The organism is Salinibaculum salinum (assembly GCF_037645885.1).
GTDB lineage: Archaea > Halobacteriota > Halobacteria > Halobacteriales > Haloarculaceae > Salinibaculum > Salinibaculum salinum.
The window spans coordinates 1-57671 of sequence record NZ_JBBENW010000005.1 but is presented as its reverse complement, the minus strand read 5'-3'; the positions used below and the strand labels follow the sequence as shown (position 1 = coordinate 57671).

Below are 57671 nucleotides of genomic sequence, written 5' to 3'. Positions count from 1 at the left end.
CTCATCTTCTCGGTGCCGGAACTCATCGCAGAGATTACCACCTACATGACGCTCGAACCCGGCGACGTAATCGCGACCGGAACACCCGAGGGCGTCGGCGCGCTCTCCGACGGGGACGAGGTGACCGTCGAGATCGAGGGCGTCGGTCAGCTCACCCACACCGTCTCGCGGGAGTGAGTAGAACGGCGACCTCTTTGGGAGGGTGTCTGGGCGGTCATTCACAGCCGACGGAGTGAGCGATATCGACGAGTTGCTCCTGTGATAGATTTCGCCCTCCGATTTTGTACTGCACGCCGTTGCACGTCCAGGTGATGACCTGTCTGGGGCCGAGGTTTCGGTACGTCGCGCGCCGGCCAGCGACGGTGAGGGTTTCGCCATCGGTTCGCGGTTCGATGCTCGGTGCCAGTTTTGCGACGGTGAGGACGCTGCTCGAATTGACGTAGCGGAGCCCGATGCTATCGATTCGCCCCGTCGTGCGGGTTGCGCTTGCCAGTGCGAAACCGTCTGGAACGGTCGGCGCTGGGACCGAGAGTGCCGCATCGGCTCGCAGTGCCGAGACCGAGTCGTACTGCTGCTGGTCCGGTGTGTCGGGCGTCTCTACCGTCGCGTTGGACGGCGGGTCGAAGACGAACGTCCCCGAAGCGAATTCCGGATTGAACGTCACGTTCCGGTAGGTCGTCGTGAGCGTCCGTCGCTGACCGCCCTGCGTCCAGGCGGTCCGCTGTTTGAGCGGATAGTACCACTCCGAGTCGAGCCAGAGCGTCTGAGTGAAGTTCGCGACCGGTTCAGAGACAGAACTCGTCTGGGCGAGCTCGACCATGACCGCCGAGCGGCCGTCGACCGTTTTTGTCCCCGCAGTCGTGACAGTGTAACTGCTCTGGGTCTGTGCAGGGCCGACCGTCTGCTGGCTCTGCCCTCCAGCAGGGACGACGGGCAGTGGAGAGACGCCGACATCGTCTGTCGATGGCTCTGCCGACGACTCATTCGACAGATTCAACTGCGAAACCAGTCGGACGACCCGGTCAAGTCGACCGGTTGTCCGCTCCACCGAGAGTCGCTTTACTGTCTGTGTGTCGCGGTCGTAGAGCCACAGCGTCGAGTCGTTCGAAACGCGGACATCAGCAAGTCCGGCTCCGGACAGCCTCGACGCTCGGATGTCTCCAGTGCCCGGTCTGAGAGCGACGCGCTCGATGGTTCGACTCGTTTCGTTGCCGCGTGTGATGACGACTTCGCGGGTTGCTGTCAGCCCGTCAACTGACTCCAACCGCGCCGAGGCGTTCTCCTCTATTGTCTGGTTTGTCGGTGCTCCCTCGCCGACGAGCGCATCGAGTCCCACGATGAGTCCGGCACTGGCGGCGACGAGTCCGAGTACGAACAAGAAAAAAAGAAGGTATTCGTCACGGCTGGCGGCCATTGCTACTATATTTATGTGAATTTGGAAAAAAGCTTGTGAACGTCACTGCCGCTTCAGATTCACGGAACGGCAGCCGTTCCGATGACTATTCGTCGGCGACTGACGCTGCGATATCGAGCGTTTCTTCCTCGGAGAGTTGTCCGTAGAGGCTGAAGGACTGTCCGTTACTGTTCCAGTGGAGGAAGCTGAACTCGTCGTATTCGGCGTACCAGCCGGTGCTCTCGCCGATGGAGACCTCTTCGTAGTCCTCGACTTCACTGTAATCGAAGGGGTTGTCGTTCTGTATGCTGACCGTGATTCGGTCCGTCCCGTCGGTGTACGTGCTCGAGACGGTGTAATACCCGTCACCGTCGATGACGCGGGCCTGGTCGAACTCGTACCCCTCGGCCAGTTCCGCACTGGGGACCGAAAGATCGGCGTTGGACTGAGCTGCGTCGTGCGTCTCGTACGTTGAGATGTCCGGTCCGATATTCTCTGTCGGGTCCGTCGCATCGTCGGGCACGTCGATGTCGAACGTCGACTCGGGGATAGCCTCGTTCAGCGTGACGTTCTTGTAGGTAATCGTCGAACTGTAGTTGTAGTCGTACTCCGATGATTCGACATCGATTGCCATCTGAACCGGGAACCGCGTCTCCGTTCCGAGGTAGACGGTAAGTGACGTATTGGATTCAGTGTCCAGTTGCTCTGTCGGGGTTCCCTCGAGAACGTAGACGTCCTGTCCCTCGACAGTGTCGGTGCCGAGATACTCGTAATCGATCGCAGATTCGTTCGCCAGCTGTTCGAGCATCGGGAGGAGAATGTCTCCACGGTACTCGTACTCCGTGACTGTGTTCTCATCTTCGTTGTACGTGACCGACGTGCTCTCGTTGACCACCGTCGTGGTGTTGTTTCGGAACGTCGAGTCTATCGTCTCGGTTCGCTTCTGGAAGGCGTCCAGGTCCGCCGAGACGCGTTCGGTCGATTCCATCGTCTCGCCATTTGATTCGGTCTCGGTAACCCGAGTGAACTCGATAGTGTCTATCGTCTCCAGCCGTTCGGTGAACGAATCGATGACTTCCTCGCCATCGGGTTCGTCGGTCGTTGCTTCGTCTGTCTGTGCAACTGTCGTGGAGGGCGAACCAGCAAACGCGGCTCCCGCGATACCCGTCGTCAACAACATGACTGACGCGAGTACTGCGAGGAGCGCTGGACGGCTCTTGTACTGGACCATGCAACTATCCGTACGTACTCGACATATAAAGGAAACCGAGCGTGATTGCTCCCCCAGCAACTACAGCCAAAAATATAAATACCTGCTCGGATTCAGCGGTGTGCTATCGTCGACAAATCGGTCGTACTACTGAGAGCAACAGTTAATTCAGCCGCCAGCATCTGGGAAGTAATGAACAGTCATCTACTGCAGCCACTGGTCGATCTCTTTGCTGCGGTGCCAGCGTGGCAGGCGACCTTGCTTCTGGTCGGATTCTCGCTCGTTCTCGCGTTCGTTCTGGAGTTTGTAGTCCTGCGCTCGCTTCTCCAGTACACCAGTCGGACGAAGACCGACTACGACTACATCGTCGTCAGCGAACTCCGTCTCCCGGTGGTGCTCACGGCCGGGCTCGCCGGTGTCTACCTGCTGACGCAGATTCCGTCCGTTACCGAGTACGTGCTCGTCACGAGCGACCAACTGGACACGTTCTTCGGGAAGCCATCGCTATCGGTTATCGTTCTCGCGTGGGCCTTTGCGGCGAACCGAATCATCAATCGACTAGTCGAAGAGGTCAAGGACAAGGGCTCGCGCTTCGATTTCGCGCCCGTCCTCTCGAACGTCTGGACGCTCGTCGTCGTCATCGGCACTATCGGCGTGTTGCTCTCTATCTGGGAGTACAGCATCGCCCCGCTTCTGGGCGCGGCGGGCATCGCGGGTATCGCAATCGGCTTCGCCGCCAGAGACACCGTCGCTAACTTCTTCGGCGGCATCGCGCTGTACTTCGACGACACGTACAAACTCGGCGACTACATCGAACTCGACTCCGGCGAATCGGGAACAGTGGTGAAAGTCGGAATTCGCTCGACGACGCTGCTGACCCGGGACGAGATACTCATCGTCGTGCCCAACTCGGCGCTCAACGCCGCGAAAGTCATCAACCAGTCCGCGCCACAGCGCCGTCGCCGCGTGAAAGTTCCGATCGGTGTCGCGTACGGCACCGATATCGACGCCTTCGAGGAACTGGTCGAGGAGATCGCTGCCGAAGAACAACTGGTCATGGATTCGCCGAAACCACGGATGCGATTTCGGAACTTCGGTCCCTCGGGGCTCGAGTACGAACTCCTGGGCTGGGTCGGGTCACCGACTCGTGCTGCCAAAGCACGGCACAAGCTCAACCGAGAAATCTACAAACGGCTGAACGCTGCCGATATCGAGATTCCGTTCCCACAGCAGGACGTTCACCTGCGAGGCGTCGACTCCGGCCCGGGTGTAGTCGACCGGGAAGCGAGCGAGCGCGCGGACTCGCGACCCGACATCGGAGTCACCGACCCCGTCGAACGACCTGCCGAGAAGCCTGGCAGCGGCGACGACTAAGTGTCCTGTCGAGATCATCCACTTCAAAGTTGGGGGCGAGAAACAGCGACTGCAGTTCTGTTGGTTCGTTTATTGAATGGGGTGTTCAACGTAGACGTGGAGCCAGTAATGTCACAGAAACACCGCGCCCTCGCCGGACTCGGAATCGTCCTGATTAGCGCCCTCGCATCGGTTCTCGCCTATCCGGACCTGCCCAACCAGATGGCGATTCACTTCACGGCCGACGGAACGCCCGACGACTACATGCGCAAACAACTCGCAGTCGCACTCGTCCCCGCACTCGAACTCGCGATTCTCGGGATGTACGCTGTCATCCCGCGCATCGACCCGCTCGGTGAGAACATTGCCCAGTTCGAGACCTACTACGACCTCGCCGCCATCGTCACCGTCGCAATCCTCGCCTACGTCCACGGAGCTGTGCTGGGATACAACCTCGGCTACCGCTTCGAGATGGCACAGGTCGTCGCACCGATGCTGGCCGTTGTCGGCATCGTCTTCGGCTTCGTCGTCGAGAACGCCAAGCAGAACTGGTTCGTCGGCATTCGAACGCCGTGGACGCTCAGCAACGAGGAGGTCTGGACCCGAACCCACGAACGGAGCGGCATCCTGTTCAAAGTTGCTGGCCTCATCGCCCTGCTGGCGATTCCGTTCCCCCAGTACTTCGAGGTGCTCGCTATCGCCCCGCTGGCGCTTGCGGCCCTCCTCCCGACGGTGTACTCGTACGTCCTCTACCGCCGAATTTCTCACGCTTAATCGGTAGTCTCGCCTTCCGGCTCAGGCCGTCAGAAACGCTTCGACATCCGAGAGCAGTCGTTCGGGGTCGTCGACGGCCGGTGCGTGTCCACACCCCTCCAGTTCGACGTAGCGTGCGTCGTCGATCTCTCGCGTCACGCGCTCGGACATCTCCCGGCTGACTATCAGGTCGTCTTCGCCGCGGAGGACGAGCGTCGGCGCGTCGATGTCTGTCACCTCGCCGGTGCCCGGCTCGATACCGTTGTCCTCCGCGGAGATGTTGAAGTGGACGAGCGCGTAGTCCATGTCGAGCAGACAGCGCTGCTTCAGCGTCTCCTCGATGTAGCGGTCGAACCGCTCCTCGTCGGGCGTTCCGTGGACGAAGATTGCCTGCGACCAGATCTCTTTCATTGTCTCGGCGTCGCCCGCTTCGAGTGCGGCGAGAACGGGGGCGACGGAGACGGGGTCCTCTGCGAGTTCTTCGCGGGTAGTCAGGACAGTCTCGGTCGGCTGGAGGTTCTCGTCTTTCTCGAAGACTGGTAACCCTTGCGTGCTCGGCGGCGCCATGAGGACCAGCCGGCGGACACGCTCGGTGTCGGCGGCCACCTGCATCGCGATGGCGCTCCCTGCCGACCACCCCCAGAGGTGGAAGTCGTCGAGCCCGACTGCGTCGGCGAACATCGGCACGTCGGCGGCGAAATCTGCAATCGAGTTAGCTGAGTTCTCGTAGGAAGAATCACCGAACCCGCGGATATCCATCGCGTAGAGGGCAAACCGGTCGTCCATCCGCTCGAAGACGATGTCCCAGTGGATCGAGGAACTCATATTGCCGTGGAGGAGTACGAGCGGAACCTCTCCGCCATCGCGTTCCCGATAGGCTATTCGCTCACCGTTCGGAAGGTCTACCGTCGTCGTGTCGGGGACTGACATGGGCGTGCTGTCTCGCGCGCTGTTGAAAAGGATTCCCCCAGACTCGAAAGCCAAGCCATAAGTTTAGGCTCGCCTAATCAACGCCGAACGGGAGCGATGGCGACAGACAGAACTCCGGAGTCGCGCGTCGATGTCTGTATCGTCGGGGCGGGACCGGCAGGCGCACTGATGGCCGCGGAGTTGGCTGACCAGGGCCACGGCGTGGTCGTCCTCGAAGCGGGACCGAGATTCGACGACAGCAGTCGAATCCGGCGTATGGAGCGGGCGACTCGGCCAGGCATCGACGAGGACGTCTGGGATATGGGTGGCGAGCGCGATGCGTTCACCAGCGACGGCGACCGACACTACCCACTCAACGTCGCCCGCGTGAAGGGTGTCGGCGGGTCGACACTCCACTGGCAGGGAATGGTGATGCGCCTCCACGAATCTGATTTTGCGGGCACTGTCGGCACCGGCGAGGACCCTGCCTGGCCCATCGATTACGACGATATGCAGCCCTACTACAGTGAAGTCGAGCGAGCGTTCGGCGTCTCCGGGGCCGCCGACAATCCGTTTGCGCCGCCGCGAGACGAGCCGTTTCCGATGCCGGCGTTTCCGCCCAGTCACAGCGACTCGCTGTTTGCTCCCGCCTGCGAAGAACTCGGGATTTCGATGCACTCGGTGCCAAACGCCCGCAACTCGGAGCGATACGACGGCCGGAGCGAGTGCGTCGGCTACGGAACCTGCCAGCCAGTCTGTCCCTCGGGCGCGAAGTACAGCGCCGACGTTCACGTCGAAAAGGCCGAACAGCGCGGTGCGCGTGTCGTCGACCGCGCCCCGGTCCAGCGCCTCGAAACGGGCAAGAGCGGGGACAGTATCACTGCCGCGGTCTACGCGACGCCTGATGGGGAGACACACCGACAGGAGGCCCGCCAGTTCGTCCTCGCCGCCGGCGGGGTCGAGATTCCGCGGCTCCTCTTGCTCTCCCAGAACGAAGCCCACCCCGACGGGCTCGCCAACAGCAGTGGCCTCGTCGGTCGATTCTTCATGGATCATCTGTTTGCCGGTGCTGGCGGCACCATCGACGAGCGGACCAGGCAGAACCACATCGGCTTCCTGACCAGCGAAACTCACCAGTTCTACGACGACCCGGGGCAGGCAGTCCGCGACCGAGACGGGAACGTCGTCGTGCCGGCGACCGACCAGCCACTCGCCCCGATGAAACTCGAATTTTTCAACTACGCCGGCCCGTCGCCCGTCGAACTCGCTCTGTCGGGCGGCTCGTTCGGCGACGAACTACTGGCTGATCTCCGGGACGCGTACGGCAACAGCATCGCCGTGGGCGGACTGGTCGGCCAGCGCCCGGACCGCTCGAACCGCATCACGCTCGATACCTCGACGACGGACGACCACGGCAATCCGGTTCCGAACATCGAGTGGTCGCTGGACTCCCGGACCGAGCGCACGCTCGACCGAGCGAACGCCATCCAGACGGCGATTCTCGAGGAACTCGGCGTCGACATCTCGTGGACAGTCGGCCCGACAAACACCGGTCCCGGCTATCACCACATGGGGACGACGCGGATGGGAACCGACCCTGAAGAGAGCGTCGTCGACGCGCGACTGCGCACGCATGACGTGAGTAATCTCACGATTGCATCGAGCAGCGTCTTCCCGGCGTCGGGAGCGATGAACCCGACGCTGACGATCGGCGCACTCGCGCTGAAAGCGGTCGACCACGTCGACGCCGACCTATAGGATGAAGATGCCCATCCCGCTGACAACGAGCAATCCCGCGTCGACGAGCAGGAGGAGGGCCACGACGGCTCCCGCCTGGAAGAAGGGGCTGGCGTTGCGCGCCGGTTCGCGGACCTTGTCCTGGTCGGTCCCGTCCGTAATCTTACTTGCTCCGACTTCCACGAGTCCGGCCAGTACGAACCAGAGGACGAGCATTCCGAGAACGAGATGGCCCCGCGGGCTCCCGGTCAGCGATTCGACGGTGTAGGCGTAGGCGGCCATGTGTCCGCCAGTCAAAAAGAGCACGAGCGCGCTGGCCCGGGAAACGGTCGTGAGCTTCCCGGCGAGCGCGCCGAGTGGAGCTGCGTTCAGGCTCCCATCTTTCCCGAGCGGGAGGACGGCGTATGCGACGAACAGTACACTTCCGGTCCACAGTGCTGCGACGAGCAGGTGGACGACGTAGACGCCTGCGTTCACGAGCGACATACGCGAGGCTTCGGCGCGAGCACCTTCAAAATGCGCCTTCGCCGCCATACACGTCAGCGAGACTGTCTTTCTCGCGTATCTCCTCGATGTCGAGCTTATCGATGATGTTGACGAACGACCCCGGGTCGGGTATCAGGAAGATGCGAAGTTTGAATTCGGTGTCCTCATCTGCGAGGTCGACCAGCGAGTCGAGAACGATAGACAGCGAGTCCATCTGGACGTGCGAGACGGTGTCCTCGGCTATGGCGTCGGTGTGGTCCCGTTCCAGTTTCGGCGTCTGCATGTCGATAGTCGTCTCCAGCGTGTTCGCGATTCCGTCGATGAATCCCGAGGTGAGAATGTTGCAGATCTCCTGCAGCGCGCTCTGGTGCATCTGGTTCAGGTCCCCGTCGACCGGCTGGCCGGTCATCTCCTCGGCGATGGTCGCCGCCGTCTGGTCGTCGAACGTCATCACGAAGACGCCGTAGGGCGGTTCGGTCAGCCGAATACTGGCGTGGTACATCTCGCCGTCGCCCATCTCCGTCGAGATGTCGCTCGGCTGGACGAAGGAGAGGCTCTTTATCTGTACGTCGGCTTCGATGCCGGCCATCGTCGACAGCGACGAGGCGACGGTTTTCGCCCCGTGCTGGATGAGTTTCCCAATAATTGTGAGCTTCCGGATGTCGACGAGTATGGGCATTGCTCCGTGGTATCGGGCAGAGTGGGTTAGTGCTTTCGACTGTCGCAACCGAAACCGCCAGCCAGAGACGGGGTCGCCGGTGCGTTAACTCGGGATCTCACCGGTGGAATCGCTCTCGAACGCGTCCAGGTCGATGTTGTCGAGGAGGTTGACGAACGCGCCGGGTGCCGGAACGAGGTACACGTGCAGTTCCAGTTTTTTGTTGCGTTCCGGGACACAAACTGTCGAGTCGAGCACGATAGCGATACTCTCGTCGCGGACGTGCGAGAGCTGGTTGTCGACGATTGCCTGCCCGTCGGTGTGTTTCAGCGTCGGCGTCCCCATGTTGATGGTCGTGTCTAGCGTGTTGGCGAACCCGTCGATGAATCCAGAGGTACAGATGTTACACATTTCCTGGAGCGCGCTCTCTTGCATCGAGGTGAGTTCACCGTCGACGGGTTCGCCCGCGACGAGTTCGGCGACGGCCGCTGCCGTCTCGTCGGAGAAGGTCAACATGAACGAGCCGTAGGGGGGCTCGGTAAGGTCGATAGTCGCGGCGTACACCTCCTCGGCCCCGATCTCGTCGGAGAGGTCGTCCGGGTCGACGAACGCGAGTGACTGGATGTCGATTGTCGTCTCGACGCCGGCCAGTGTCCCGAACGACGATGCGACGTTGCTGGCTCCGTCTTTGATGAGTTCGTTGATGACGGCCAACTGGCGTACGTCTACGAGTAGTGGCATGTGTCCCCTGTCCGCTGTACGCGGTGGTGTTTCCGACTGAATGCGGGGAGAATATAACAGTTCGGTCATCGCTCTCGACGATGACAGTTCAGTCGATGCCGGGCGGGAACCACTCCCTCACCGAAATCAGCCGTTACTTTTCGGTGGATTCCGAGTCGATGGAATCGGTGTCCATGTACTCGATGTCCTCGTCGTCGCCCGCGCTCTCCGTCGTCGGTTCCTCGCTCGACCCCTCGTAGTCGCCCTCCTGCAGTTCTTCGAGCTCTTGCTCGACTTCCTGTCGCCCCTTCTTGAATTCACCCATCGCTTCGCCGGTCGACCGCGCGAGCTTTGGAATCTTGTTTGCACCGAACAGCAACACTGCGATCAGCAGGATGACGACCATCTCCATACCCCCCGGCACTGGTCCGAACAGGGGAACCATTGTTTCTACCATTGCTATCCTCTTCTTGCCAACTGCCGATTATAGTCTTTTTGGACCGACCAGTGCCCGAAACGCGTTTGCAAACCGGATCGATAGTACAACCTTTCTACTCTCATATGTGATGAATCTGGTTCTAATATAACCCATATCTTAGTAGGATGAGACGTTATCATGACCAGTCGATAGCTACCGTGAACGTATCCGTGAGTAGTCGGTGGCTGTAAATTCTCCTAGTTGTCATTTCCACATCCGCTCCGGGAGGGTGACCAGTCCGGCGTGGCTAGGCGATCTGCAAGCGAGTAGCACCAGCCTGTCAATCACAATCGAGAGTCGCAAGCAACTTTATTGAGGCAGCCAAATCGGGGGATATGGTATCGGAAGGCGACAATGTACCCCAGTTCACTGCACCACTTGCAAACGGCGATGTCGGCGACTTCTCGCTCTCGGACGCCCTCGAGGATGGTCCCATCGTCCTCGCGTTCTTCCCTGGCGCGTTCACGAGTGTCTGCAGCCACGAGATGAACGAGTTCCAGGACCGACTGGCGAACTTCGAGGAGATCGATGCGACAGTGTACGGTGTCAGCGTCGACTCTCCATTTGCACTGAACGAGTTCCGCGAGCAACTTGGTCTGGAGTTCGACCTCATCAGCGATTCGGACAAACAGCTTATCGACGCCTACGACATCTCGATGGACTTCGACAGCCTCGGTGTCAACGGCGTCGCGAAGCGCTCCGTCTTCGTCGTCGACACCGACGGCACCGTCACGTACGCGTGGGTCAGCGACGACCCCGGCGTCGAACCGGATTACGACGAAGTTGAGGCCGCGGCCGAAGACGCCGCCTGAGCCGGTAGTCCTTTTCACCGACCGGGCCGTCGGTAGTACGTATGACCGAGAACGTCGATTCCATCGACTGGAGTGACCCCAGCGACGGTCGCATCTACGACCCCGACGACGACCACGCGTTTCCCGATGAGCGACTCAACAACGTGCTGGCCTTCGTCGACAACGACGACGAGATAGCGGCGTACCTGGCCGCGCAGAACGTCAATCCCGTCGCGCGCAAGAAGTACAACGACCACGGCACCAAACACATCAGTATCGTCCGCAATCGGGCGCTGTGTCTCTACGACCTCCTGAAAGCTGCCGATGTTGAATTCAACGGTGCAGGGGACCAGGGGTTAGACGAAGCCGACGAAGCAGTCATCATCGGACTCGCGGCTATCCTCCACGACATCGGCCATGTCGTCCACCGCGACGACCACCCCTACTACTCGATCCCACTCGCTGCGGACGTGCTCGACCGCATCTTGCCGGAATTCTACGATACCGCCGACCGGGTCCGCGTGAAAGGAGAGGTGCTCCACGCGATCCTCTGTCATCACACAGAAGAAGACCCCCTGACCCTGGAAGCGGGCGTCGTCCGCGTCGCAGATGCGCTGGATATGGAACGGGGACGGTCCCGGATTCCCTACGAACGCGGTGGCCGCGGCATCAACACTGTCTCCAGTCAGGCAATCGAGGCGGTCGCGCTCGAACCCGGCGACGGTGTCCCCGTCCAGGTCGAAATCGAGATGAACAACGCTGCCGGCGTCTACCAGGTCGACAACCTCCTCAAGGCGAAACTCACCGGATCGGGTCTCGAAGACCTCGTCCGCATCGTCGCGCTCAACACAAACGAACCCGGCGACCGAATCGTCGAACGAATCGAACTCTAGAAGGGGAGTCTGTACCGCACCGCCTCTACGACCGCTTTGAACGGCGCAAGCACAGCTCCGAGCGAGGGGCCACTGTCGGGATTTTCCGCTGTCTCGAACTGCTCGACTTTCGCGCACTCGACGTGTACTACCTCGCCAGTTGTCACGCGCCGTCCGTCGATTGTTCCGACCCGGAGGAGTGCGGTCTCTTCACCGGTCCCGACGACGCGGTAGATGCCGGCAGGAACCGGACCATCTTCGCCAACTCTGACGTGATCGTACGGCTGTAGCGTGCTCATTCATTCACCTTCGTCCTGCAAGAACCGTTCGTCCGCGTGTCGCTCTCTGGCTTCCCGAAAGGCTTCCTGCTGTGCGCGTATGCGTGGTGTCGCCTCAGCGTACGTGTATTCGAACATGTCGTCGGGATCTGCTTCGTAGGCTTCTGCCTGCTCGACCAGCGTCGCGATTTCGTCTTCGACCTCCTCCTGAATCGTCTCGACACGCTCCTCATCCAGCAGGTCGCGGTCTCGAAGGAACGTCTCCATGCGCGGAATGGGATCTCGTTCTCGCCAGTGCTTGACCTCCTCGTCGTCGCGATAGTTCGATGGATCGTCGACAGTTGTGTGTGCACCCAGGCGATACATCACGGCTTCGACGAGTGTCGGACGGCGCGCGCTTCCGCTGTCGTGGTCCGGTTCGTCCGGCGGGTTCTTCGCCCGCTCGACTGCCTCTCTGGTGACCTGATACACCGCCAGTGGGTCCATCCCGTCGACCTGTACGCCTTTGAGTCCGTACGCGTCAGCCTTCTGTGCGATAGTCGTCGCAGCCGTCTGGCAGCCGCGGGGTATCGAGATGGCGTACTGGTTGTTGTTACAGAAGTAGATCGCCGGCACGTCGAAGACGCCGGCGAAATTGAGCGCCTCGTGGAAGTCCCCTTCCGATGTCGCGCCATCACCGAAGTGACAGACCACGGCAGTGTCATCGCCGCTGAGTTTCGCTGCCCACGCCATCCCGGTGGCGTGGGGAAGCTGGCTCCCGATCGAGATGTTCACCGGGAAGATGTTCCGGTCAGGGAGCCACTCGTTTCCCGCTTCGTGACCCATCCAATAGAGGAGATACTCGTGAGAGATTCCGCGGGCGATGGCGGTTCCGTGCTCGCGGTACTGGTAAGAAATCCAGTCGTCGTCCGCCAGCGCGAGCGTCGACGCAATCTGGGCAGCTTCCTGACCAGCGAGCGGCGGGTACGTCCCCATGCGACCCTGTCGGTGCATCGTCGTCGCGCGGTGATCGAGTTCGCGCGCGAACACCATCCCCTCGTACATCCCGACCAGCGTCTCGTCGGCGATGTCCGGGACCGTCGCGTCGGACCGGACCGTACCGTCGGACGTCAGAATTTGAACCGCTTGGTCGTCTAGGTCGGTCGGCACATCCACCGAAACGGCGGGATAGCTGAAAGATGTTCCCCCGGTCACAACGGTTTAGTGAACTCGGCATATATTGTGTGTATGAGTATCACACCCGTGGAGAGGGACGAAGAGGGGGACCAGGAGGACAGAGAGTTCGCCCGGGACAGGCGTCAGGGTGTGCGAGCGCGTGTCCAGTCGTGGCTCCAGTCTGTCGGTCGAGGACTTCGGAATCTCCGCCAGCGATTCCACGGTGCCGACAGCGACTCACCGACGCCAGAGCGTTCGCCGAATGACACGCAGGGTGAGATTCGCGTTGGCGGACAGCGGCGGTTGGAGCCACGCTCGACCACGGCACGCTCCGCCGACTCGGCCGAGACATCGTCAGTGCGGCGGGGTCTTCCCAGTACCGGCGGCGGAGACGCCGAACGGGACGGCAATCGCCTTCACAATCCGGACCGACCGGACGCGTACATCACCTCTGACACCTGGGAAGATATCGAGCGGTGAGTCACGTACGCAGCGTCAATGCCGGTGGTTCGGTTTTTGCGAACTGGCCGTGAACGCGAATATCTGGACGCTCTTTTCCGGCGTGGTCGAGACTAATCTTACCATGTCTCGACCTGAGAGACGAACCGTTTGATTAGACAAATCACAAATTAACCAGCTGATCTATGATGCCTTGCCATAGGTTTTATACAGGTCACTGGGGTTCGTATACGATAGTATGGGCACGAACCACGTGGCGTCGGGTGTCGAGGAGTTCGTCGCGGCTGGATTCACAAAAACGATGAATGAGGGACGTGTGGACGCTGTCGAAGAGTATTTTTCGGAGACTCTGGACTATCACCGTTCTTCCGGCGAACTGGCCGGCCGTCGTGAACTCCGCGGAGATATCGAAACGTTCCACGCCGCGTTCCCAGATCTCCGTGCGGATATCTCACGGATCATGTCCCAAGACGACAAAGTGTCGTTTCTGTATACCTTGTCTGGGACTCACGAGGCCGAGTTCGAGGGCATCCCACCGACGGGCCAGGAGATGGCGGCGAAAGGGGCTGCAATCGCCCACGTGACGGGTGACTCGATTTCGGAATACCGAATCGTCTACGACAATCTTGGAATGCGCGAAGACCTCGGACTCATCAAATAAATATACGGCACTCTCGGGGCTTGGTTGCTGATTCTTCGTCTCCCCACGGAACCGCCGGTTTTGACGGTCAGTTCTCTTCGACGAACTCGACGCCGGTGAACTCGAACCGAGCACCACCGTCCGCACTCTCCGTAATCCGACTGTTCCACCCGTGGGCGGTCGCAATCTCCTGGACGATGTTTAGCCCGAATCCAGTGCCGTCGTCTGCAGTGGAGTAGCCGGCCTCGAACACGTTCTCGCGTTCGGCCTCGGGAATTCCCTGTCCGTCGTCTGCGACGTAAAATCCATCTTCCACCTCGTCGACCCTGACCGTCACGTCGTCGCCACCGTGGTCGACCGCATTCCGGAGCAGATTCGCCAGGAGTTGCCGTAGTCGCCCCTGATTTGCGCGAATCGTCTGCTCCGTCTCGACAGTCAACACGACGTCTCTGGTCTCGACGTTCTGCCAGCAGTCGGTTACGGTCTGGGCGAGCGAGACTGGTTCGGTATTCTGGACTTCCTTTCCCTCTCGTGCAAACGTTAGCAGGTCGTCGATGAGAGTTTCCATCCGGTCCAGTGCGTCCGACACGTGCTCGAGATGCGCGCTCTCATACTCCTCGGAGGCAAGTTCCAGTCGAGATTTGGCAACGTTCATCGGATTGCGTAGGTCGTGAGAGACGACGCTGGTGAATTTGTCGAGCCGTTCGTTCTGTCGCTCCAGCGCCTGTTTGCGCTGTTTTCGCTCCGTGATATCCCGGGCCTCTGCGACGAGTGAGACGACCTCCCCGTTGTCGTCAGTCACCGGTCGAATCACACCGTCAGCAGTGACTTTCTCGCCGTCCGGTGCGTAGTGGAACGCCTCGAACCGGACGTGGTCACCGCTGGCCGCCTGGCCGATCCAGTTCTGGAGGTCCTGTTGGAGTGACTCCGAGTGATTCCACCACGGCGTTCTCCAGAACGGTTTCCCTGCTACCGTCTCAAGGTCGGTTTCGACGAACTCCAGTGCAGTTTCGTTGACCCGCCGCACTCGACCGTCCGGGTCCAGGACGGCGAGAAACGAGTCCGGGCTTTCGAACACAGCTTCGAAGCGGCGGTCGTTGCGCTGTAACTCCCGTTTGCGGACTGTCCGTTCGGTGATGTCACGGTAGAGCCAGAGATTCGCAGGCCCGTCCGGGAGGGTGTATGGAATGTAGTCTCGTTCGAGTGTTCGACCGTCCGCGACCTCGATTTTCTCCTCGTAGACCGGCTCTCTGTTGTCGATTCGTTCCTCGATGTCTGCTACGAATCCGTCAGGGTCGTCGAACAGTTCCTTTACCTCTTCGACTGCCGCGTCACAGTTGCGGCCGGTCAGGTCGTCTCCGGCTGCCGAGAGATTCAGTATTTCACCCAGCCTATCGTTTGCCAGTCGGATATTCCGGTCCGCGTCCTCGACGAGGACGCCCAGTGGGAGATTCTCCACGACGGTCCGCAACACCGTGGCTATCGCGTCCTGCGCTCGTTCGTTCGCTCGACGCTCGCTCAGGTCCTGGACAGTACAGACGAATCCGTCGGTCCCAGTCGTCGCAAGTGAGTATCTGATCGGAACCGGACTGCCGTCGCCCCGCTCTCCCGTCGCCTCGCGCTGAACGTTCCCCTGGTCGCGAAGTACTGGCAACACGTCCGCGGTGAACGTCGTCTCGTCTCGGTACGTGATAGCTTTCGACTCGCCGAGCATCTCTTCTGGTTCGTATCCGAAGATGTCCGCGTAGGCTTCGTTCACGTAAGTGTAGCGCCCCTCGGAGTCGAGAATGCTGATGCCCTCCTGGGCGGTTTCGATGGCGTCGAGGCGACGTTGCTGCTCGCGCTCGGCACGGGTGCGCGTGACTGCATGCTGTATTCGATGAGCGAGTAACTCGAACTTCTCTGTGCCCCCTCCTTTCTGGAGGTAATCGGTCGCACCCGCCGAAATCGCCTCGCTGGCAACCCTCTCACTTCCCTCCCCTGTAAACAGGATGAACGGCAACTCTTCGTCCTGTTCGCGGACTGTCTCGAGAAACTCGATGCCGTCTTTTCCCGGCATCTGATAGTCGCTCACGATACAGTCGACCTCTGTCTCGGTGAGGCGGTCGAGCCCGTCACTTGCGTGGCGTGCGGTTTCGACGACGAGGCGTTCGTTCTCTCGCTCGAGCATTTCTGTTGTCAGTTCTGCGAACGCCGGCTCGTCCTCGATATGGAGAACTCGAATTGTCCCGTCGTCCTGGTTCATTCCCTATCCGCTATTGTCAGGTCTGCCGGTCAAAATACTCCCGGCGACAGAATCACATCTGAAAATGACTATCTATAATTGAATGCACCGGCTGAACCCGCGCAAACACGTTGCGTTTGCGAGGGTCGGGCGGAATCTCTGATTCCGCGAACGTCGTAGCGATCGCGTCGCTACGGGATTTCGTTGCTCACTTCGTTCGCAACAGAAATGCGCCGGCCGGGACCGAGCAAACGCGAAGCGTTTGGGAGGGTCGGGCGGCGCACGACTGAAAGGAGTGCGCCGGCCGGGATTTGAACCCGGGCCATGAGCTTGGAAGGCTCAGGTCCTACCACTAGACCACCGGCGCTCACTCGCTTCGCTCGTTCGCGTCGAGCCTCACCTCACTTCGTTCGGTGAGACACCGGCGCGCTTCGCTCACTTGCACTGGACCGAACCGCATCGGCCCTGCGCTCACCTCCAACTTGCAGAGGGGTCATTAAGACCGTTTTCCTTTCAGGCGCGCACTTCGGCGTAACAGTTCCCGCTTGAAATTCGGACAGACTCCACCGTGAGTGTGCTCGAATCGAGGTCTGCCTCGAACTCAGCCGGCGCGTAGATGTGATAGAACCGTGGCACTGTCTCGCCACCGGGGAGTGTCCAGTCGACGGTGGTGTCGAACCCCATCTCTGCATCCGCTGGCGCATCGAAACTGTCGTGGGCAGTACTCCACGCACTCACGAGCGCACGGCCGCCGGTACGGAGGACGCGTGCGAGTTCGTCGAGACTCCGCCTGCGGTGCTCCTGCGTCGGGAGGTGGTGCAGCGTGGCGACGTAGACGCCCACATGGAAGGTATCGGCAGCAAACGGCAGCGCAGCAGCATCACCCTGCACCAGCGTACCTCTCCAGTTCCGCTCGACCATCCGCTCGCCCGCGCTCATGAGGAGGCCGCGACTCACGTCGACGCCGACGGCGTGGCCGACGTGCTCGGCGAGCAGTTCTGTGTGACGGCCGTTGCCGCACCCGACGTCGATACCCCGCTCGCCGCTGGAATCGTCGAGAAACGACTCGACTTCGGGCCAGGCGTACTCGCGGGTTTTCGAGAAGTGGTCGGCGATGTCGTCGTAGACGTCGCGGACACGGGCCGGCGAGCGATGGTCGACGCTCCCATCGTCGCCGTCGGACATCTATTCGTCCCCGTACTTATCGGGGTAGGCCTCTGCGAGCAGTTCCGGTTGCTCAGTCAACCGCTCGCGAATCGGGTCGATACCCTCGGAGACGTACTCGCCCGCTGCACCCTTGAGGTCCGCGGGGTGGAGGTCTTCGTTGACGAAGTCAGATTCGAGCGCGTCGTAGGACTCGTAAACGAGATCGCCGCCGTACTCCTCGGGGCGTTCGACGACGAAGTTCTCGCCGCGCTCGTCGAGAATCGGAAAGACGAGATACTCCATGTATTCGAGGACGCCATTCTCCTCCGCTTCGCCCATCGGACAGTATGCGTCGTTGATTTTGTCTGCGACTTCCTCGGGCGAGTCGGTGAGGTTGACTTTCGAGGACTCCTCGGAGGCGCTCATCTTGCCACCGGAGAGACCAGCCAGCAGCGGCGCGAAGAGACAGACCGGTGACTCGCCGCCGTGGTTGGGGAGAATCTCGCGTCCGAGCATGTAGATGCCGCGCTGGTCGATGCCGCCGTAGGCGATGTCCGCGTCCAGCGACTTCACGTCGAGATTCTGCATCAGCGGGTAGATGAGTCCGCCGAGGTTGGGACTCTCGCTCTCGCGGACGACTTCGCTGGCCGCCCGCTGGGTCCGCGAGATGGTCGTCTCGGCGGCCATGCGGTACATCTCCAGCGTGTACTCCTCTTCAAGCTGGAACTCCGTCCCACGGACGAAATCGATGTCGTCGGGGTCCGCGCCGGCGGCCTCAATCATCCCCTCGATAGCCTCCTCGTAGTACGCCGAGCGGGCGTCGAGCAGGTCGAAGGGGCTCTTCTCGTCGTCGAGATGGGCGTGGAGGTCCGCGATGAGGACCGTCACGTCGACGCCGGCCTGGAGGAAATCAGCGAGTTTGCGCATCGTCGTGAAGTGGCCGATGTGCATCTCGCCGGTTGGGGCATAGCCGATGTAGGCCGACGGCGAGTCTTCTTCGAGCAGTTCTGCGAGTTCTTCGTCCGTGACGACCTCCTGTGTGTACCGCGTAACGAGGTCGACCCGGTCGGCCGTGTTCATACACGGGATTCCCGCACGCTGGCGAATAAATCGTTTGTTTGCCGGGCCAGGTCGGCGACGGAGTTACCGGGCTGGCACGCGATAGGTCTGATATGGATGGGAAACCCGCTCTATAGCTATGACCGACCACACGCGAGACAACGACGTCGGCCCGCCGATATCCGGTAACCCGACCGGGTGGCGAGCAGACCGGCCAGAGTCAAACGGCTGGGAGCACGGCACACTTCGGCAGGCCGTGGTTCACGGCGTCAGACTGTACAACAGCGGCGCGTACCACGAGTCCCACGACTGTTTCGAGGACGAATGGTACAACTACGGGCGCGGACGAACCGAGAGCAAGTTTCTCCATGGAATGGTGCAGGTGGCCGCGGGTGCGTACAAGCACTACGGGTTCGAGAACGACGACGGGATGCGCTCACTTTTTCAGACGGCACTCCAGTACTTTCAGGGAGTCCCCAACGACTACTACGGCGTCGACGTTCTCGATGTTCGCACCACGCTCACGAACGCGTTGACCGACCCGACCGCTCTCGACGGGTGGCAAATCGAACTCGACGGGGAACGACCGGAGGCGCGACCAGAAGATTACGAATACGTGGGGGCTCTCGAATAATGCTCAGCAATCCGCTGGCCGGGAGACCGAAGTCTTCATCGGACGTGGATTCGCTATCTGTAGACGAGAATCGATGAGTCACGTTTCTACGACCGAACTGGTCGAACAACTCAAACAGGGAGAGGCAAACTACGTCGAGGTACTCAGCGAGGAATCGATGAGTGTCGAACTTGCACACTATCCCAATCCAGAACCGAAACATCCGCACAAAGAGGACGAACTCTACTTCATCATCTCGGGCTCTGGGATGGCTGCCGTCGGCGACGAGACGTATGCCATCGAGGAAGGCGATGTGGTCTACGTCGAACAGGGTGTCGAGCACGACTTTTTCGACATCGAAGACGAAATCACGGCGCTAATCGTCTTCACAGGCTCGCAGGATTCTGTCCTCGGACGTAATCCGTGAGCGTCCAGCCATTATATTCTGGAGCGATTGCGAGATCCTGGGGTGCGGCTTCTCGTGTCTTTCGCGACAGCGGTACGGATGCCGAATGCAGTCAGTGTCGCGGAAACCGCAATGCACACATAGCCGCAGACGAGGTAGGTAACAGATAGATGCGCGTCGAGCAGCTCGGAACGGGCGACCCGGAGCTAGCGATTATCGGTGGGATTCACGGCGACGAGCCCTGCGGTGTCCAGGCCGTCGAGGAACTCGCAGCAGAAGCGCCGCCAGTCGAGCGCCCGGTGGCACTTATCGTGGCTAACGAGCGCGCGCTCGAAGCAGGCACCCGCTATGTCGACGAGGATTTGAACCGTGCGTTCCCGGGCGATCCGGATGGCGAAACCCACGAGAGTCGCCTCGCTGCGGAGATTGCGTCCCGGTTCGGGGACCTGACGACGCTCTCCTTGCACTCGACGCAGTCCTACCACGGCATGTTCGCTATCGTCGAGGAACTGACCGACTACGCCCGCAACGTCTGTCCGCGTCTGAGCGTCGATGCGGTCGTCGATGCCGGCGACCACACAGACGGGCGTCTCTTCGAGGCGATCCCCCAGACAATCGAAGTCGAGTGTGGCTACCAGCAGTCCGACCAGGCCGCAGCAAACGCCGCACTCGTCGCGCGTGAGTTCCTCGGTGCTGTCGGCGCGCTTCCCGAGGCCGAGCGACCGGCCAAAGACGGGGTCCCCGTGTTCAAACTCCGCAGGCAGGTGCCGAAAGATGTCGCGACGGAGTACGAAGTGTACGCCTCGAACTTCGAGCCTGTAGCTGCGGGGACACCGTTTGCATCCGCCGACGGCGTCGACCTGGTCGCCGAGGAGGATTTCTATCCGGTGTTGATGTCGCCGGAGGGGTACGAACACGTCTTCGGCTACGCGGCCGACCGCATCGACACGATTCCCTGATCTGGAAATCAGACAGCGGAGACGGGAAATCGGTCAGGCGTCGTCCGGCGGTTCGAGCTCGACCAGCGTCAGGTCTCGGTCGAGCATGCAGTAATCGTGTGGTGGCTCACCGAGGACGCTAGTGATGCGGTACTCGCCGTCGAACTCCGCACCGGCCGGTTCGCAGTACTCGTGGCTGGGGCAGTCTGTGTGCGGACAGGGGCCTTCGAGCGAGACGACGCTCCCGGAGAAGGCACTGTTCGAAGCGACGTTCGCCTGGATGGGTGCCGGTTCGACTTCGACAGCAGTCACGCCGCTGTCGTGGACTGCACACTCGAGCGTACTTCCGCCCTCTCTGATATCCGTCACCTCGTACTTGCGACCCTCGGTGAGGTTGAGGCACTGGTCGCGGTAGGGACAGCCCTCGCAGGCGCTCGATTCGCCTCGGTAGACGAATTCGGTACCGGGTTCGGCCAGGCGCGTCCCGATGAGCGTGATAGTGGTCATTGCGAGTCCCTTGTCCCGCCGGCCGATTAAGTCCCGCGCCCTCAGACTGTGCCGACGGGAAGTAGAGCTGACTGTTACCGGCCGGTCAACTCGTCCAGTTTTTGGAAGTAGTCGGGGCGAGGGACCTGATAGAGGCCGCGGTAGTCGATATCACCGTCCACGAACTGCTCGGTGAGAGCGGCGACGCGGTTGTGAGCCTGTTCCCTGCTGTCGAAGGACTCCTGCCCGGTGTCGACTTCGGGTTCGAGATAGAGCGTAACGTACCAGGCGTCGTCGGGGCTGGGTCGGTCACGGCCGGGTCGGCGGCTCTGTTTTCCCTTCGTGAGATAGATCGTCGGCAGACAGGCCGCCGGAAAGTCAGCGGTGTTGAACACATCCGGGCGATAGGCGAGCACCACCTTCGACTGTTCGTCGCTCCAGACTTCCCACCCCTCGGCGAGTCCGTCGATTGCCATACCGACAGTACGCCTTCGACCGCTATCAGTCCCCCGATGCGACGGAGAGTTGTATGGTGTCACACACCATACTTATATAAACGCCACATTTGACCAATTCTGATTGCCAGTCACTTTCCCGTTGCCGTGGTGTGTTTCTTTCCAATGTAAACCCGGTTCGAAACCAGAAGTGCAGAAAAGTATATATTTGTGTAGAACTCATATAATAAATAGTATCGGTGATTGCTCCGACGAAGACACCCCACGCGTACGGTGTTGCACCGCACTGCTATTGGTATGTTTTCACATACCTCGTAGCGGTGTGCGCGCGACTCGACTCGGGAGCCCACACCGATGTCCCACTGCCGGGAGCCATCCGAGTACGCCCCGTGATAGCATGACAGGTAACAAGCAGACTCTCGAAGAGTTGAGCCAGGAGTACCGTGACACGATACCGGGCGATTTGCGCCAGACCCACTCCTTCGACTGGTATCTGGAGACGCTGTACGACGACCCCAAAGTCGCCAGAAACGCCCACCAGCGAGTTGCGGATATGTTCGACTACTACGGTACCGAGTACGACGAGGAGGCGGGGGTCGTCGAGTACGAAATCGCCACCGAAGACCCGCTGGAAAACGGTGAGAACACGTTCTACGGCCGGGTCATCCACGAGGCAATCCACGAGTTCGTCAACAAAGTCAAATCCGGTGCGCGCGGACTCGGTCCGCAAAAGCGCATCAAACTACTGCTCGGTCCCGTCGGGTCGGGGAAATCCGACTTCGACCGACAGGTCCGCACCTACTTCGAGGACTACACCACCCGCGACGAGGGGCGGATGTACACGTTCCGCTGGACGAACCTCTGTGACATTATTCCCGATCAGGACCCCGCCGACGACGTGGTCCGGTCGCCGATGAACCAGGACCCAATCGTCCTCTTGCCGAAAGACCAGCGCGAGCAGGTCATCGAAGACATCAACGAGCAGCTCGATGCACCCTACACGATTCGCAACGAGCAGGCGCTGGACCCGGCCAGCGAGTTCTACATGGACCGCCTGCTGGCCCACTACGACGACGACCTCGAAGCGGTGCTCGACAACCACATCGAGATTATTCGCTTCATCGCCGACGAGAACAAACGCCAGGGTATCGAGACGTTCGAACCCAAAGACAAGAAAAACCAGGACGAGACGGAACTGACTGGCGACGTCAACTACTCGAAGATCGCCGTCTACGGCGAGTCAGACCCGCGCGCGTTCGACTACTCCGGTGCGTTCTGTAACGCGAACCGGGGTATCTTCTCCGGCGAGGAACTGCTGAAACTCCAGCGGGAGTTCCTCTATGACTTCCTGCACGCGACGCAGGAACAGACGATCAAGCCCAAGAACAACCCCCGAATCGACATCGACCAGGTCATCGTCGGCCGGACGAACATGCCCGAGTACCGGGACAAGAAGGGCGACGAGAAGATGGAGGCGTTCAACGACCGGACCAAACGCATCGACTTCCCCTATGTCCTGCAGTACTCAGAGGAAGCTCACATCTACGAGAAGATGCTCCGGAATGCAGATCTCCCCGACATCATCGTCGAGCCACACACGCTGGAGATGGCGGGGCTGTTCGGCGTGCTCACGCGCATCGAGGAGCCCGACGCGACGAAAGTCGATATGGTCCAGAAGGCCAAGGCCTACAACGGCGAAATCGACGAATCCGAAGATGTCGACGTGAAGAAACTCCGCGACGAGGCCGCCGAAAAGGCCGACATCGGAGAGGGGATGGACGGGGTCTCACCCCGCTTCATCGGCGACGAGATCGCCGAGGCCATCATGGACTCGATGCACCGCAGCCGCCAGTTCCTCTCGCCGCTGACGACGTTCAACCACTTGGAAGAGAACCTCGAGAACCACGGTTCCATCGACGCCGACGACTTCGAGCGGTACTACCGCTACCTCGAGATGGTCCGCGAAGAGTACAAAGAACGGGCCATCGAGGACGTGCGCCACGCGCTGGCCTACGACATCGACGAGATTCAGCGCCAGGGCGAGAAGTACATGGACCACGTCATGGCCTACATCGACGACGACACGGTCGAAGACGAGATTACCGGCCGCGAGCAGGAGCCAGACGAACAGTTCCTCCGGTCCGTCGAGGAGAAACTCCAGCTCCCCGAAGACCGGAAAGACGACTTCCGTCAGGAAGTGGCAAACTGGGTGTCGCGGCGCGCCCGCGAAGGAGAAACCTTCGACCCGCAGGACAACGACCGCCTGCGCCGCGCGCTGGAGCGCAAACTCTGGGAAGACAAGAAACACAACATCAACTTCTCGGCGCTGGTCTCCAGCGGTGACCTCGACGACGACGAGCGCAACCAGTGGATAGACGCGCTCATCGAGCAGGGCTACTCCGAGGAGGGCGCAAAGGAGGTGCTCGAGTTCGCGGGTGCAGAGGTCGCAAAGAGCGAGATGGAGGAGTAGAGTCGTGAGCGGCAAGGACTTCATCGACGCGGCCGACCGCACGCTCGACGAGACCTACGAGGCACCGATGAGCCTCTCCGAGTACGTCGAGATGCTGTTCGAACACCCCGAGCGGGCCGCTCACGCATCGAAGTACCTGCTCTCCGCCATCGAGGATGCCGGCACGCGGACCGTCATCGAGGAGGGTGAGGAGAAAGAGCGGTATCGCTTCTTCGACGACCCCTGGAACGGTGGCGAGCACGCTATCCTCGGGAACACGGAGGTTCTCAACCGGTTCGTCGACGACCTCCGTTCGATTGCGGCGGGTCGCGGTAAAGAAGAGAAGATAATCTGGCTCGACGGGCCGACGGCGACCGGCAAATCCGAACTGAAGCGGTGTCTGATAAACGGTCTCCGAGAGTACTCGAAGACCGACCACGGCCGCCGCTATACGGTCGAGTGGAACGTCGCAGGGTCAGGCCAGTCCGGCGGGTTGACCTACGGGTCGACCTCAACTCCCGACGAGGACGACTGGTACGAGAGTCCAGTCCAGTCACACCCGCTGACGGTGTTCCCGCCGGACGTGCGTGCAGACCTCGTCGAGCAGCTCAACGAGCGACTGGACGACCACATCCCGATTCGCGTCGAGAGCGAACTCGACCCCTTCTGTCGGGAGGCGTACGACCACCTCGAAGAGCAGTACCGCAGACAGGGCGAGGACGACCTGTTCTCGGCGGTCACCTCGCCACAGCACCTCCGGGTGAAAAACTACGTCGTCGACATCGGCCGAGGCATCGGCGTGTTACACTCCGAGGACGACGGCCAGCCCAAGGAGCGGCTGGTCGGCTCCTGGATGGCCGGGATGCTCCGCGAACTGGATTCACGGGGGCGGAAGAACCCCCAGGCGTTCTCCTACGACGGCGTGCTCTCGCAGGGCAACGGCCTGCTGACTATCGTCGAGGACGCCGCTCAGCACGCCGACCTGCTGCAGAAGCTGTTGAACGTCCCCGACGAGGGACGCGTGAAACTGGACAAGGGCATCGGGATGGATATCGACACGCAGCTCATCATTATCTCGAATCCGGACCTGGAGGCCCAGCTCAATCAGCACGCCGACCGCGAGGGCCAGGACCCGCTGAAAGCGCTCAAGCGCCGACTGGACAAGCGGGAGTTCGGCTATCTCACCAACCTCTCGCTGGAGACCCAACTGTTGCGGCGGGAGCTGACCAACGAGACGGCCGTCTGGGACGCCGCGACGTGGGACCAGATCGAGGGGTGGATACGCGAACCGCTCTCGATTCGTGTCCGGAACAGCGCCGGGACGGTCACCGAGCGAGAGCTTGCTCCCCACGCAATCGAAGCGGCGGCACTGTACAACGTCGTCACGCGACTGGACAAAAGCGACGTCCCCGGCGGGCTGGACCTGGTCGACAAGGCGCTCCTGTTCGACCGTGGCTATCTGCAGGAGGGCGACGAGACCGTCGAGATAGACGAGTTCGACTTCGCCGAGGACGCCGCCGACGGCGACCACGGCATCCCGGTCACGTTCACCCGTGATGCGATTGCGGACCTCCTGCACGTCGAGTCCGAGCGCTTCCACGAGAGGCTACCCGTCGAGCGCGTCATCATGCCACAGGACGTCCTCGATGCGATGGCCGACGACCTCGGCGGTGCCCCGGTGTTCTCTAACACCGAAGCCGCAGAGTTCGAAGAGCGAGTCGTCGCCGTCAAAAACCACATCTTCGCCAGACAGGAGGAGGACGTCCTCGACGCGATGATGCGCAACAAGCGCGTCGACGAGGAGACTGTCGAGGAGTACATCGAACACGTCTACGCGTGGGCCGAGGGCGAGAAAATCGAAAACGAGCGCGGCGAGCTCGAAGAGCCGGACCTGCTGGCGATGAAGGTGTTCGAAATCGAGCACCTGGGTCGGTTCACCGAGGACGATTACGAGGGTGACAAACCCCACGAGCAGGTGCGAAACTTCCGGACGGCAAAGATAATCACCGCACTCAACCGCCACGCGTGGCACCACCGCGACGAGGAGTTCCGCGTCGAGGATGTCAACCCCAAGGAGATTCCCGTCATCAAGACGGTGCTTGGCAGCCACGACTGGGAGGACGTGCGGCGCACCTACGAGGACTTCGACCCCGCGCAGTGGGACAACCCACCGAGCGGCACGGAGACGGCGTCGCTGAAGGAAGAGACGCTCGCAAACATGCAAGAGATGTACGAGTACAGCGCGGCGTCTGCCGAACTCACGAGTCGGCACGTCATGAGTCAGGTGAGCTACAAATGGGACTGAAAGACGACCTCGACCGGTACCGCGAAGTCGGCGAACAGCGCCGGCAGGACCTCTCGGAGTTCATCCAGTACGGCGACCTGGGGCAGTCCCGTCCGGACTCGGTCCGGATTCCGATCAAAATTGTCGACCTTCCTGCCTTCGAGTACGCCCAGCAGGACATGGGTGGGGTCGGCCAAGGCGAAGGTGCCGAAGAGGGCGACCAGGTTGGCCAACCCCAGCCGGGTGACGGTGACGAGGACGGCGAGCCCGGCGAAGAGGGTGACGAACACGAGTACTACGAGATGGACCCAGAGGAGTTCGCGCAGGAACTCGACGAGGAGCTGGGTCTGGACCTCGAACCGAAGGGCAAGAAGGTCATCGAGGAAGTCGAGGGCGATTTCACCGACATTACCCGGTCGGGGCCGTCGTCGACGCTCGATTTCGAGCGGCTGTTCAAGGAGGGACTGAAGCGCAAACTCGCGATGGACTTCGATGGCGACTACGTCCGCGAGGCGCTGAAAGTCGACGGCTGGGGGCCGGCGAAGGTGTACGAGTGGGCACGCGACGACAACATTCCGGTCTCCAGAGCGTGGATCGAAGACGCCTACGAGGAGATACCACGCGAGGAACGTGGGACGTGGGCCAGCATCGAGGAGATGGAGGCGAACGTCGAGCGTGAATCGACGGCCCAGCGCATCCGTCGGGAGGGGGTCGACCAGATTCCGTTCCGTCGGGAGGACGAGCGCTACCGCTATCCGGAAATCGAGAAGGAACGCGAGAAGAACGTCGTCGTGGTCAACATCCGTGACGTGTCCGGGAGTATGCGCCAGAAGAAGCGCGAACTCGTCGAGCGGACGTTCACGCCGCTGGACTGGTATCTCCAGGGCAAGTACGACAACGCCGAGTTCGTCTACATCGCGCACGACGCCGACGCCTGGCAAGTCGAGCGCGAGGACTTCTTCGGCATCCGCTCCGGTGGCGGGACGCGCATCTCCTCGGCGTACGAACTGGCGATGGAACGCCTCGACGAGGCGTACCCCTGGGCGGAGTGGAACCGCTACGTCTTCGCCGCCGGGGACAGCGAGAACTCCAGCAACGACACCGAGGAGAACGTCATCCCGCTGATGGAGCGGATTCCGGCGAATCTCCACGCGTACGTGGAGACGCAGCCGTCGGGCAACGCGATCAACGCGACCCACGCCGAGGAAGTGGAACGACACTTCCGGGATAGCGACAACGTCGCCGTCGCCTACGTCACCAGCCCGGAGGACGTGACCGACGCAATCTACGAGATACTCAGCACGGAGGAGGAATCATGACTACCACAGACGAATTCGAGATGCAACGCGTGGCCGACAGCCTCGAAGAAGTCGTCAGCGAGGCAAACGAACTCGCGCACAAACTCGGCCTGAGTCCCTACCCGGTCAACTACTGGATTGTCGACTACGCCGAGATGAACGAACTCATCGCGTACGGCGGCTTCCAGCAGCGCTACCCACACTGGCGGTGGGGGATGCAGTACGACCGTCAACAAAAGCAGGGGCAGTTTCTCGGTGGGAAAGCCTTCGAGATCGTCAACAACGACAACCCCGCTCACGCGTTCTTGCAGGTGTCGAACTCGCTGGCCGATCAGAAGGCCGTCATCACGCACGTCGAAGCCCACGCCGACTTCTTCAACAACAACGAGTGGTTCGGCCTGTTCGCCGACGACCCGAACGCCGCGTCGATGCTCGCTCGTCACGCCGAGTCCATCGACGAGTTCATGCGGGACCCCGAAATCGGTCGGAGCGAAGTCGAACGCTGGATAGACCACGTCCTCTGTCTGGAGGACAATATCGACCAGCACAGTCCATATGAGCCAGTTGGACCCGACGAAGAGGGACCAGAAATCGACCCGGACCAACTCGATACCGACCTCGGTGAGTTGAAACTTTCCGAGGAGGTTCGAAGACAGGTCTTCGACGACGAGTGGCTCGAAGCGCAGGCCGACGACGACGAAGTGCCGAGCTTCCCAGCGAAGCCGGAGCCGGATATTCTCGGCTTCCTCCGCAAACACGGCAAGCAGTACGACGACGACGCCGGGAAGGCAACAGAAATGGCCGACTGGCAGAAAGATATTCTCGAGATGCTGCGGCGCGAAACGTACTATTTCGCCCCGCAGAAAATGACAAAAATAATGAACGAGGGGTGGGCATCGTACTGGGAGTCGCTGATGATGGCCGGCGAGAACTTCGCCGGCACGGATGAGTTCATCACGTACGCTGACCATATGAGTCAGGTGCTCGGTTCGCCCGGACTGAACCCCTACAGCCTCGGACTTGAGCTGTGGGAGTACGTCGAGAACACCGAGAACCGCCGACACGTCGCAGAGCAACTGCTTCGCGTCGATGGAATCACGTGGCGGAACTTCCACGATACCATCGACTTCCAGGCAGTCATGGAGCAGCTTGACCCCGACGACGCCGTCGCCAGCATCGATTCCGACGCACTCGACAGTCTCGATCCGGAGGACCCGCGAATCGACGCGGATGCGCTCGAGCGGACTCGACACGGCGACGTTGATATCGAGACGTACCCCTGGAAAGTTCTCACCTACGAGGGAATGGCGGAACGGCACTACTCGCTGGTGAAACCGCAGTATCGGGGATTCCTCTCGCGTATCGGTCAGAGCGAACTGGAACGAATCGCCCGGTACATGTTCGACGACGCGAAGTACGACTCCGTCGAGGCGGCGCTTGCCGAGGTGGACTACACCGTCGGCTGGGACCGGATGCGCGAAATCCGGGAGAGTCACAACGACGTAACCTTCCTCGACGAGTTTCTCACCCAGGAGTTCGTCGACGACAACGACTACTTCACCTACGAGTACATGCACGCCTCCGACGACTACCGGGTCACGTCGACGGACCACGAAGACGTGAAAAAGAAGCTGATGTTGCAGTTCACGAACTTCGGGAAGCCGACCATCGTCGTCGCCGACGGCAACTACGAGAACCGCAACGAACTCCTGCTCGACCACCGGTACAACGGGGTCATGCTGGACATCGAACAGGCCAAGGACACGCTCGAACGAGTCTTCGAACTCTGGGGGCGGCCGGTCCACCTCCGGACCATCGTCAAGGAGTTCGACGACCACGACATCGAAGTCGCGCGCAGACGCGACAAGGAACCCGAACCGACGGAGCGGGGTCGCCTCATCAGCTTCAACGGGCTGTCGTTCAGCGAGTCTGACCTCGACTGGGAGACTGTCGAGCATCTCGCGGCGACGGACATCGATTACGACACCAAACCGGAGGAGTGGCTGGCCTGATCAGTCACAACTCGTTAGGTACTGTACATTCTTATCGGGAGACCGTGTCCCGCGTATGCACGCTCTTCGGTCGGATACGGATTCGAATACGATGTACATGATGTTCTCCGGAGAAGTGACGGTCGCGGATCTATCGCGACTGGAACGGACTGCGGTCGTCGCCGCACGCGTTCTCGACAGGGAGTTCGTCCTGGTGACAGACGTGACTGACTGTGTCAGTGTCACCGATTCTGCACTCGAGCGCATCGACGATGTGGTCGGACAACTCAAGCAGTTCGGCCTCGCCAGAGAGATTCGTGTCGTCGAGGAGACGACATCCGACCGCGTCCGTCAACGCTTTGGTCGCATGGATGCGGACCGAGGGGTTGCTGTCGATGTCGTCGACGCTGCCGACGAATCCTCCTCATCAGTTCCGGAGCGGGCAAACCGTTGATAGGTGTAGCCGGCCAAGCCGATATATGACAGAATTCACCGTCTCGACGGACGACCGCCTGACCGTCGTGAACATCACCGACCGCGTGGAAGAAGAACTGTCTGCGGATGCCAGCGGGACAGCGACCGTGTTCGTCGAGCACACGACAGCCGCTATCGTCGTCAACGAAGCCGAACAACGTCTCCTCTCTGATTTCGAAGATGCGCTCGCAGAACTCGTTCAGGACGAGGGGTGGGCACACGACGACATCGACGACAACGCCGACTCGCACATCCGCTCGCTGTTGCTCGGTCCAGGCGAGACTATACCAGTCGAAGACGGACAGGTGGCGCTCGGGACGTGGCAATCTGTCTTGCTCGTCGAGTGTGACGGCCCCCGAGAACGGACAGTACGGGTCATTTCTTGACGGCTTTTTGCTCAGCAGGCGTGCTCATTGTGCGCGCTCATTTGGTCCGCGCTCGAGTCGTCAGGTAGCAATGAGGACGACCGCAACACCACCAAACGCGATGCCGAGGGCCTTCCTCGCTGTGACTCCCTCGCCCAACACAACGATGCCGAGGAGTGCCCCACCGACGAGAAACATCCCGAAGATCGGTACGACGACGCTAACAGGGCCGGTCGAGAGCGCGCGAAAATACCCGACGACAGCACCAGCGAGACAGATTCCCGCTGCGAGTGCGAACCCGATTGGCCGACTCGTTACCGATGGAACTGACCACTCGCCGAACAGGGCCGCCACAGTCGTCGCTCCCACGGCAAGTGTGCCGACCGCGATCGGCATGACGGTGAACGTCGGCAGGTCCTGCAGTGCGATTTTCATAAACAGGAACGCGAACGAATAACAGGCCATCGCCAGTAACGCCCAGACCACGTAGTTCATACAACGCCCTCCGGAGCAAATAATATTCTTCTCCCTTCTCGGTGAGTCATCTGTTCACGTGTGTCTCTGGAGACTGCAAAGAAAAAACCTGCCTAACCGAGCAGTTACTGAATGCGGTTCCAGCATCCAAGTAGCGGGCTCAGTAGGTTCGCTCATCGCTCGAAGACGAGCGCATAGTGGTACGGCGGGAGGTCGATTGTCTCTTCAAGAACGAATTCTGCCGCGTCGAGAACCATCCGTTCGGTTTTTCGGGAGTGTATCGTAACTCGGTCGGTGGGCCGCGTGGTTCACCAGCGATTTGAGTCTCCTCTCGGGAGGTGTCGTGCCAGTTGACAACGATGAAACGGCCACCGGGACGAAGCGATTCAAACGCTTGCTGAACGAACGCGCCGGCCTCGTCGATGCCATGGAAGGTGTTTGCTATCAAGACAACATCGACCTGCTCGGGAAGGTGCTGTGAGAGCGTTCGGGCATCGCCGGTAACGGTGGTGATGTTCTCGATTGCTTGTCACTCAGCAAACTGTGACAACTCCGTCAAGAGTGACTCATCGATATCCAGCGCATAGACCGTTCCCGGAGCAGTGATGCGAGCAGCCGGAAGCGCAAAATACCCGTCCCCACTCCCGATTTCAGCGACTGTCTCACCGGAGCAAACCCCGAGTTCACGGAGCGTTTCCCCCGGAGCTGGCCACAATCGTCCCCACCAGTCCCAATCGGGTTGTTTCGTGTTCTGAAACCGCTTCATGGACGCACCTCGACAACGTGTGCTAATAAATTCATGCCTGACGAACCGCTACGTGCGAACCAGGGTATGCCCCCATACCAGTTAGGGTAAACTACCAGACTACTGGCAACCCTCCCTCTAAATATGACGTACGAAATCGACGCAGACACACTGACGAATCGACTGTACATCGACCTCTCTGGCCGGATGGATGCCGACGAAATCAGCGAAGCCGCCGACACGACCATCGACGAGGCAGAGCGCCTCGACGACGAATTCGACATCGTCAACGATCTCTCGGGGTTCAAACCACCGTCACCGGAGGCTGCAAAGCCGATCAAGCGTGCGCAGGGCCAACTCAAAGAGATGGGTGTCGACCGAGTCGTCCGCGTCACTGACGCGGAGACGAGTCAGGTTGTCATCAACGCGTTCGAACGACGGTCTCGCGATGTGGGGTACAGCGGTGAGACCGCGGACTCTCTCGACGAAGCCGAGCAGATGCTCGACGAACAGGAAGTCGCCGGTTACGCCTGACGAGTCGTATCCGCTGCGGTTGCACTGCCAGTCTCGACCGCCTCGTCAGTCACCCGTCCGGTAGTCCTTCTGACGCATCCCACGCGACAAACGTCCGGGCGAATCGTGCGAGGCCAGCAAACACCCCTTCGACCGTATCTTCGGAAGCGACGGTCTCGTGGAACTGGTCGAGCCACCCCAGGCGGTCGATCGTTTCCCGCTGTCGGTCCCGGAGCGTGGCGATCTTCTCCGCTGTCTCGCTTTCCGGATTTCGGGACAGGAGTACGGCTTCCCGTTCGCACAGCGCTTGCATGAACTCGAAGGATGCGGCGATGTGATCCGGAACGCCGTCTCCGCGTTCGGGTTCGAAGCCGACCGTTGCGTACGAGTGTGCGGCCGCTGCCGCCGGGTCGCCGAACAGTTCGCCCGCCTGTCCGGCGTCGTGATACGGTGAGTCGGACTCGAAGGACTCGCCTGGTTCGTCGACGTACGCCGACGCGAACGGCGGAACGTAGTGCGGTCCCGGAACGACGAACAGGTTGTCGTATCCGATTCGGAGTTTCTCTGCAGTGAATCCGGGACGTTCGAGTGCGTCGGGTGCCGTATCGCCCGGAAGTTCAGCACTGAGCGTGGCGAACGTGCCGTCGTCGAGTGCAGTCTGCAGCGTCTCAACGTCGCCGTCGAATACTGCCGCCAGCAGACCGTACACGTCGGCTCGAGCCTGTGCGACTGAGCCGTCGGGCGACTTTGTTTCTGCGTCGGTCCTCCTGTTGTCGGTAGTCGTGTGTTCCATCGATACTCACCGCCGTTCGACATCGACGAAGGCGTCGTACTGCGCGTTACTTCCGCCGACGAGGTCCGACAGGCCGGTGTCTCCCAGTTCGTCGTCCAGCGGCTGAACGTGATTGATTGCGAACCCGGCGTCGCGGCCCTTCGCCAGGCCCGCTTCGTCGTTCATCGGCTCGTCGAACTGGTAGGTGGTGTGACCGTCCGATTCGGCCGGTTCGTGAGTAGTACCGTCGATGGTCTCTGCGGTCGCGCCGTCGCCAGTCCGTCCCCACCCCCACATCGCTCCGACGACGCCCGGCCGGATGCCGCTGGTGACCATCGCAATGCCCTCGACGGTGCGCCGCCCGGCGTCGATGACAATCTCGTCGCCGTTTTCGATGTCACGCTCTGCAGCATCCTGTGGATTGATCCACAGCGGGTTCTCCGGTCGCGTCTCCCGGAGCCACGGACTGTTCTGGGTCCGGTGCATCCCCTGGGTTCGCGGCTTCCAGTTGATGAGGCGGAGTGGACGGCCCCGGTTGTCGTCGGCCGAAACTGCCGCCTGTACCTCTCCGTTGTAGTGTTCGACGTCGTCAACCCTGGGAAGCGGGTCGAACCGGTCGCCAGTGTAGGAGTGTTTGCCCCGCGGAACGACTTCGCTGTAGAAATCGACTCGCGAGCCGAGTTTGTACCGCATGTGGTCGCCGTCGTAGGCGTTCGAATCGTCGTACCGCTCGGCGTAATCGTACTCGTGGCCCTGCTCGGCGAAGGCACCCTCGTAGTCTTCGATCGGTTCTTCGAACCGGCCGCCGCGGTTCAGTACCGTCACGACTTTCGGCCACTCCTCGTCGGTGACAGCCCCTTTCCAGCGGTCGACATCGAATTTGTTGCCGAGGCCCTTCTCGTGGCTCTCGCGGAAGACCCGCAGTTCCGCTTCGCTCGCGTCGGCCACCGGGTCGCGGTCGTAGGCGATGTTCGCAGCGAGTTTCAGGTAGAAGTCCTCGGCCTGGTCGAGCGACCAGAGATTGCCTTCGGCGTCTGGGATAGCGTCCTCGCCGACCCCCGGGAGGTCGAGTTGCTTCCAGAGGTCGATGAGGACGTTCTCGAACGGTCTGGCGTCGGGGACAACCGACACGGCCGGCTGGCTGATCTTCTCGTCGGCCAGTCGCTTGTTCGGGTACGTCCCGAAGTTCTCCCAGCGTTCGAGATACGTCGGCTCGGGCAGGATGTAGTCGGCGTGCTTGCTGGTCTCGCCGACGACGGTGTCCGAGGCGACGACCAGGGGAATAGTGTCGGTGTCCTGTAGGATGGCCGGAATCTCGTCCCCGCCAGCGACGGCCATCACGTGGTTGTTCGAGTACGGGCGGATAAACAGCGCCTCAATGCCGTACGGATACTCGTCGGCGGCGCTTCCGTAGAGTTCCTGGGTCGCCTGCGGTGGGGCGACCGGGAACCACGGTCGCTTGGCCGGGTACCCGTCGTCGCGCTCGAACAGCGTCGTGTCCTCGTAGTTCACGCCGCCACGGAGCAGTGGAATCCCCCACGGTGAGTGGCCGTCGGGGACCTGGCCGAGTTCGTATCGCCCAGACATCGTCTGGTATCCCGCGTAGGGCGTGATCTGTCCGCCTTTCCAGTCGTAGTTGCCGATGAGGTGCTGGAGCGTCGCGATGGCCCGGGTATTGTAGAAGCCGTTCGTATGCTTGGCCGGGCCGCGGTAGGCCATAATTGCCGCGCGCTTCCCGTGGCTGGTGAACTCGTCGGCGATTTCTGCGATTCGGTCGACTGAGACGCCGGCCATCTCGGCGTACTCTTCGAGTGTGTGTTCGAACACCCGGTCGCGGTACTGGTTCCAGACGCTCTCGACGGTCACGCCATCGACGGTTATCGACGCGTCGAGCACACCGGCGTCGACTTCACTGGCCGGACGTGGTTGCCCCGTCTCCGCGCCGATGGCGACGAAGTCGTCGGCGTTTCCGTGGTCCGAATCGACCAACCCGAGATCCGCAGCCCTGGCCTTCGGTGCCGTCTCCTCGTCGACGAGGACGAGATGCGTCGCGTCGCTCCAGGTCGGTTCGTTGTCGGCGCCGGCGGCCGTCTCCGAGGGGTTTCGGAGGTACGTCAGGTCGTGGCGGTCGTGCTCGATAATCCAGCGTGCCATTCCGAGCGCGAGCGCGCCGTCCGCACCGGGTTCGACCGGTACCCACGTGTCGGCCTTCTCGGCCGTCTTCGAGAGCCGCGGGTCGACGACGTCCATCCGCATCCCGTCCTCGATTGCGTTGGTGAGCTTCGGGGCCAGCCACGTCGGTCCCTTGTTCGCGACCATCGGGTTCGTCCCCCAGACGAGCAGGTACTCACAGTTCTCTATGTCCGGGTACTGGCGCTTCTTCGGCGCGTCGTGTGAGCGAACGTTCCCGAGGACGCTGGAGAAGCCACACGTTCCGGCGTGGTGGATACTGTTGGTCGAACCCAGCCCCTGATGCCAGAGGCGCGCTCGGATGAAGTTCCGTCTGAACCCACCGACGTCCACGATCTGATTGGCCTTCGGGCCGAGGTCAGGGTGGTCGGTGTCGATGAGCGTATCCGCGTACTTTTCGTCGAACTCGGCTTTTTCCATTTCGTCGTTCTGGACGGCCTCCCAGTCGTCCATGACCTGTTCCTCCGGTGCGTATCCCCACATCTTGCGCAAGCCGGGATGACCGAGTTCCTCGTCGCCCTCGACGATTTCCGTTATGGCCTGGTCCCAGGATATCGTCTTCCACTCGCCGGACCCACGGGGACCGACGCGTTTCATCGGCTTTCGGACCCGGTAGGTGTCGAAGGCTGTCTGAATCCCTGCCTGTCCTTTCAGACAGATGCGACCGCCCGACAGCGACCACCGGTCGGTGTCGACGTCTCCGCTGCCTTCGACATCGCCCATCGCGACATCCTCCGGGTCGCTGTCGTAGGGAACCTGTGCGAACGGCTGCGTGTTCAAAAACGAGTACGGGTTGCCCGCGAGTTTGCGCACGAGCGAACTGTACTCGCCAGCACCGCTGTCGTCGTCGAGACGGACCTTGATTGGACAGAACGTGTTGCACTGTCCGCAGGTCGTGTGTATCACATCACTCGCCGAATACTCGCCGTCGGCGTCGCCGACGTAGTGGTCTTCGTCGGTCCACAGGTCCGTCAGGTCCAGTTCAATCGCGGCGCTGCTCGCGCCGGCAACGGCGCCGATACTTCCAACCGCCTTGACGAAGTCCCGACGCGAAACCGATGCATTTGACTCCTCCGTATCATCAGTACTCATTCGTGGTCACCTCCAGTAAACGGCGTCAGCGGAAGCACTTCTGCACCGAGCGTGTACAGTAACAATCCAACCCCCATGATACCGAGGCTCGTTGCCCACTCGACCAACGACGGGAAGTAGGTCCCGTGGGGAAGCCCCTCCATGACGGGGAGAATCTGGGCGGGAACGACGATGTTGAACCGGACAGCGACGACGCCGATAACGACACTCAGTCCCGCGAGCACCATCGCCCACGGCGTCCGTCGCCATCCCCGACGCGAGAGGAACACCATCGGAAACACCCAGCTCGCGCCGACCATGAACCACCAGAACGACCACGACATCTCCCCGAAGAGGACGACCTGCCACGTTTCGACCTCGTGGGGGTGGAGACTGACAAACGCGATGAGCGCCTCGATTGCCGTGAGCGCGGCGTCGACGATAATGAACCCGGCCAGCAGTTGAGCGAGACGATCCAGCAGGTCACGGTCGACGGTGCTTCCCTCGAACAGGCGCGTCCGGAGCACGTACAGCATCATCACCAGTGCGGTCCCGCTCAACAGCGCCGAGATGATGAATATCACCGGGAAGAGACCACTGTTCCAGTAGGGGCGTGCCTTCGAGACGGCAAACAGCACGCCCGTCCCGCCGTGGACCATAAAGATGGCCAGCGGGATACCGAGCATCCCGGCACGCTTGAGCCAGCGCCGGTCGAAGTTCTGCGAGGAGTCGCTCGTATCGAGTCTCCCCAGCGCAAGCAGTTTGTACAGCGTTTCGCGGCTGCCCGACGCGCGCGTTGCCAGTCGTGCGAGGTCGATTCGCATCGAGAAGTACAGTTCCGTCACGAGAATCCCGATGTAGGCGACGTAGGCGTGAACCTCCCAAGAGAGCGCGGAGGTCAGCTGTCGCCAGATGAACGGGAAGTACATCCGGTCCATGCGACCGAGGTCGACCCAGACGAACAGCAGGGCCACGGCCATGCTGATGATAGCCGCAAACAGCGCGTCGCGGTCGACGCGGTGCATCCCCTCGATCTCGAAGACATTCGCCAGCGTACTCACGAGGAACGCCCCTGCAGACAGACCGACGAAGTAGATGTAGAAGGCGACCCACGCTCCCCACGGGACGATACTGGTGAGGTTGGTACTGGCCATGCCCTGCGTGATGCGGAGCCACATCGCGTATCCCCCGACCGTCAGGAGCAGGCCGATGAACGCGTACCAGGCGAGTCGCAGGCGGCCGTCCTCGAATCCGGGGTCGAACTCGAACCGTGAAGTTTCGGTTGCCATTGTCCTATTTGAGGTAGTACACGTTGGGGTCGGTCCCCTCGCTCTCTTTCAACTGGAAGGCGCGGGAGGAGTCTGCCATCTTCGACACTTCGCTGTCGGTGTCGTCTAAATTGCCCATGTTTCGGGCGTCCCCGATACAGGTCTCGACACAGGCCGGCTCCTCACCGCGTTCCAGGCGATGCGTACAGAAGCTACACTTGCGGACGTTCCCGACGGGCGACTTGCCATCGTCGCGCTTGCCCCGGTCGACACCGTACTCGGGACTGGTCACCTCGCCGGCTTCCTCAACCTCGTCGTCGTAGTTCTCGCCGAAGTCGAAGTAGCGTGCCCCGTACGGACAGGCGATGATACAGTACCGACAGCCGATACAGCGGTCGTAGTCGATATTGACCACGCCGTCGTCGTTCTTGTATGTCGCTGACACTGGACACACCTGAACACAGGGCGGGTTCTCACACTGCATACAGGGACGGGGAACGTTTGTCCGGGTAACGTTCGGGAACTCCCCGTGTTCTTCCTCCATCACGACGTTGTAGGTCACGCCCGGTGGCGTTCGGTTTTCGGCCTTGCAGGCGACGGTACAGGAATCACAGCCAACGCACTTCTGGAGGTCGATAACCATCCCCCAACGTTTGTTGCCGTCGGTATCGTCATCGGCGGCAGCCGAGGACTCGTCCGCTGAAAGCTCTGAGGCGACCGAGTCCATCGAATCAATCGAACAGCCGAGTGACTCGGCCGTCTCCGACGCGATCGTCTGGTCGGGACTCTCTATGGATGGGTTGGGCGTCTCTCGATACGCGTCACCGAACTCGGTTTTGGCGGCCTCGTCGTACTTGCGCCAGTAGTCGTCAGCGGATATCTCTCCGCGTGAGACACGTTGTGCGTCTTCCGCCATCGCGACTCCCAGTTCCGTGTCGTGACCGGTCTGTGATAGCTCCTCGCTCGGGTCGACTCGCTCGCTGTCGACCATCGCGTCGAACTCGGAGATGCCGACCTCTGGAACTCCCGGCAGACGCTCCTCGCTGTCCGTACTACTCATCGATACCACCCGTCGGTCCGTGTGACTGCCGTCTCGCCTCGATGGTCGGTCGAATCATACACGTAGACGTACGGCAGACTGTGTGGAGAGCGTGCTACCGATACTGTTTGGGCCGCGTTTGCCCCGAAAATTCCGGTATAATCGCCACCCCAATACTGTTTGGGTGGGACCAGTTCGACCGAATCGATGGGGTGTCGTCCCGCGTCCCAACATGTGGGAACGGCCTGAGTTTATATATGATGGCACGAACGAGTTCGACCCATGAGTGAGTCTCGTAACTGGGGCAGTGGACGACCCTCTTGGAGGAGTGGGTTGTCGTGAACGCCGTCATCCTCGCCTCGATTCTCCTCCGCGTGGTCGGCGTCGGATACTCGCTGGTGTTACTCTCGCAGAGTAACGACCGCCGGTTCGGATTCCTGACGGTCATGCTATCTCTGATGGCGACCCGGCAGATATTGAGTGCACGACACGCGACGAGCACCCTCGAAGAGCTTCCCGGTCTCCTCGTGAGCGTTCTCGCGTTGCTCACCGTCTACTACCTGTCGAGTTACGTCGTCGAGGAGCGGCGACTAACCGACCGTCTCAGAGGGTTTCGGAAAGCTATCGAACACGCCGGACACGCCATCTTTCTGACCGACACCGATGGAACAATCGAGTACGCAAACCCCGCAGTCGAGAACGTCACCGGTCACGACTCCGAGACTGTCGTCGGCAAGAATCCGCGTCTGTGGAAGTCGGGCGAACACGACGACGAGTTCTACGCGTCGATGTGGGAACAGATCTCCACAGGGAACGTCTGGGATGGGGAGATCATCAACCGACGGAAATCCGGTGAGCTGTGCTGGGTCGATATGACGATCGCACCGATAACCGACGATACCGGACACGTCGAACGGTACGTCGCCGTCGAACGGGACGTAACTGACCGCAAGGAGCGACAACTCCGTATCGAGGACCAAAACGAACGGCTCGAACGGCTGAACAACACGAACGAGGTATTGCGCGACATCAACCGCGAACTCGTCGCTGCGTCGACTCGCGCAGAGATAGAGCGCGTTCTGTGTGACCGATTCGCTCGTTCGGACCTCTTCGAGACGGCGTGGGTCGGAGAACCACGCCTCGCCGACGACCGGATCGAAGTCCAGGCCTGTGCTGGTACCGAGGAGGAGAAACTCGACGAACGCATCGCCAACTCGGGAGACCACCGGCGAGTCGTCGAGGACACTCTCGACAGTACTGAACCGGTGTTTATCGACGGCAAGACGAGACCAGTCGACGACCCGGCCGGAGCTGCTGGTGTGTGCGTCCCGTTGTCGTATCACGATGCTGACTACGGGGTACTGTGTGTGACAGCGGCGACACCCAACTCGTTCGGGGCCATCGACCAGGAACTGTTCGCCGAACTCGGACTCACCGTCGGCGACGCCATCAACGCGGCCGAGAGCAGACGGACGCTCGCGTCGGACGACGTGACACAACTGGAATTTCGGCTCGACAGGACCGCCGATCCATTCGTCGCGTTCTCGGAAACGCTCGGCTGTACGGTCGAACTCGACCGAGTCGGTAGCAGCGATAGCTCTGACTGTACGGTCTACGTCTCGATTACGGGGGCCGATCCGGCGGTCATCTCGAACTACGTCGAGGAGAGCTCGGCATTCAGTGAGGCACAGATGTTGTGCTCCCACGACGACTGTCACCACGTTCGGCTCCGGGCTGACGGTTCATCGGTCGTTACGACGCCCGCCCAGTACGGAGCTGCGGTGACCTCGCTCGCGATAACTGACGGACGCGGTCGGCTGGTCGCTGACGTGTCTCGGTCGAACGACATCCGTTCGGTCGTCGAAGCAATTCAGTCGGTCCATCCGGAACTCGACCTGGTCGCGCAGCGCGAGCGCGAGCGGGATTCGGATTTCGAAGCGCGGTTCCGATCGACGTTCGAGGATGTCCTGACTGACCGTCAGTTAGAGGCGGCACAGACTGCCTACTTTGCGGGCTTTTTCGAGTGGCCCAGAGACACCAGCGGCGAAGAAGTGGCCTCGATGATGGATATCACGCAGTCGACGTTCACGCAACACCTCCGCTCGGCGGAGCGGAAACTGTTCCAGACGCTGTTCGAGGAGCGTCTGAATACCACACCGAGCCCTCTCGGTGCCTGATCCGGTCGGCTGTCGCGGCGATCAGTCGTCGGCGTCGACTTTCTCGGGTTCCCGCTCGTACATCGCGTCGATGCGGTCGGCGTAGACGTCCTTGATATTCCGCCGCTTTTTCTTCATCGACGGCGTCAGCAAGTCGTTCTCCGCTGTCCACTCGTACGGCGAGAGTTCGAACTGTTTGACCGATTCGGTCTTGCTCAACTCCTGGTTGACTTCGTCGACAGCCTCCTGTATCCACTCCCGAACACGGTCGTCCTCGCACATCGCTTCCCTGTCGTCGGGCAGGTCGATACCCTCCTGTTCGGACCAGCGTTCCAGTCGTTCGAAGTTCGGGACGAGGAGCGCACTGATGAACTTCCGGCCGTCGCCGATAATCATCACCTGGTCGATGCGATCATTCGTGGCAAACCGGTCTTCGATGAGCGCTGGTGCGACATTCTTGCCAGTGCTGAGGACGAGCAACTGCTTCAGGCGCTCACGGAAGACGAGATAGTTATCGTGAGTCTGTTCGACGATATCGCCAGTTCGGAACCACCGGGTTTCACCGTCTTCGTCCGGCTCCGTTTCCGAGAGTGCATTTTTGGGTACGTCGGTAGTAAAGGCCTTGTCGGTCTCGCCGGGTTTTTGCCAGTACCCCGAAGCCACGTTATCCCCGCGGACGAGCAGTTCGCCGACGGTGCCGGTGGCTCCCTCGAACTTCTTGCCGGCGACTTTCGACTCGTCGACGTACACGTCGACGCCTACGAGCGGAACGCCCATGGTCCCCGGGCGGATGTCGTCGGGTGGATTGACGCTGATGACCGGCGCCGTTTCAGTCAGCCCGTACCCTTCGATGACCGTCAGGTCCATCCCGTTGAACACCCGACAGAGGTCCTCGCTGAGGCTCCCGCCACCAGAGACCATGAACTGCATCCGGCCGCCGATGTTCTCCTTGACTGTGCTGTAGACGAGTCGGTCGGCGAGCGCGTGTTTGGCGCGGAGCACTAGTCCGGGGTCGTCGGCCCGCTGGAACTCCCGCGCAACGTCGAGCGACCAGTCGAAGATTCGGCGTTTCGCGCCCGACTCGCCGGCCTGTTCGCGCATCGTGTCGAAGATCCGTTCGTACACGCGCGGAACACTCGCGCCAGTCGTCGGACGAAGCAACTGCAGGTCCTCGCTCAGCGTGTCCGGGTGTTCGGCGTAGCCGACGGCGGCTCCGGAGGCAAGCATCAGGAAGTGCCCGACGAGTCGCTCGAACACGTGGGCAAGGGGGAGGAACGCGATAGAGACGGTCTCGGGTCCAATCGTGATATCGTCGCGCTCGGTGCTGTTGATACGGCGGCGTATCTGGTGGATGTTCGCCCGGAAGTTCCAGTGCGTCAGTTCGACGCCCTTCGGTTCGCCGGTCGTCCCCGACGTGTAGATGAGACTGGCGAGGTCGTCGGGGTCCCGCTCGTCGAGCCAGGACTGGTACGTCTCGTAGTCGAAGGTTTCCTGCCCGCGTTCGTAGATGTCGGCCAACGTCTGTACGTCGGGCCGGTCGCCGTACGTCTGGACCTCGTCGATGAGGACGATGTCGGTGATATCGAGTTCGTCTTCGACCTCGAGGAGTCGCTCCAGAAGCGCTTCGTTCTCGACGACGACAACGTCGGCATCCGGATCGCTCAGGAGATACTCGATTTGAGCGGGGGAGGATTCCGTATAGACGGTCGTGACCACGCACCCGGCCGCGAGCAGAGCGAGGTCGGTCTGTGCCCACTCCATCCGTGTATTGGAAAAGATACCTACCCTGTCGCCAGCGTCCAGTCCGAGGTCACGGAAGCCAGCCGCGAGTGTGCGGACGATGTCACGCATCTCGCCGTAACTCAGCGATTCGTACGTCCCGGGGTCGGCCCGGGGAATCACGCCTGCGAGCGACCGACTGTAGACGCCGCCTTTGTAGAGTTGCGCGTCGGAATCGAGATGTCTGTCGACGCTGGCCTCGAATAGTTCCGGAATCGTTCCCCGTCTCTCGAGATCGTCGACGTACTCTCGTTCGGCCCGTAACCACCCCGGGACCTCGTCCTGAGCTACCATACTCCAGTCGTACGCTATCGTGATACAAAAATTGCACCCAGAAAAACACTTTTACGTACGAATAGTCGTTAAACTAAACACGAGTTTGTAATGTATTCGGGCGGTCGAGAGCATACATTTTTCGCGGCGGGAGCGGTACGGCAGGTATGACCGAAGGCTGGTTCGCCGGGATCTCGCCCGACGACGAGGAGGCGGCGGCGACGGCAATCCGGGACGGGTCGGCGACGGAACCCGCCGACTGGCCAACTCGAGCCGTCGACAGTGGCTTCGCCGCCGATACTGACGAGTACTACGACCGGTTGCAGACGGCGACCGTCAGCGCCGCACGAGCGGCCGTCCGTGACGCCGAATTGAGTGACGACCAGCAGTTGATTCACGCGATTCGCGCGATGGACGACTGCGAGTCGACTGCGAACGAACTCGCAGAACGTGTCACCGAGTGGGCTGGGACCCACTACGACGACGCGCCGACTGGCATCGACGGGGCACGCAGTATCGCCGAGCGGACTCCGACGACGCCCCTCGAAACGCGCGTCATCGCCCTGTCGGGCCGCGTAGCGGGGCTGGCAGACGAGGCGGCAGCACTGCGCCAGTACGTCGAACAGACCACCCCGAGCGTCGCGCCGAATCTCGCCGCGATGGCCGGCCCGGTGCTCGCGGCGCGGCTCATCGCACTCGCTGGCGGGCTGGAGTCACTGGCTAAACAGCCCAGCGGGACGGTGCAGGTACTCGGTGCCGAAGACGCGCTCTTTGCCCACCTTCAGGGGGGCGCACCCTCACCGAAACACGGTATCATCTACACCCACGAGTACGTCCGGAACATGCCACGAGACAACCGCGGGTCTGCAGCGCGCGCCCTCGCCGGGAAGTTGACGATCGCGGCCCGAGTCGATCACTACAGCGGTGACCTTCGACCGGACCTGCAGACTGAACTCCAGGAACGTATCGAGACAATCCGCGCTCGTGATACTCAATGATGCTCCCAGACGGCGTTCAGTGGCGAAGTATCGACGGCGAAACAGGGCTTGCGACGCGAGGCGAACCGGTGTACGGCGAGGCGACCGACGGCGAGTGGCGCCGCTGGGATCCGCATCGCTCGAAAGTCGGTGCGATGCTCGAACTGGAGGTGGAGACGGGGCTATCCGGTGGCGAGACAGTGCTGTATCTCGGGGCGGCGTCGGGTACGACAGTCAGCCACATCGCCGACTTCGCCGGACCGACGTACGCGGTGGAGTTCGCACCGCGACCGATGCGTGACATGGTGTCGGTGACAGAGTCACGACCGATGCTCTTTCCGCTGCTCAAGGACGCACGCGAACCCGAGACGTATGCCCACGTGGTCGAACCAGTCGACCTCTTGATTCAGGACGTTGCCACGCGCGGGCAAGCTCGCGTTGCCGCGCGCAACGCCACGTTCCTCCGCGATGCCGGTCGACTTCTCATGGCGGTCAAAGCCCGGAGCGAGGACGTGACCGCAGAGCCCGAGGACGTCTTCGAGAGCGTCAAAACGGAACTGTCGGAAACCTACGAACTACTCGAGACGACGTCGCTGGAACCGTACCACGAGGACCACCTCGGAATAGTCGCCCGGCCGCAGTAACCCGGTTCTACTCCTGTTGCAGGTTCTGTTTACCACCGTTGCGCTTATTAATTAGACACGTCTAAAACCAGCCACATGCGTTGTCTCCCCGCGGGGGGTGTCTGGTGATGGCTGGATTTCTGGAAATAATGCTTATCGCCGCGGGAGCGCAGTTGGCCGTGCTTCCGGGCGAGAAAGTACAGTTCATCATCGCAGGACTCTCGACGCGGTACAATCCGTACGTCGTCGTCGCGGCAGCGGGGAGTGCATTCGCCGGGTGGACCGCGCTCGAGATACTGTTCGGGAATGCAATCCAGACCGTGTTACCAGCTATTTATCTCGAGATTATCACTATCGCACTGTTTTTGCTGTTTGGTGTGATGCTCTACCGGTCCGCGCCGTCAGACGGGAACGTGCCGACGACCACAGACGGCGGGTTCACCGAACTCGCAGATGGGCGGGAGATCTCGCTGTTCGGTGTCGACCTGCCGAAGTCGGTGACGACGTTCGTCGGTATCTTCTCGATGATGGCAGTTGGGGAGTTCGGGGACAAAACGCAACTCATCACGATTAGCCTCGCCATTCAGTACGGTGCCTCGCCCGCAATCTGGGTGGGTGAGATGCTCGCCATCATCCCGGTGAGCCTGGCAAATGCCCTGTTTTTCCACCGGTTCGCGCACATGTTCAACCTGCGGAAAGCCCACTTTGCCGGTGCGGTTATCTTCATGTTTTTCGCCCTCGACACACTGCTTTCCGTGGCGACCGGCGTTTCGGTCTGGGAGACTGTCGTCGAAGGGGTGGCCTCCCTGCTTGTGGCTGCAATCTGACGGTGTTCATGTAACCGGACCCCTTTTTTGACCTGGGTGAGCGTGATTACCACAATAGTTCATGACGGAGTATAATTCGGGAGCGCATGAGTCTCCCCACAGGCAGAATGTAGCTTCTGGTATCGACGTTCTGTACGTGGACTCCGATGCCGAATCCTGGAAGAGTCTGGCTTCGTTCGTCGAGGGGTGCGATGACATCGTCGTCGAGCGCGTCAGCGACGGGGGACTGGCCCGTGAGGTGGTGAGACGGGGCGATATCGATGTCGTCGTCACGACTGAGTCTGTTCCATCAGGGCCAGGCGATCCGCTGCTGGAGACTGCAACACCGACGGTCCTCTACACCGCTGAAGACCCGTGGAACATCGACGACCGGGTGCTCGGTGGGACCGACTCCCTCGTCGAGAAGGGTATCGCTGGCAGCGAACGGTATCTCGTCGAGAAGATACGGGGAATGGTGTCGGGTGCACTCGAGCGCGATGATTTCTCTGTCGACGCGCTAGCACGAATGGGTGACGACCTGAACGAGGAGGTCGGAATCTTCCTTCTGGACGAGCGTGGGTCGGTCCTGTGGTCGAGTCGGTCACTCGAGTCACTGTTTGCTATGGAGGAGTGTGAACAATCGGCTACCCGATGCGATGACTTTTACGCTCGCATCGCCGAACTGTTGGCCGACCAACCGGAGGCGCTGTCGGCGATACTGGGACTCCGCGATACCGGCGATGGAGAGACGACCCAGCTGGTCGAAATCGAGGGCCAGCAGGCGGTACAGCAGTTTCTTCACGCGACGTATCCCATTCCCACGCTCCCGACTGGGTCACGTCTGGTCGTGTTCCTCCCGCTGACAGCCGTGGTCGACCAGTACGAACACCTGGAATTGTTCGAAGAACTGGTCGATAACGCAGAAGACGGACTGTACATACTGGACGCCGACGGCCGAATCGAGTACTGCAATCACTCGTACGCCGGGATTGTCGGGTACGAACCCGACGAACTCGTCGGAAAGCACGTGTCGATGCTGATTGCAGCGGGTGAAATCGAAAGCGGTCAGGAAGCCGTGAACCGCGCGCTCGCAGGAGACGACAGTGGTGTCGTCGATATGACGCTCCGGCACAGAGACGGGAGCGAGATCCACACGGCGATACACGGTTCCGTCCGCCGCGACAGCACCGGGTCATACGCTGGCGTGATGGGCGTCGTGCGAGATATCACCGAACGCAAGGAGCGCGAACGGGAACTCGAAGAGTACCGTACCCTCGCCGAGAACGCTGTCGACCCGATGTACGTCCTCGATAAGAAAGGAGACATTCAGATAGTCAATAAAGCATTGAGAGAATTTGTCGGCCAGACAACCGAGCAACTCGTCGGCGCGAATGCCAGCGACGTGTTCCCGGTCGAGGGAACCGAGGCGGGTCGGAACGGACTCATGCACATCCTATCAGATGACGCGACTACCAGCGACTCTTTCGAGATGTGGATGACGGGTGCAGATGGCACAGAGCGACTGTTCGAGGTGACAATCAGTGCAATCATCGAGGACGGCGAGTTCGCGGGTTCAGTCGGGACGTTCAGAGACATTACGGAGCGCCACACTCGTCAGCAGCAACTCGACTTGCGAAAGCAGATATTCGCCCGGTCGTTGCGTCACAACATCCGCAACGAGACCTCTATTATCCACAGTTACGGCTCCATCCTCGCCGACGAACTCGAGGGAAGACACGCCGAGATGGCGACGGCGATTCTCGACGCCAGTCAGTCGCTAGCCGAGACCAGTCGGAAGGTTAGCCAGTTCGACTGGCTGGTCGAAAAAGAGGCGGAGATGGTCGAACACGACCTGTGTACGCTCGCCAAACGCTGTATCGAGCAGGTCCGGGCGACGAACGACGCAGCAGACATCGAGGTGGCTATCCCCGACGGAACCCGTGTCCGTGCGGTTCGTGACCTCGACCTCGCTGTCCGGAATCTCGTGGAAAACGCTCTCCAGCACAGTACCGACAGTGATCCGCCGACGGTGACTGTGACAGCAACGGTCGAGACCGAGACAGTCCGACTGGTCGTCGCCGACGACGGCCCCGGCATCCCTCGGCAGGAAGTCGAAGTCATCGAGGAGGGCAAAGAGACGGCACTCGACCACGCGAGTGGACTCGGCCTGTGGCTGGTCAAACGTGTCGTCACTCAGTCCGGTGGTGAACTCTCATTCGAAGTCGAGGACGGGACGCGTGCCCACGTCAGACTCCGCAGGCCGCGCGGCGAGTGAGTGACCGGTGAATCCAAATCAGCAGCCGGGACCGTCACCCACAAACCCACCCGTTCCCTACCACGGACCGATGTCCGAGGAGGCTGTCGAGGACCCACTTGCGAACGCGCCACTCGACGACGTACGCGAGGCACTGGTCGCGTGGTACGAGCGGGACCACCGCTCGTTCCCGTGGCGCGAAACGACCGACCCTTACGAGATTCTCGTCTCGGAAGTGATGAGCCAGCAGACCCAGCTCGGTCGGGTCGTCGACGCCTGGCACGCGTTTACCGAGCGATGGCCGACAGCCGCCGACCTCGCGGCCGCGGACCGCGCCGACGTGGTCGGGTTCTGGACCGACCACTCGCTGGGGTACAACAACCGCGCGAAGTACCTCCACGAAGCCGCCCAGCAGGTCCAGGAGCAGTTCGACGGCGAGTTTCCCGAGGACCCAGACGGCCTCTCGGAACTGATGGGTGTCGGCCCCTACACCGCAAACGCCGTCGCGAGCTTCGCGTTCAACAACGGCGACGCCGTCGTCGACACCAACGTCAAACGAGTGCTCTATCGCGCCTTCGATGTCCCCGACGACGACGCGGTGTTCGAGAGAGCGGCCACGGAACTGCTGCCCGACGGCCAGTCCCGCGTCTGGAACAACGCGATCATGGAGCTGGGCGGGATTGCCTGCGAGCAGACGCCACACTGCGACGAGGCGGACTGTCCGTGGCGCGAGTGGTGTTCGGCGTACGCGTCCGGTGACTTCACCGCACCGGACGTGCCGACACAACCCGAGTTCGAGGGGAGTCGACGACAGATGCGCGGGCGGGTCGTCTCGGTGCTCAAGGAGTACGACGAACTGCCACTCGACGAACTCGGTCCGCGCGTCCGCGTGGACTACATGCCTGATGGGGAGTACGGCCGCGAGTGGCTCCGCGACCTGCTCTCTGACCTGGAGTCTGATGGGCTGGTGACGTTTGCAGACGGCCGGGCAAGTCTCCGGCGGTGACACTGTGCCGCACGCCTGCGGTTACACACAGTACACCGAACACTGGGTCTAAGACGCCAGCAGACCACCACTGCGTATGGCACCACCGACAGTCGTTGCACTCTGTGGCAGTCTCAGAGATGACAGCTACACGCGCATCGCGACCCGGCACGCTCTCGCGGCCGCCGAAGACCGCGGCGCAGACACCGAGTTACTCGATTTGCGCGAGTTCGACCTGCCGGTGTTCGACCCCGACGAGGAGGACGCCGGTGACGCGGAGAAACTCCGGCGTCGCGTCCGTGACGCTGACGCAATCATCCTCGGAACGCCGATGTATCACGGGTCGTACGCCTCGCCGCTGAAGAACGCCATCGACTACTGCGGCTTCGACGAGTTCGAGAACAAGACCGTCGGCCTGCTGGGAATCGCCGGCGGGAATTTCCCGATCTCCGCGCTCGAACACCTGCGAACGGTCTGTCGGGCGCTTGACGCGTGGGTCTTGCCCTATCAGGCCGCGGTCCCGCGAGCCAGCGCGAAGTTCGATAGTGGCGACTTCGTCGACCAGGACCTGGCAGATCGCGTCGCGGTACTGGGAGAACGCGCCACCGAGTACGCGGACATCAGTCCGGACCCGGCCTGTTTCGAAAGCACAGAGAACGTCGGGGCAGACGACTGAACCGCGAGCGGGGGTCTCAGACGCGGCGATTGCACAACGGTAAAGCCGGCACGACACCAACTATCGACTGTGACTCAGTGGGTCGAGAATCCGGAACTGGGCCGCGAACGCGGACCCGTCGCGCTCGCGCGTGCGTGGATCGAGATACTGCTCCGGCCCAACTCCTTTTTCCGCGAGAAGATCGCGCCCGGAGACCAGGCACCGGGGCTGACTTTCGCCGCCACCGTCGTCTTCTTCGCGGAAGCTGTCCGACTGGCGACGACGGCAGACGCATACCCTGTCGTGGCCGGCCAGCCGGCGGCGTCGGCGATTCTCTGGCTCCTCGTCGTGATGGTGCTGGTGACGCCGGCGGGTATCCACCTGACTGCAGCGCTCCAGACGGTGATTCTAATCGGCGGTGCCGACGACCGGGCCGGCGTCAGCGAGACGGTACAGGTTATCTGTTACTCGCTCGCTCCGCTCGCGTTCCTGGGGATACCGAGCGTCTGGGTGAAGGCCGTCGTCGTGCTGTGGGCGGCGTGGCTGTTCGTCTACGGAATGGCGACTGTCCACGACATCTGGCTACCGAAGGCCGTCGGCTTGGCTGCCGTCCCCGCAGTTTTGATTCTGGGCTACGGATTCGGTGGCAACGCACACGTCGTGGCGGCCGGTGAACAGTTGCTCGCCGCCATCGAGAGCGCGGTCGGGTGAGCCGCTAGACGGTGGGGTCGGTCCGGACCGGGACTTTTTGAGGCTACCACCCGGAGCCTCAGCTATGCTGACGTTCGACTTCAAACAGTTCATGTTCGAACTCAAGGACGGCGCAATCAAGCACGTCGGTGCGTCCAACAACTCCGCGACGGTGAAACTCTACGATATCGAGGCCATCGACGTTCGGGAGTTCGGCGACGAGCGCGTCAAAGTCGCCTTCGAGGACGACGACGGAAACGAGGTAGAGGTGGCGCTCGACCCGCCAGAAGCGCGGGAAGTGGCACGGGGAATCGAGATGCTCGAAGACGAGAGCAACATCTTCGAGTGAGGGGCGGACGGGCGGACGCGTTTCGACAACCGTTTTAGGGCGGAACCGCTTTCACCTGCCAATGGGTTCGTGTATCATCTGCGGTACGTCTGTTGACGGCCGTATCTGTGACCTTCACCAGGAAGACGTCGTGTTCGAGTTTCGGGGCCGCCGGCCCGACGAATTGACGCCCGGTCGCTACTACCGAGGTTCAGTCGACGGGTTCGCCGAGTTCGGTGTCTTCGTCGACATCGGAGACAGCGTGACCGGTTTGCTCCACAAGAGCGAACTGGACCAGCGTCTCGATAGCCTCGACTGGGAACCGGGTGACACCGTGTTCGTCCAGGTCAAGAGCGTTCGTGACAACGGCAACATCGATCTCGGCTGGTCGATTCGCCAGGGCGAATCCGAGTTCCGGGGCACGCTCATCGACGACCCCGACAACGACGGCGCAATCCTGAAAGAAGACGCAGACGAGACAGACGAGAGCGACAGTACAGTTGAATCGAGCGATAGCGGTGTCGGTCAACCGGAACCCCGCGAGACGGACGCCGACAGCGGCGACGAGCAGGACGCAGGTACAGAGACCGAAGAAAGCGACGAGACGGCGGAAAGCGAAGCAGAGCCCGAGGCCGAGCAGACCCCGGAGGCGGCAGAGCCAGCAGCGCAGTCACAGGCCGAGGCCGTCGAAGCGACCATCAGCGAACTCGGTGACAAAGTCGGGAGCCTCGTCCGAATCGAGGGCGAAATCGCCGACGCACGTCAGACGAGCGGTCCGACAGTGTTCGAACTCCGCGACGAGACGGGTACCGTCGACTGTGCCGCTTTCAAAGAAGCGGGCGTTCGCGCCTACCCCGAAGTCGACGAGGGCGACGTGGTCCGCATCGAAGGCGAAGTCGAAGAGCGACGCGGCGAACTCCAGGTCGAGACGGAGGCGCTGGTCATCCTCGAAGACGAGGAGCGTGACGCGGTCACCGAGCGGATGGAAGACGCCATGCTCCAGCGGGCCCGGCCCGATGCGCTCGCTCCGCTGGCCGAAGACCCAGCCGTCGAGGCAGTCACCGATTCGCTGCTCGACGCCGCGACGGCGATCCGCCGCGCGGTTCTGGAAGGGCGACCGATCGTCGTTCGCCACAGCGCGACGGCCGACGGCTACGTCGCCGGCGTCGCAATCGAGCGGGCGACGCTCCCGCTGATTCGCGACGAGCACCAGAGCAACGACGCCGAGTACCACTACTTCGACCGGCGACCGCTGGAAGGCTCCGTCTACGACATGGACGACGCGACGGGCGACCTGACGCAGATGCTCTCCAACCAGGAGCGCCACGGCGAGAAGTTCCCGCTGTTCGTGTTCGTCGCCGCCGCCGGGACGACCGAATCACTGGACGGGCTCGAACTCCTCGACGTGTACGGGACCCGCCGCGTGGTCGTCGACGAGCGCGCAGTCGACGACGAGATCGTGGATGAGGTGGACACGTTGGTCGCACCTTCCCGCGAAGGCGACGCAGAGACGACGGCGACGGCGCTTGCTGCCACCATCGCTGCCGGGGTCAACGAAGACGTTCACGCCGACCTCGAACACCTCCCGGCGGTCAGCTTCTGGGAGGACACGCCCGACGCGTACATCGACCTCGCCAGCGAGGCAGGCTACGATGCCGAGACAGTCGATGACATTCGAGAAGCTATCGCGCTGGAGGCGTACTACCAGTCCTACGAGGACAAGCGCGAACTCATCATCGACCTCCTCTTTGCCGAGCAGACCGACGACGCGACTGGCCTGGCCGGCCACGTTAGCGAGCAGTTCCGCACGAAGATGGAAACCGAAGTCGAAACGGCGGAGGAGAACCTCACCGAAGAGACCGTCGACGGCGAACCGATTCTCGTCCTCGATACGGAGGCGTACACCCACCGCTACGAGTTCCCGCCGACGGAACTCCTGCTGGACGAACTCTTCCGCCGGCACCGCAATGACGCAGTCGCGCTGGTCGGCTTCGACACTGACGAGGCGTTCGTCCGCAGTGACGCCGACATCGACGTGCGCGCTGTCGTCGAACAGGCGAGCGCCGACGCGCCCGAAGCCGGCCTCGACGCCCGCGGCGCACGCGAGGGACGTATCGAGTTCCTCGCTGGCGAGCGCGACGCCGTCCAGGACGCAGTGCTGGCGGCACTCGCTGCTGAACTCTCGACGGCACCGACGGCCTGAGCGGGTCCGGTACTGTCACCAGTACTGGCCGACAATCAAAGCCCGTATATTCTCGCTTTGGTTTATCCACGACAAGAATGACTACTGTCAGCGTTATCGGCTGTGGCAATATGGGAAGTGCCCTCATCAAGGGGCTCTCACGGAGTGGCAAGTACGAAATTATCGCGTGTGACCTCGATGCGAGCGCGCTCGAAAGCGTCGAGGCGTACTGTTCGAAGACGACGACAGATGCTGACGAGGCCGCGACAGCGGATGTCGTCGTCGTCGCCGTCAAACCGAAATACGTCGGCGACGTGCTCGACTCACTCGACCTCGGTCCCGACCAGACACTGGTCACCATCGCTGCGGGCATCACGACGGATTTCGTCGAGCAACGGACGGACGCGACAGTCGTTCGAATCATGCCCAACCTGGCGGCCGAGACGGGCGACATGGCCGCAGCAGTCACGTGGGACGATGTCGACGAGGACGTCCGCGAGATGCTCGACGATCTCGGCGAGTTCGTCGAAATCGACGAGGAATTGATGGACGCAGCCACCGCACTGAACGGCAGCGGGCCGGCCTTCGTCTTCTATCTCCTGCAGGCGATGAAAGAGGGCGCAGTCGAAGAAGGGCTCTCCCCAGACCAGGCGGAAGTGCTCGCGGCACAGACGTTCAAAGGGGCCGCCGAGACCGTCCTCAACTCCGAGAAGGGCGTCGACGAGTTGATTGACGCGGTCTGTTCGCCGAACGGCACGACGATAGAGGGTATGGAAGTGCTCTGGGACAGCGACGTCGACGCGTCGGTTGCGGAGGCGCTGGCTGCGGCAACTGACCGCTCGAAGGAACTGGCACAGAACGCGACCGATGAATGAAACAGTCGAATCCGACGTGGTCGAGCAATCACGGCAGCTCGCAGCTGCCGCAGACAGAGTCGTCGTCAAAGCCGGGACGAACTCGCTGACCGACGACGAGTCGAATCTCGACGACGAGAAAGTCGACAAGCTCGTCGACGACATCGTCTCGCTGCTCGACCGCGGGAAGGAGGTGATTCTCGTCTCCTCTGGAGCCGTCGGTGCCGGGAAAGGTCGAATCGGATACGGCGGCGAGACCGTCGAGGAGTCCCAGGCGCTGTCGACCATCGGTCAGAGCCACCTGATGCGGCGATACACCGAGAGCTTCGAACGCTACGACCGGAAGATTGCCCAGGCGCTGCTTACCCAGCACGACCTCGAAAACCCCGAGCGGTTCACAAATTTCAAGAACACCATCGAGACGCTGCTCGACTGGGACGTCGTCCCGATTATCAACGAGAACGACGCCATCGCGACCGAAGAGATTCGAATCGGCGACAACGACATGCTCTCGGCCTCGGTCGCCATCGGCGTGGACGCCGACCTGCTCGTCACCCTGACCGACGTGGGCGGCGTCTACACCGGCAACCCCAAAGAGGACGACTCGGCGCGTCTCATCGAGGCCGTCGGTCGCAATTACGACCAAGTCGAGGAAATCGTCGACGGTAGCTCGACAGAGGAGTTCGGCGGCATCCAGACGAAGGTCCGCGGTGCCCGCGACGTGAGCGAGCACGGTACCCCGGCGATTATCGCCCGGTCGACGGAGCCGGACGTACTGGAAAAAATCGCTACTGCCAAACCCGTCGGGACGATATTCGTTCCTATGAACGGTGTCATCGATGACTGAGAAAGATACGAAAACGAAAGTTTCGGAGGCAGAGTCCGCGGCGCTCCGACTCGCGACGCTCTCCGACGAGGAGCGCAGCGAGGCACTACACGATATCGCCGACGCCATCGACGAAAACCGGGAGACGATTCTGGAAGCCAACGAGAAGGACGTGGCAGAAGCCGAAGAGATGCTCGCGAACGGCGAGTACAGCCAGGCGCTCGTCGACCGCCTCGACCTCTCGGACTCGAAACTCGACAGCATCGTCGAGATGGTCCGAAGCGTCGCCGGGCAGGACGACCCGCTCGGAAAGACCCTGTCGGCACGAGAACTCGATGAGGGTCTCGAACTCTACAAGGTGTCGGTCCCGATCGGCGTCATCGGAACGGTCTTCGAGTCCCGGCCCGACGCGCTCGTTCAGATTGCCGCACTCTCTCTCAAATCGGGCAACGCCGTCATCCTGAAAGGCGGCAGCGAGGCGAGTTACTCGAACCGGGCGCTCTTCGAGATCATCCAGGACGCGACGGCCGACAGTCCCGATGGGTGGGCACAGCTCATCGAAGCGCGCGAGGATGTCGATACGCTACTGGGAATGGACGACGCGGTCGACCTGCTCATGCCGCGTGGCAGTTCGGAGTTTGTCAGATATATTCAGGATAACACGAGCATTCCCGTGCTGGGCCACACCGAAGGAATCTGTCACGTCTACGTCGACAGCGAGGCCGACCTCTCGATGGCTGCGGACATCGCGTACGACGCGAAAGTCCAGTACCCCGCGGTCTGTAACGCCGTGGAGACGCTGCTGGTCCACGAAGACGTTGCCGAGGAGTTCCTTCCGGCGGTCGCGGCGCGCTACGACGAGGCTGGCGTCGAACTCCGCGGCGACGAGCGTGCGCGGGAGATCGCCGAGATGAACGAGGCGACTGAGGCTGACTGGTCGACTGAGTACGGCGACCTCATCCTGTCGGTGAAGGTCGTCGACTCGCTGTCGAACGCCGTTGACCACATCACCACCTACGGGTCGAAACACACCGAGTCTATCGTGACCACGGACGCGGACCGCGCCAGTCGGTTCATGCGCGGCCTCGACTCCGCGAGCGTGTTCCACAACGCGTCGACGCGATTCAGCGACGGCTACCGGTACGGTCTCGGTGCCGAAGTCGGCATCAGTACGGGGAAGACCCACGCCCGAGGCCCAGTTGGTCTAGAGGGGCTGACCACCTACAAGTACTACCTCGAAGGGAGCGGCCAACTCGTCGGCACGTACGCTGGCGAGGACGCAGTCCCGTTCAAACACAACGATTTCGACGGTGAGTGGAACCCCGGTCACCTCTCCGGCGAGTAGCTCGCCGGTCACCCAAGCGACAACCTTAATCGGTCAAAGCGGAGATATAGACCAACAGCGCGAGCAATGAGTACGGACACAAAAAGCGAGTCGAGTACGTTCGAGCAGGTCTGTCAGGAGCTGGTCGAGCGGATACTCGACGGCGACGTCGACCGCGACAACCTCGAAGCAGCAAAGAAAGACGTCTGTGGCACCTACTCGTCGCCGAAGGTCCCGAAAAACTCCGAACTGCTCGATTTCGCCCCCGACGAACACCGCGACGACCTGGAGGAGGTCCTGCGCCGCAAGCCCGTCCGGACCGCGTCGGGTGTCTCGCCGATTGCGATTATGACCTCACCCGAGCGGTGTCCACACGGGAAGTGCCTGTACTGTCCCGGCGGCCCCGACTCGGAGTTCTCCAGCGCACAAAGTTACACCGGCCACGAACCGGCGGCCGCCCGCGGAAAGCAAAACGACTACGACCCGTACGGCCAGGTAACGCTCCGTCTGGAGCAACTACGCGAGATCGGCCATCCCGTCGACAAGGCCGAACTCATCCTGATGGGCGGGACGATGACCGCCCGGAGTCACGACTATCAGGAGCACTTCGTCAAGCGGGCCCTGGAGGCGATGAACGACTACGACGTGGACAAGGAACCGGAACCCGCACAGGGTGAGAGTTTCGCGCAGGACCCCGACGAGTACGAGTTCCGCTACGTCGAGGACGTCATCGCGGAAAACGAGACGGCGGACGTGCGAAACGTCGCCACGACCTTCGAGACCAAGCCCGACTGGTGTGATCCAGAACAGATAGACCGGATGCTCGCACTGGGGGGGACAAAAGTCGAGGTCGGTGTCCAGACCACCTACGAGCGTATCAACCGCGAGATGCACCGCGGACACGGCGTTCAGGAGTCGATCGACGCCAACCGCCGACTGCGCGATGCCGGGTTCAAAGTTGGTTTTCACATGATGCCCGGCCAGCCCGGCATGTCCAAGGAGATGTGTCTGGAGGACTTCCGGCGCATCTTCGAGCGCCCGGAGTGGCGGCCGGACTTTCTGAAGATTTACCCGACGCTGGTCGTCGAGGGAACAGCCGTCTACGACTGGTGGCACAACGACGAGTTCGAACCACTGGAGAACGAGGAGGCTGCCGAACTCGTCGCGGAAATCAAATCCATCATTCCCGAGTACACGCGCCTCCAGCGCGTGCAGCGGGACATCCCGGCGGATTTCATCGAGGGCGGCGTCTGGAAGTCGAATCTCCGACAGCTCGCCCGCAAGCGGATGGACGAGCACGGCTGGACCTGTGACTGCATTCGCTGTCGTGAAGTGGGCCACAACGACGAGACACCCGAGAACGTCACGCTTGACGTGACCGAATACGAGGTGTCCGGTGGCACGGAACACTTCATCAGTTTTGAAGACCGCGAAAAGGACCTGCTCGTTGGCTTCTGCCGGCTCCGGTTCCCGAACAGTCCCGTTCGGCACGAACTGGAGGGGGCGGCTATCGTCCGGGAGCTACACGTCTACGGGAGTCAGGTCGGCGTCGGGAATGCCGAAGCCGCGAGTGCTGGTGTCGAACAGCGCCAGCATCAGGGATACGGCCGGCAACTGCTGGCCGAAGCCGAGCGACTGGCCACAGATGCCGGATTCGACAAACTGGCCGTTCTTAGCGGCATCGGCGTCCGTCAGTACTACCGCGAGAAACTCGGCTACAAACAGGACGGGCCCTACGTCTCGAAACGGCTCTAGCTGGACTGTCTGAATGGTCTGGAATATATCATATGCTGTTTACAGGAAGCGACGATTATAAATTATAGAGTCCGGAACTGACGGCGTAGACGCGATATCTGGGGTTCGATTCGATGTCAGAACAAGAGGATATAGCCGATGGGTGGGAGAATCGGTATCAGCATCTGGTCGAGGAGGCAGAGGACATGCTCTACCTCCTCGACGACTCGGGACGGTACGTTCTCGTTAACGACGCGATGGCCGAGATGACCGGGTACGAGAAAGACGAGATCGTCGGCAATACACCGTCGATGCTACTCTCGAAAGAAGACATCGAGACTGGTGAGAACAGAATCAAGCGGCTGCTCGACGACGACGGCGAAGAGAGCGGGACGTGGACGGTGACGCTCATCACGAAGGACGGCGACCGCATCCCGTGTGAACTCCGCTTCAAGCTCCTCCCCCACGACGACGGTTCCTACAACGGTGTCGTCGGTGTTGCGCGTGACATCAGCGAGCGAAAACGCCGCGAGCAGAAGCTACAGGTGATGACACGCCTGCTCAGACACAATATTCGGAACAAACTCGGGCTGGTCATGGGGAAAGCGGACCTGCTGGGCGAGCGCGCGACGGCAGACGGCGAGATGGCACTTACAGACGAGGAGATCCTGGAGATGACCCAGAGTATCTCCGAGACCGCCGACGAGATGGTCCGCTTGAGCGAGAAAGTCCGCACCATCCAGGAACGGATTCGTCATCCCGACGAAGAGGAACACGCCGAAGTCGTCCGCCTCGCCCGTGCCGTCGTCCAGCAGTTCCGCGCCAGTCACTCCAGCGCGGCGATAACTATCGACGCACCCGCAGAACTCTGGGCGACCGTCTCCGAGTCCTACGAAGTCGCGCTGACTGAACTCATCGAGAACGGTATCCTTCATCACGAAGCGGACTACCCACCCCGCGTCCACGTCGATATCTACGAGGACGACGGTACGGTCGTGACGGCAGTCTCAGACAACTGTCCGCCGATACCCGAGACTGAAAAAGAGGTCATCCGCAACGAGGAGGAGACGGCT

53 protein-coding genes, 1 tRNA gene and 1 pseudogene (1 of these 55 running past the window's edge) are annotated in these 57671 nt (G+C 61.4%); 33 read left to right on the top strand and 22 right to left on the bottom strand.

Annotation, left to right across the window (positions count from 1 at the left end):
* Window positions 1-177: the end of a fumarylacetoacetate hydrolase family protein gene (locus WDJ60_RS06265; protein ID WP_340099244.1), read on the top strand. 597 nt of this gene lie to the left of the window's left edge; 177 of the gene's 774 nt are visible here — the last part of the coding sequence; the start codon falls outside the window, past its left edge; its stop codon occupies window positions 175-177.
* A gap of 37 nt (window positions 178-214) precedes the next feature.
* Here WDJ60_RS06265 and WDJ60_RS06260 read toward each other — a convergent pair whose 3' ends face one another.
* Both WDJ60_RS06260 and WDJ60_RS06255 read right to left on the bottom strand, forming a co-directional pair.
* The gene (locus WDJ60_RS06260; protein WP_340099243.1) at window positions 215-1414 is read right to left on the bottom strand and encodes a LolA family protein; all 1200 of its coding nucleotides are present in this window, start codon (window positions 1412-1414) and stop codon (window positions 215-217) included.
* Between the two features lie 85 nt (window positions 1415-1499).
* Entirely contained in the window at window positions 1500-2624 is a 1125-nt protein-coding gene (locus tag WDJ60_RS06255) for a DUF4367 domain-containing protein (protein ID WP_340099242.1), read from the bottom strand.
* Between the two features lie 171 nt (window positions 2625-2795).
* Between WDJ60_RS06255 and WDJ60_RS06250 the strand changes: the two genes are divergently transcribed.
* Window positions 2796-3977, top strand: coding sequence for a mechanosensitive ion channel family protein (locus tag WDJ60_RS06250; RefSeq protein ID WP_340099241.1), 1182 nt, complete (start codon window positions 2796-2798; stop codon window positions 3975-3977).
* A gap of 108 nt (window positions 3978-4085) precedes the next feature.
* Window positions 4086-4730 (top strand): SdpI family protein, encoded by a 645-nt coding sequence (locus WDJ60_RS06245; protein WP_340099240.1) that lies wholly within the window; start codon window positions 4086-4088, stop codon window positions 4728-4730.
* A gap of 21 nt (window positions 4731-4751) precedes the next feature.
* On the opposite strand, the gene phaZ is transcribed toward WDJ60_RS06245, so the two are convergent.
* The gene (phaZ, locus tag WDJ60_RS06240) at window positions 4752-5639 is read right to left on the bottom strand and encodes an intracellular short-chain-length polyhydroxyalkanoate depolymerase (protein ID WP_340099239.1); all 888 of its coding nucleotides are present in this window, start codon (window positions 5637-5639) and stop codon (window positions 4752-4754) included.
* Window positions 5640-5735: 96 nt separating this feature from the next.
* Here phaZ and WDJ60_RS06235 point away from each other — a divergent pair, with 96 nt between their 5' ends.
* A complete protein-coding gene (locus tag WDJ60_RS06235; RefSeq protein ID WP_340099238.1) occupies window positions 5736-7376 on the top strand; it encodes a GMC family oxidoreductase in 1641 nt (546 codons plus the stop codon).
* On the opposite strand, the gene WDJ60_RS06230 is transcribed toward WDJ60_RS06235, so the two are convergent.
* From WDJ60_RS06230 to WDJ60_RS06215, 4 genes are all read right to left on the bottom strand, one after another.
* Window positions 7371-7841, bottom strand: coding sequence for a transporter (locus tag WDJ60_RS06230; RefSeq protein ID WP_340099237.1), 471 nt, complete (start codon window positions 7839-7841; stop codon window positions 7371-7373). The genes WDJ60_RS06235 and WDJ60_RS06230 overlap by 6 nt on opposite strands.
* 25 nt (window positions 7842-7866) lie before the next feature.
* On the bottom strand, window positions 7867-8520 hold the full coding sequence (locus tag WDJ60_RS06225; protein ID WP_340099236.1) for a chemotaxis protein CheC: 654 nt from the start codon (window positions 8518-8520) through the stop codon (window positions 7867-7869).
* A gap of 84 nt (window positions 8521-8604) precedes the next feature.
* Window positions 8605-9240, bottom strand: coding sequence for a chemotaxis protein CheC (locus WDJ60_RS06220; protein WP_340099235.1), 636 nt, complete (start codon window positions 9238-9240; stop codon window positions 8605-8607).
* A gap of 133 nt (window positions 9241-9373) precedes the next feature.
* Window positions 9374-9676 (bottom strand): twin-arginine translocase TatA/TatE family subunit, encoded by a 303-nt coding sequence (locus WDJ60_RS06215; protein WP_417750436.1) that lies wholly within the window; start codon window positions 9674-9676, stop codon window positions 9374-9376.
* Between the two features lie 356 nt (window positions 9677-10032).
* On the opposite strand from WDJ60_RS06215, the gene WDJ60_RS06210 reads away from it, so the two are divergent.
* Together WDJ60_RS06210 and WDJ60_RS06205 are read left to right on the top strand one after the other, a co-directional pair.
* Window positions 10033-10509, top strand: a complete 477-nt coding sequence (locus tag WDJ60_RS06210; RefSeq protein WP_340099234.1) for a redoxin domain-containing protein — start codon at window positions 10033-10035, stop codon at window positions 10507-10509.
* A gap of 41 nt (window positions 10510-10550) precedes the next feature.
* A complete protein-coding gene (locus WDJ60_RS06205) occupies window positions 10551-11381 on the top strand; it encodes an HD domain-containing protein (protein ID WP_340099233.1) in 831 nt (276 codons plus the stop codon).
* Here the strand turns inward: WDJ60_RS06205 and WDJ60_RS06200 are convergent.
* Window positions 11378-11659 (bottom strand): hypothetical protein, encoded by a 282-nt coding sequence (locus WDJ60_RS06200; RefSeq protein ID WP_340099232.1) that lies wholly within the window; start codon window positions 11657-11659, stop codon window positions 11378-11380. The two genes, WDJ60_RS06205 and WDJ60_RS06200, sit on opposite strands and share 4 nt — an antisense overlap.
* Window positions 11660-12787, bottom strand: a complete 1128-nt coding sequence (gene pdhA, locus WDJ60_RS06195; RefSeq protein ID WP_340099231.1) for a pyruvate dehydrogenase (acetyl-transferring) E1 component subunit alpha — start codon at window positions 12785-12787, stop codon at window positions 11660-11662.
* Window positions 12788-12865: 78 nt separating this feature from the next.
* On the opposite strand from pdhA, the gene WDJ60_RS06190 reads away from it, so the two are divergent.
* Both WDJ60_RS06190 and WDJ60_RS06185 read left to right on the top strand, forming a co-directional pair.
* Window positions 12866-13273, top strand: coding sequence for a hypothetical protein (locus WDJ60_RS06190; RefSeq protein ID WP_340099230.1), 408 nt, complete (start codon window positions 12866-12868; stop codon window positions 13271-13273).
* Window positions 13274-13490: 217 nt separating this feature from the next.
* Window positions 13491-13913 carry an ester cyclase gene (locus tag WDJ60_RS06185; RefSeq protein WP_340099229.1) on the top strand — a complete coding sequence of 141 codons (423 nt, stop codon included), beginning with the start codon at window positions 13491-13493 and terminating at the stop codon, window positions 13911-13913.
* A 67-nt stretch (window positions 13914-13980) separates the two neighbouring features.
* Here the strand turns inward: WDJ60_RS06185 and WDJ60_RS06180 are convergent, their stop codons facing one another.
* The 4 genes from WDJ60_RS06180 to WDJ60_RS06165 all read right to left on the bottom strand — a co-directional run bounded on the left by WDJ60_RS06180 (window position 13981) and on the right by WDJ60_RS06165 (window position 18342).
* On the bottom strand, window positions 13981-16137 hold the full coding sequence (locus WDJ60_RS06180; protein ID WP_340099228.1) for a hybrid sensor histidine kinase/response regulator: 2157 nt from the start codon (window positions 16135-16137) through the stop codon (window positions 13981-13983).
* Window positions 16138-16412: 275 nt separating this feature from the next.
* Window positions 16413-16483, bottom strand: a tRNA-Gly gene (locus tag WDJ60_RS06175).
* Window positions 16484-16629: 146 nt separating this feature from the next.
* Window positions 16630-17301 carry a class I SAM-dependent methyltransferase gene (locus tag WDJ60_RS06170; protein ID WP_340099227.1) on the bottom strand — a complete coding sequence of 224 codons (672 nt, stop codon included), beginning with the start codon at window positions 17299-17301 and terminating at the stop codon, window positions 16630-16632.
* Complete coding sequence (locus tag WDJ60_RS06165; protein WP_340099226.1) at window positions 17302-18342, bottom strand: tyrosine--tRNA ligase; 1041 nt, start codon at window positions 18340-18342, stop codon at window positions 17302-17304. It lies immediately after the preceding gene.
* Between the two features lie 118 nt (window positions 18343-18460).
* Between WDJ60_RS06165 and WDJ60_RS06160 the strand changes: the two genes are divergently transcribed.
* The 3 genes from WDJ60_RS06160 (at window position 18461) to WDJ60_RS06150 (ending at window position 20299) form a co-directional block, all read left to right on the top strand.
* A complete protein-coding gene (locus WDJ60_RS06160; RefSeq protein ID WP_340099225.1) occupies window positions 18461-18955 on the top strand; it encodes a DUF309 domain-containing protein in 495 nt (164 codons plus the stop codon).
* A gap of 73 nt (window positions 18956-19028) precedes the next feature.
* The gene (locus WDJ60_RS06155; protein ID WP_340099224.1) at window positions 19029-19361 is read left to right on the top strand and encodes a cupin domain-containing protein; all 333 of its coding nucleotides are present in this window, start codon (window positions 19029-19031) and stop codon (window positions 19359-19361) included.
* A gap of 149 nt (window positions 19362-19510) precedes the next feature.
* Window positions 19511-20299, top strand: coding sequence for a M14 family metallopeptidase (locus tag WDJ60_RS06150; protein ID WP_340099223.1), 789 nt, complete (start codon window positions 19511-19513; stop codon window positions 20297-20299).
* Window positions 20300-20332: 33 nt separating this feature from the next.
* On the opposite strand, the gene WDJ60_RS06145 is transcribed toward WDJ60_RS06150, so the two are convergent.
* Complete coding sequence (locus WDJ60_RS06145) at window positions 20333-20785, bottom strand: UPF0179 family protein (protein ID WP_340099222.1); 453 nt, start codon at window positions 20783-20785, stop codon at window positions 20333-20335.
* Between the two features lie 74 nt (window positions 20786-20859).
* Complete coding sequence (locus tag WDJ60_RS06140; RefSeq protein ID WP_340099221.1) at window positions 20860-21240, bottom strand: DUF5820 family protein; 381 nt, start codon at window positions 21238-21240, stop codon at window positions 20860-20862.
* 376 nt (window positions 21241-21616) lie between these two features.
* Between WDJ60_RS06140 and WDJ60_RS06135 the strand changes: the two genes are divergently transcribed.
* The 6 genes from WDJ60_RS06135 to WDJ60_RS06110 are packed head-to-tail and all read left to right on the top strand — an operon-like array spanning window position 21617 to window position 30101.
* Window positions 21617-23689 (top strand): PrkA family serine protein kinase, encoded by a 2073-nt coding sequence (locus tag WDJ60_RS06135; protein WP_340099220.1) that lies wholly within the window; start codon window positions 21617-21619, stop codon window positions 23687-23689.
* 4 nt (window positions 23690-23693) lie between these two features.
* Window positions 23694-25973, top strand: a complete 2280-nt coding sequence (locus WDJ60_RS06130; protein WP_340099219.1) for a PrkA family serine protein kinase — start codon at window positions 23694-23696, stop codon at window positions 25971-25973.
* Window positions 25964-27271 (top strand): YeaH/YhbH family protein, encoded by a 1308-nt coding sequence (locus tag WDJ60_RS06125; protein WP_340099218.1) that lies wholly within the window; start codon window positions 25964-25966, stop codon window positions 27269-27271. Before WDJ60_RS06130 ends, WDJ60_RS06125 begins: the two co-directional genes overlap by 10 nt.
* Window positions 27268-29262, top strand: coding sequence for a SpoVR family protein (locus WDJ60_RS06120; protein ID WP_340099217.1), 1995 nt, complete (start codon window positions 27268-27270; stop codon window positions 29260-29262). Before WDJ60_RS06125 ends, WDJ60_RS06120 begins: the two co-directional genes overlap by 4 nt.
* A 55-nt stretch (window positions 29263-29317) precedes the next feature.
* A complete protein-coding gene (locus tag WDJ60_RS06115; RefSeq protein ID WP_340099216.1) occupies window positions 29318-29695 on the top strand; it encodes a hypothetical protein in 378 nt (125 codons plus the stop codon).
* Between the two features lie 25 nt (window positions 29696-29720).
* Entirely contained in the window at window positions 29721-30101 is a 381-nt protein-coding gene (locus tag WDJ60_RS06110; RefSeq protein WP_340099215.1) for a secondary thiamine-phosphate synthase enzyme YjbQ, read from the top strand.
* Between the two features lie 60 nt (window positions 30102-30161).
* Here WDJ60_RS06110 and WDJ60_RS06105 read toward each other — a convergent pair whose 3' ends face one another.
* Window positions 30162-30575, bottom strand: coding sequence for an EamA family transporter (locus WDJ60_RS06105; protein WP_340099214.1), 414 nt, complete (start codon window positions 30573-30575; stop codon window positions 30162-30164).
* 152 nt (window positions 30576-30727) lie between these two features.
* Window positions 30728-31320 (bottom strand): annotated as a pseudogene (locus WDJ60_RS18820) (class I SAM-dependent methyltransferase).
* 123 nt (window positions 31321-31443) lie between these two features.
* Here WDJ60_RS18820 and WDJ60_RS06095 point away from each other — a divergent pair.
* Entirely contained in the window at window positions 31444-31833 is a 390-nt protein-coding gene (locus tag WDJ60_RS06095) for a hypothetical protein (protein ID WP_340099213.1), read from the top strand.
* Window positions 31834-31882: 49 nt separating this feature from the next.
* Here the strand turns inward: WDJ60_RS06095 and WDJ60_RS06090 are convergent, their stop codons facing one another.
* The 4 genes from WDJ60_RS06090 to WDJ60_RS06075 are packed head-to-tail and all read right to left on the bottom strand — an operon-like array spanning window position 31883 to window position 38173.
* Entirely contained in the window at window positions 31883-32605 is a 723-nt protein-coding gene (locus WDJ60_RS06090; RefSeq protein ID WP_340099212.1) for a TorD/DmsD family molecular chaperone, read from the bottom strand.
* 6 nt (window positions 32606-32611) lie between these two features.
* Window positions 32612-35866 (bottom strand): molybdopterin-dependent oxidoreductase, encoded by a 3255-nt coding sequence (locus tag WDJ60_RS06085; protein WP_340099211.1) that lies wholly within the window; start codon window positions 35864-35866, stop codon window positions 32612-32614.
* Entirely contained in the window at window positions 35863-37134 is a 1272-nt protein-coding gene (nrfD, locus tag WDJ60_RS06080; protein WP_340099210.1) for an NrfD/PsrC family molybdoenzyme membrane anchor subunit, read from the bottom strand. Before nrfD ends, WDJ60_RS06085 begins: the two co-directional genes overlap by 4 nt.
* 4 nt (window positions 37135-37138) lie before the next feature.
* Window positions 37139-38173 carry a 4Fe-4S dicluster domain-containing protein gene (locus WDJ60_RS06075; RefSeq protein WP_340099209.1) on the bottom strand — a complete coding sequence of 345 codons (1035 nt, stop codon included), beginning with the start codon at window positions 38171-38173 and terminating at the stop codon, window positions 37139-37141.
* A 299-nt stretch (window positions 38174-38472) separates the two neighbouring features.
* Here WDJ60_RS06075 and WDJ60_RS06070 point away from each other — a divergent pair, with 299 nt between their 5' ends.
* Window positions 38473-40329 carry a bacterio-opsin activator domain-containing protein gene (locus WDJ60_RS06070; protein ID WP_340099208.1) on the top strand — a complete coding sequence of 619 codons (1857 nt, stop codon included), beginning with the start codon at window positions 38473-38475 and terminating at the stop codon, window positions 40327-40329.
* Between the two features lie 21 nt (window positions 40330-40350).
* On the opposite strand, the gene WDJ60_RS06065 is transcribed toward WDJ60_RS06070, so the two are convergent.
* A complete protein-coding gene (locus WDJ60_RS06065) occupies window positions 40351-42381 on the bottom strand; it encodes an AMP-dependent synthetase/ligase (protein WP_340099207.1) in 2031 nt (676 codons plus the stop codon).
* A 146-nt stretch (window positions 42382-42527) separates the two neighbouring features.
* On the opposite strand from WDJ60_RS06065, the gene WDJ60_RS06060 reads away from it, so the two are divergent.
* The 14 genes from WDJ60_RS06060 to WDJ60_RS05995 form a co-directional block, all read left to right on the top strand.
* On the top strand, window positions 42528-43358 hold the full coding sequence (locus tag WDJ60_RS06060; protein ID WP_340099206.1) for an NOP5/NOP56 family protein: 831 nt from the start codon (window positions 42528-42530) through the stop codon (window positions 43356-43358).
* A complete protein-coding gene (locus WDJ60_RS06055; protein ID WP_340099205.1) occupies window positions 43355-43981 on the top strand; it encodes a fibrillarin-like rRNA/tRNA 2'-O-methyltransferase in 627 nt (208 codons plus the stop codon). The genes WDJ60_RS06060 and WDJ60_RS06055 overlap by 4 nt, the downstream gene beginning before the upstream one ends.
* A 107-nt stretch (window positions 43982-44088) precedes the next feature.
* A complete protein-coding gene (locus WDJ60_RS06050; RefSeq protein ID WP_340099204.1) occupies window positions 44089-44787 on the top strand; it encodes a TMEM165/GDT1 family protein in 699 nt (232 codons plus the stop codon).
* A gap of 136 nt (window positions 44788-44923) precedes the next feature.
* Window positions 44924-47041, top strand: coding sequence for a PAS domain-containing protein (locus tag WDJ60_RS06045; RefSeq protein ID WP_340099203.1), 2118 nt, complete (start codon window positions 44924-44926; stop codon window positions 47039-47041).
* Between the two features lie 70 nt (window positions 47042-47111).
* Complete coding sequence (locus WDJ60_RS06040) at window positions 47112-48026, top strand: HhH-GPD family protein (RefSeq protein ID WP_340099202.1); 915 nt, start codon at window positions 47112-47114, stop codon at window positions 48024-48026.
* Between the two features lie 76 nt (window positions 48027-48102).
* Window positions 48103-48681 carry an NADPH-dependent FMN reductase gene (locus WDJ60_RS06035; protein ID WP_340099201.1) on the top strand — a complete coding sequence of 193 codons (579 nt, stop codon included), beginning with the start codon at window positions 48103-48105 and terminating at the stop codon, window positions 48679-48681.
* A gap of 69 nt (window positions 48682-48750) precedes the next feature.
* Window positions 48751-49371, top strand: coding sequence for a YIP1 family protein (locus WDJ60_RS06030; RefSeq protein WP_340099200.1), 621 nt, complete (start codon window positions 48751-48753; stop codon window positions 49369-49371).
* A gap of 64 nt (window positions 49372-49435) precedes the next feature.
* Window positions 49436-49699 (top strand): hypothetical protein, encoded by a 264-nt coding sequence (locus WDJ60_RS06025; RefSeq protein WP_340099199.1) that lies wholly within the window; start codon window positions 49436-49438, stop codon window positions 49697-49699.
* Window positions 49700-49760: 61 nt separating this feature from the next.
* Entirely contained in the window at window positions 49761-51881 is a 2121-nt protein-coding gene (locus WDJ60_RS06020; RefSeq protein ID WP_340099198.1) for a DHH family phosphoesterase, read from the top strand.
* Window positions 51882-51958: 77 nt separating this feature from the next.
* Window positions 51959-52735, top strand: coding sequence for a pyrroline-5-carboxylate reductase (proC, locus tag WDJ60_RS06015; protein ID WP_340099197.1), 777 nt, complete (start codon window positions 51959-51961; stop codon window positions 52733-52735).
* Window positions 52728-53561: a glutamate 5-kinase gene (proB, locus tag WDJ60_RS06010; protein WP_340099196.1), complete on the top strand. Its 834-nt coding sequence runs from the start codon at window positions 52728-52730 to the stop codon at window positions 53559-53561. Before proC ends, proB begins: the two co-directional genes overlap by 8 nt.
* Window positions 53554-54885 (top strand): glutamate-5-semialdehyde dehydrogenase, encoded by a 1332-nt coding sequence (locus WDJ60_RS06005; protein ID WP_340099195.1) that lies wholly within the window; start codon window positions 53554-53556, stop codon window positions 54883-54885. Before proB ends, WDJ60_RS06005 begins: the two co-directional genes overlap by 8 nt.
* A 66-nt stretch (window positions 54886-54951) precedes the next feature.
* Window positions 54952-56619 (top strand): tRNA uridine(34) 5-carboxymethylaminomethyl modification radical SAM/GNAT enzyme Elp3, encoded by a 1668-nt coding sequence (locus WDJ60_RS06000; protein ID WP_340099194.1) that lies wholly within the window; start codon window positions 54952-54954, stop codon window positions 56617-56619.
* A gap of 113 nt (window positions 56620-56732) precedes the next feature.
* Window positions 56733-57671 (top strand): PAS domain S-box protein (locus tag WDJ60_RS05995; protein WP_340099193.1); only part of this gene is annotated, 939 nt, incomplete at its 3' end.

Bases quoted from the DNA above. Each gene is read 5' to 3' on its own strand.
- WDJ60_RS06260 (WP_340099243.1), bottom strand. From the start codon at position 1,414: ATGGCCGCCAGCCGTGACGAATACCTTCTTTTTTTCTTGTTCGTACTC.
- WDJ60_RS06255 (WP_340099242.1), bottom strand. From the start codon at position 2,624: ATGGTCCAGTACAAGAGCCGTCCAGCGCTCCTCGCAGTACTCGCGTCA.
- WDJ60_RS06250 (WP_340099241.1), top strand. From the start codon at position 2,796: ATGAACAGTCATCTACTGCAGCCACTGGTCGATCTCTTTGCTGCGGTG.
- WDJ60_RS06245 (WP_340099240.1), top strand. From the start codon at position 4,086: ATGTCACAGAAACACCGCGCCCTCGCCGGACTCGGAATCGTCCTGATT.
- phaZ (WP_340099239.1), bottom strand. From the start codon at position 5,639: ATGTCAGTCCCCGACACGACGACGGTAGACCTTCCGAACGGTGAGCGA.
- WDJ60_RS06235 (WP_340099238.1), top strand. From the start codon at position 5,736: ATGGCGACAGACAGAACTCCGGAGTCGCGCGTCGATGTCTGTATCGTC.
- WDJ60_RS06230 (WP_340099237.1), bottom strand. From the start codon at position 7,841: ATGTCGCTCGTGAACGCAGGCGTCTACGTCGTCCACCTGCTCGTCGCA.
- WDJ60_RS06225 (WP_340099236.1), bottom strand. From the start codon at position 8,520: ATGCCCATACTCGTCGACATCCGGAAGCTCACAATTATTGGGAAACTC.
- WDJ60_RS06220 (WP_340099235.1), bottom strand. From the start codon at position 9,240: ATGCCACTACTCGTAGACGTACGCCAGTTGGCCGTCATCAACGAACTC.
- WDJ60_RS06215 (WP_417750436.1), bottom strand. From the start codon at position 9,676: ATGGTAGAAACAATGGTTCCCCTGTTCGGACCAGTGCCGGGGGGTATG.
- WDJ60_RS06210 (WP_340099234.1), top strand. From the start codon at position 10,033: ATGGTATCGGAAGGCGACAATGTACCCCAGTTCACTGCACCACTTGCA.
- WDJ60_RS06205 (WP_340099233.1), top strand. From the start codon at position 10,551: ATGACCGAGAACGTCGATTCCATCGACTGGAGTGACCCCAGCGACGGT.
- WDJ60_RS06200 (WP_340099232.1), bottom strand. From the start codon at position 11,659: ATGAGCACGCTACAGCCGTACGATCACGTCAGAGTTGGCGAAGATGGT.
- WDJ60_RS06190 (WP_340099230.1), top strand. From the start codon at position 12,866: ATGAGTATCACACCCGTGGAGAGGGACGAAGAGGGGGACCAGGAGGAC.
- WDJ60_RS06185 (WP_340099229.1), top strand. From the start codon at position 13,491: ATGGGCACGAACCACGTGGCGTCGGGTGTCGAGGAGTTCGTCGCGGCT.
- WDJ60_RS06180 (WP_340099228.1), bottom strand. From the start codon at position 16,137: ATGAACCAGGACGACGGGACAATTCGAGTTCTCCATATCGAGGACGAG.
- WDJ60_RS06170 (WP_340099227.1), bottom strand. From the start codon at position 17,301: ATGTCCGACGGCGACGATGGGAGCGTCGACCATCGCTCGCCGGCCCGT.
- WDJ60_RS06165 (WP_340099226.1), bottom strand. From the start codon at position 18,342: ATGAACACGGCCGACCGGGTCGACCTCGTTACGCGGTACACACAGGAG.
- WDJ60_RS06160 (WP_340099225.1), top strand. From the start codon at position 18,461: ATGACCGACCACACGCGAGACAACGACGTCGGCCCGCCGATATCCGGT.
- WDJ60_RS06155 (WP_340099224.1), top strand. From the start codon at position 19,029: ATGAGTCACGTTTCTACGACCGAACTGGTCGAACAACTCAAACAGGGA.
- WDJ60_RS06150 (WP_340099223.1), top strand. From the start codon at position 19,511: ATGCGCGTCGAGCAGCTCGGAACGGGCGACCCGGAGCTAGCGATTATC.
- WDJ60_RS06145 (WP_340099222.1), bottom strand. From the start codon at position 20,785: ATGACCACTATCACGCTCATCGGGACGCGCCTGGCCGAACCCGGTACC.
- WDJ60_RS06140 (WP_340099221.1), bottom strand. From the start codon at position 21,240: ATGGCAATCGACGGACTCGCCGAGGGGTGGGAAGTCTGGAGCGACGAA.
- WDJ60_RS06135 (WP_340099220.1), top strand. From the start codon at position 21,617: ATGACAGGTAACAAGCAGACTCTCGAAGAGTTGAGCCAGGAGTACCGT.
- WDJ60_RS06125 (WP_340099218.1), top strand. From the start codon at position 25,964: ATGGGACTGAAAGACGACCTCGACCGGTACCGCGAAGTCGGCGAACAG.
- WDJ60_RS06120 (WP_340099217.1), top strand. From the start codon at position 27,268: ATGACTACCACAGACGAATTCGAGATGCAACGCGTGGCCGACAGCCTC.
- WDJ60_RS06115 (WP_340099216.1), top strand. From the start codon at position 29,318: ATGCACGCTCTTCGGTCGGATACGGATTCGAATACGATGTACATGATG.
- WDJ60_RS06110 (WP_340099215.1), top strand. From the start codon at position 29,721: ATGACAGAATTCACCGTCTCGACGGACGACCGCCTGACCGTCGTGAAC.
- WDJ60_RS06105 (WP_340099214.1), bottom strand. From the start codon at position 30,575: ATGAACTACGTGGTCTGGGCGTTACTGGCGATGGCCTGTTATTCGTTC.
- WDJ60_RS06095 (WP_340099213.1), top strand. From the start codon at position 31,444: ATGACGTACGAAATCGACGCAGACACACTGACGAATCGACTGTACATC.
- WDJ60_RS06090 (WP_340099212.1), bottom strand. From the start codon at position 32,605: ATGGAACACACGACTACCGACAACAGGAGGACCGACGCAGAAACAAAG.
- WDJ60_RS06085 (WP_340099211.1), bottom strand. From the start codon at position 35,866: ATGAGTACTGATGATACGGAGGAGTCAAATGCATCGGTTTCGCGTCGG.
- nrfD (WP_340099210.1), bottom strand. From the start codon at position 37,134: ATGGCAACCGAAACTTCACGGTTCGAGTTCGACCCCGGATTCGAGGAC.
- WDJ60_RS06075 (WP_340099209.1), bottom strand. From the start codon at position 38,173: ATGAGTAGTACGGACAGCGAGGAGCGTCTGCCGGGAGTTCCAGAGGTC.
- WDJ60_RS06065 (WP_340099207.1), bottom strand. From the start codon at position 42,381: ATGGTAGCTCAGGACGAGGTCCCGGGGTGGTTACGGGCCGAACGAGAG.
- WDJ60_RS06060 (WP_340099206.1), top strand. From the start codon at position 42,528: ATGACCGAAGGCTGGTTCGCCGGGATCTCGCCCGACGACGAGGAGGCG.
- WDJ60_RS06055 (WP_340099205.1), top strand. From the start codon at position 43,355: ATGATGCTCCCAGACGGCGTTCAGTGGCGAAGTATCGACGGCGAAACA.
- WDJ60_RS06050 (WP_340099204.1), top strand. From the start codon at position 44,089: ATGGCTGGATTTCTGGAAATAATGCTTATCGCCGCGGGAGCGCAGTTG.
- WDJ60_RS06040 (WP_340099202.1), top strand. From the start codon at position 47,112: ATGTCCGAGGAGGCTGTCGAGGACCCACTTGCGAACGCGCCACTCGAC.
- WDJ60_RS06035 (WP_340099201.1), top strand. From the start codon at position 48,103: ATGGCACCACCGACAGTCGTTGCACTCTGTGGCAGTCTCAGAGATGAC.
- WDJ60_RS06025 (WP_340099199.1), top strand. From the start codon at position 49,436: ATGCTGACGTTCGACTTCAAACAGTTCATGTTCGAACTCAAGGACGGC.
- WDJ60_RS06020 (WP_340099198.1), top strand. From the start codon at position 49,761: ATGGGTTCGTGTATCATCTGCGGTACGTCTGTTGACGGCCGTATCTGT.
- proC (WP_340099197.1), top strand. From the start codon at position 51,959: ATGACTACTGTCAGCGTTATCGGCTGTGGCAATATGGGAAGTGCCCTC.
- proB (WP_340099196.1), top strand. From the start codon at position 52,728: ATGAATGAAACAGTCGAATCCGACGTGGTCGAGCAATCACGGCAGCTC.
- WDJ60_RS06005 (WP_340099195.1), top strand. From the start codon at position 53,554: ATGACTGAGAAAGATACGAAAACGAAAGTTTCGGAGGCAGAGTCCGCG.
- WDJ60_RS06000 (WP_340099194.1), top strand. From the start codon at position 54,952: ATGAGTACGGACACAAAAAGCGAGTCGAGTACGTTCGAGCAGGTCTGT.